The organism is Streptococcus sp. HMSC034B05 (assembly GCF_001809055.1).
GTDB lineage: Bacteria > Bacillota > Bacilli > Lactobacillales > Streptococcaceae > Streptococcus > Streptococcus constellatus.
In genome coordinates this window covers 65467-123137 of the sequence record NZ_KV795590.1, presented here as the reverse complement: position 1 = coordinate 123137, position 57671 = coordinate 65467, and the positions used below count along the sequence as shown (strand labels likewise).

Annotated in this window: 52 protein-coding genes, 1 other RNA gene and 3 pseudogenes (1 of these 56 running past the window's edge); 7 read left to right on the top strand and 49 right to left on the bottom strand. The window is 38.1% G+C overall.

Annotated features, from left to right (window positions below; translation table 11 throughout):
* The 12 genes from HMPREF2542_RS01695 to HMPREF2542_RS01640 all read right to left on the bottom strand — a co-directional run.
* Positions 1-46, bottom strand: the start of a protein-coding gene (locus HMPREF2542_RS01695; RefSeq protein ID WP_070484181.1) for a bifunctional Cof-type HAD-IIB family hydrolase/peptidylprolyl isomerase. Its footprint begins 1355 nt before the window's first position; only the first 46 of its 1401 coding nucleotides appear in the window; the start codon lies at positions 44-46; its stop codon lies off the left edge, out of view.
* 46 nt (positions 47-92) lie between these two features.
* Positions 93-725 carry a response regulator transcription factor gene (locus HMPREF2542_RS01690; RefSeq protein ID WP_070484178.1) on the bottom strand — a complete coding sequence of 211 codons (633 nt, stop codon included), beginning with the start codon at positions 723-725 and terminating at the stop codon, positions 93-95.
* 1 nt (position 726) lies between these two features.
* Positions 727-1722 carry an envelope stress sensor histidine kinase LiaS gene (locus HMPREF2542_RS01685; RefSeq protein ID WP_049476963.1) on the bottom strand — a complete coding sequence of 332 codons (996 nt, stop codon included), beginning with the start codon at positions 1720-1722 and terminating at the stop codon, positions 727-729.
* Complete coding sequence (gene liaF / locus HMPREF2542_RS01680) at positions 1719-2417, bottom strand: cell wall-active antibiotics response protein LiaF (protein ID WP_003070232.1); 699 nt, start codon at positions 2415-2417, stop codon at positions 1719-1721. The genes HMPREF2542_RS01685 and liaF overlap by 4 nt, the downstream gene beginning before the upstream one ends.
* Positions 2418-2672: 255 nt before the next feature.
* Positions 2673-4556: a Stk1 family PASTA domain-containing Ser/Thr kinase gene (gene pknB / locus HMPREF2542_RS01675; protein ID WP_049476964.1), complete on the bottom strand. Its 1884-nt coding sequence runs from the start codon at positions 4554-4556 to the stop codon at positions 2673-2675.
* Positions 4553-5293: a Stp1/IreP family PP2C-type Ser/Thr phosphatase gene (locus tag HMPREF2542_RS01670; protein ID WP_003028411.1), complete on the bottom strand. Its 741-nt coding sequence runs from the start codon at positions 5291-5293 to the stop codon at positions 4553-4555. The genes pknB and HMPREF2542_RS01670 overlap by 4 nt, the downstream gene beginning before the upstream one ends.
* An 18-nt stretch (positions 5294-5311) precedes the next feature.
* A complete protein-coding gene (rsmB, locus tag HMPREF2542_RS01665; RefSeq protein WP_049476965.1) occupies positions 5312-6625 on the bottom strand; it encodes a 16S rRNA (cytosine(967)-C(5))-methyltransferase RsmB in 1314 nt (437 codons plus the stop codon).
* Positions 6615-7550 carry a methionyl-tRNA formyltransferase gene (gene fmt / locus HMPREF2542_RS01660; protein WP_003070241.1) on the bottom strand — a complete coding sequence of 312 codons (936 nt, stop codon included), beginning with the start codon at positions 7548-7550 and terminating at the stop codon, positions 6615-6617. The genes rsmB and fmt overlap by 11 nt, the downstream gene beginning before the upstream one ends.
* 73 nt (positions 7551-7623) lie before the next feature.
* On the bottom strand, positions 7624-10005 hold the full coding sequence (locus HMPREF2542_RS01655; protein WP_070484175.1) for a primosomal protein N': 2382 nt from the start codon (positions 10003-10005) through the stop codon (positions 7624-7626).
* A gap of 58 nt (positions 10006-10063) precedes the next feature.
* The gene (gene rpoZ / locus HMPREF2542_RS01650) at positions 10064-10378 is read right to left on the bottom strand and encodes a DNA-directed RNA polymerase subunit omega (RefSeq protein ID WP_003070247.1); all 315 of its coding nucleotides are present in this window, start codon (positions 10376-10378) and stop codon (positions 10064-10066) included.
* 25 nt (positions 10379-10403) lie between these two features.
* Positions 10404-11030, bottom strand: coding sequence for a guanylate kinase (gmk, locus tag HMPREF2542_RS01645; protein WP_003070249.1), 627 nt, complete (start codon positions 11028-11030; stop codon positions 10404-10406).
* Between the two features lie 160 nt (positions 11031-11190).
* Positions 11191-12798, bottom strand: a complete 1608-nt coding sequence (locus HMPREF2542_RS01640; RefSeq protein WP_003070251.1) for a ribonuclease Y — start codon at positions 12796-12798, stop codon at positions 11191-11193.
* Between the two features lie 216 nt (positions 12799-13014).
* Here HMPREF2542_RS01640 and HMPREF2542_RS01635 point away from each other — a divergent pair, with 216 nt between their 5' ends.
* Entirely contained in the window at positions 13015-13497 is a 483-nt protein-coding gene (locus HMPREF2542_RS01635) for an S-ribosylhomocysteine lyase (RefSeq protein WP_049476966.1), read from the top strand.
* 48 nt (positions 13498-13545) lie between these two features.
* Here HMPREF2542_RS01635 and ahpF read toward each other — a convergent pair whose 3' ends face one another.
* From ahpF to HMPREF2542_RS01600, 7 genes are all read right to left on the bottom strand, one after another.
* Positions 13546-15078, bottom strand: coding sequence for an alkyl hydroperoxide reductase subunit F (ahpF, locus tag HMPREF2542_RS01630; protein WP_070484173.1), 1533 nt, complete (start codon positions 15076-15078; stop codon positions 13546-13548).
* 11 nt (positions 15079-15089) lie between these two features.
* Positions 15090-15656 carry an alkyl hydroperoxide reductase subunit C gene (gene ahpC, locus HMPREF2542_RS01625; protein ID WP_037597732.1) on the bottom strand — a complete coding sequence of 189 codons (567 nt, stop codon included), beginning with the start codon at positions 15654-15656 and terminating at the stop codon, positions 15090-15092.
* A gap of 104 nt (positions 15657-15760) precedes the next feature.
* On the bottom strand, positions 15761-17245 hold the full coding sequence (locus tag HMPREF2542_RS01620) for a cell division site-positioning protein MapZ family protein (protein ID WP_058670196.1): 1485 nt from the start codon (positions 17243-17245) through the stop codon (positions 15761-15763).
* A gap of 12 nt (positions 17246-17257) precedes the next feature.
* Positions 17258-18412 (bottom strand): THUMP domain-containing class I SAM-dependent RNA methyltransferase, encoded by a 1155-nt coding sequence (locus HMPREF2542_RS01615; protein ID WP_058670195.1) that lies wholly within the window; start codon positions 18410-18412, stop codon positions 17258-17260.
* 55 nt (positions 18413-18467) lie between these two features.
* Positions 18468-18832: RNase P RNA component class B (rnpB, locus tag HMPREF2542_RS01610), an RNA gene on the bottom strand.
* Positions 18833-18845: 13 nt separating this feature from the next.
* The gene (gene gpsB, locus HMPREF2542_RS01605) at positions 18846-19187 is read right to left on the bottom strand and encodes a cell division regulator GpsB (RefSeq protein WP_006267358.1); all 342 of its coding nucleotides are present in this window, start codon (positions 19185-19187) and stop codon (positions 18846-18848) included.
* Positions 19188-19256: 69 nt separating this feature from the next.
* Positions 19257-19784 carry an SLOG family protein gene (locus tag HMPREF2542_RS01600; protein ID WP_049482284.1) on the bottom strand — a complete coding sequence of 176 codons (528 nt, stop codon included), beginning with the start codon at positions 19782-19784 and terminating at the stop codon, positions 19257-19259.
* A 69-nt stretch (positions 19785-19853) separates the two neighbouring features.
* On the opposite strand from HMPREF2542_RS01600, the gene recU reads away from it, so the two are divergent.
* Both recU and pbp1a read left to right on the top strand, forming a co-directional pair.
* A complete protein-coding gene (recU, locus tag HMPREF2542_RS01595; protein ID WP_003070265.1) occupies positions 19854-20456 on the top strand; it encodes a Holliday junction resolvase RecU in 603 nt (200 codons plus the stop codon).
* Complete coding sequence (pbp1a, locus tag HMPREF2542_RS01590; protein ID WP_003070267.1) at positions 20449-22629, top strand: penicillin-binding protein PBP1A; 2181 nt, start codon at positions 20449-20451, stop codon at positions 22627-22629. The genes recU and pbp1a overlap by 8 nt, the downstream gene beginning before the upstream one ends.
* A gap of 189 nt (positions 22630-22818) precedes the next feature.
* On the opposite strand, the gene pepC is transcribed toward pbp1a, so the two are convergent.
* The 9 genes from pepC to HMPREF2542_RS01545 form a co-directional block, all read right to left on the bottom strand.
* Entirely contained in the window at positions 22819-24156 is a 1338-nt protein-coding gene (pepC, locus tag HMPREF2542_RS01585) for an aminopeptidase C (RefSeq protein ID WP_058670194.1), read from the bottom strand.
* 147 nt (positions 24157-24303) lie between these two features.
* Complete coding sequence (nadE, locus tag HMPREF2542_RS01580; protein WP_020997623.1) at positions 24304-25128, bottom strand: ammonia-dependent NAD(+) synthetase; 825 nt, start codon at positions 25126-25128, stop codon at positions 24304-24306.
* A complete protein-coding gene (locus HMPREF2542_RS01575; protein ID WP_049476971.1) occupies positions 25125-26585 on the bottom strand; it encodes a nicotinate phosphoribosyltransferase in 1461 nt (486 codons plus the stop codon). The genes nadE and HMPREF2542_RS01575 overlap by 4 nt, the downstream gene beginning before the upstream one ends.
* A gap of 270 nt (positions 26586-26855) precedes the next feature.
* Entirely contained in the window at positions 26856-28232 is a 1377-nt protein-coding gene (locus HMPREF2542_RS01570; protein ID WP_049476972.1) for an amino acid permease, read from the bottom strand.
* Between the two features lie 172 nt (positions 28233-28404).
* Positions 28405-29316: a thioredoxin-disulfide reductase gene (gene trxB / locus HMPREF2542_RS01565; RefSeq protein WP_049476973.1), complete on the bottom strand. Its 912-nt coding sequence runs from the start codon at positions 29314-29316 to the stop codon at positions 28405-28407.
* A gap of 62 nt (positions 29317-29378) precedes the next feature.
* Positions 29379-29603: a DUF4059 family protein gene (locus HMPREF2542_RS01560; RefSeq protein ID WP_003070280.1), complete on the bottom strand. Its 225-nt coding sequence runs from the start codon at positions 29601-29603 to the stop codon at positions 29379-29381.
* 89 nt (positions 29604-29692) lie between these two features.
* The gene (locus HMPREF2542_RS01555) at positions 29693-30436 is read right to left on the bottom strand and encodes an amino acid ABC transporter ATP-binding protein (protein ID WP_049476974.1); all 744 of its coding nucleotides are present in this window, start codon (positions 30434-30436) and stop codon (positions 29693-29695) included.
* Complete coding sequence (locus HMPREF2542_RS01550) at positions 30436-31245, bottom strand: amino acid ABC transporter permease (RefSeq protein WP_058670192.1); 810 nt, start codon at positions 31243-31245, stop codon at positions 30436-30438. The genes HMPREF2542_RS01555 and HMPREF2542_RS01550 overlap by 1 nt, the downstream gene beginning before the upstream one ends.
* Before the next feature lie 159 nt (positions 31246-31404).
* Complete coding sequence (locus tag HMPREF2542_RS01545; RefSeq protein WP_049476976.1) at positions 31405-32748, bottom strand: DEAD/DEAH box helicase; 1344 nt, start codon at positions 32746-32748, stop codon at positions 31405-31407.
* A 152-nt stretch (positions 32749-32900) separates the two neighbouring features.
* Here HMPREF2542_RS01545 and pbp3 point away from each other — a divergent pair, with 152 nt between their 5' ends.
* Positions 32901-34142 carry a D-alanyl-D-alanine carboxypeptidase PBP3 gene (gene pbp3, locus HMPREF2542_RS01540; RefSeq protein ID WP_058670191.1) on the top strand — a complete coding sequence of 414 codons (1242 nt, stop codon included), beginning with the start codon at positions 32901-32903 and terminating at the stop codon, positions 34140-34142.
* An 89-nt stretch (positions 34143-34231) separates the two neighbouring features.
* Here the strand turns inward: pbp3 and sufU are convergent, their stop codons facing one another.
* From sufU to HMPREF2542_RS01500, 8 genes are all read right to left on the bottom strand, one after another.
* Complete coding sequence (sufU, locus tag HMPREF2542_RS01535; RefSeq protein WP_049476978.1) at positions 34232-34681, bottom strand: Fe-S cluster assembly sulfur transfer protein SufU; 450 nt, start codon at positions 34679-34681, stop codon at positions 34232-34234.
* Positions 34668-35900, bottom strand: a complete 1233-nt coding sequence (locus tag HMPREF2542_RS01530; RefSeq protein ID WP_049482260.1) for a cysteine desulfurase — start codon at positions 35898-35900, stop codon at positions 34668-34670. Before HMPREF2542_RS01530 ends, sufU begins: the two co-directional genes overlap by 14 nt.
* Positions 35901-35908: 8 nt before the next feature.
* Entirely contained in the window at positions 35909-37177 is a 1269-nt protein-coding gene (sufD, locus tag HMPREF2542_RS01525; protein WP_058670190.1) for a Fe-S cluster assembly protein SufD, read from the bottom strand.
* Positions 37178-37216: 39 nt separating this feature from the next.
* The gene (sufC, locus tag HMPREF2542_RS01520; protein ID WP_003070295.1) at positions 37217-37987 is read right to left on the bottom strand and encodes a Fe-S cluster assembly ATPase SufC; all 771 of its coding nucleotides are present in this window, start codon (positions 37985-37987) and stop codon (positions 37217-37219) included.
* Between the two features lie 92 nt (positions 37988-38079).
* On the bottom strand, positions 38080-39246 hold the full coding sequence (locus tag HMPREF2542_RS01515) for a glycosyltransferase family 4 protein (protein WP_022524656.1): 1167 nt from the start codon (positions 39244-39246) through the stop codon (positions 38080-38082).
* On the bottom strand, positions 39237-39992 hold the full coding sequence (mecA, locus tag HMPREF2542_RS01510) for an adaptor protein MecA (RefSeq protein ID WP_058670189.1): 756 nt from the start codon (positions 39990-39992) through the stop codon (positions 39237-39239). Before mecA ends, HMPREF2542_RS01515 begins: the two co-directional genes overlap by 10 nt.
* 123 nt (positions 39993-40115) lie before the next feature.
* Positions 40116-40958, bottom strand: coding sequence for an undecaprenyl-diphosphate phosphatase (locus HMPREF2542_RS01505; RefSeq protein ID WP_058670188.1), 843 nt, complete (start codon positions 40956-40958; stop codon positions 40116-40118).
* A 66-nt stretch (positions 40959-41024) separates the two neighbouring features.
* Positions 41025-42914 carry a DUF2207 domain-containing protein gene (locus HMPREF2542_RS01500; protein WP_070484170.1) on the bottom strand — a complete coding sequence of 630 codons (1890 nt, stop codon included), beginning with the start codon at positions 42912-42914 and terminating at the stop codon, positions 41025-41027.
* Positions 42915-43041: 127 nt separating this feature from the next.
* Here HMPREF2542_RS01500 and HMPREF2542_RS01495 point away from each other — a divergent pair, with 127 nt between their 5' ends.
* Both HMPREF2542_RS01495 and HMPREF2542_RS01490 read left to right on the top strand, forming a co-directional pair.
* On the top strand, positions 43042-44607 hold the full coding sequence (locus tag HMPREF2542_RS01495) for an ABC transporter substrate-binding protein/permease (RefSeq protein ID WP_058670186.1): 1566 nt from the start codon (positions 43042-43044) through the stop codon (positions 44605-44607).
* Positions 44604-45344 carry an amino acid ABC transporter ATP-binding protein gene (locus HMPREF2542_RS01490; RefSeq protein ID WP_049476983.1) on the top strand — a complete coding sequence of 247 codons (741 nt, stop codon included), beginning with the start codon at positions 44604-44606 and terminating at the stop codon, positions 45342-45344. The genes HMPREF2542_RS01495 and HMPREF2542_RS01490 overlap by 4 nt, the downstream gene beginning before the upstream one ends.
* 359 nt (positions 45345-45703) lie before the next feature.
* Here the strand turns inward: HMPREF2542_RS01490 and HMPREF2542_RS01485 are convergent, their stop codons facing one another.
* The 13 genes and pseudogenes from HMPREF2542_RS01485 to HMPREF2542_RS01430 all read right to left on the bottom strand — a co-directional run.
* Positions 45704-45919, bottom strand: coding sequence for a capsule biosynthesis transcriptional regulator (locus HMPREF2542_RS01485; protein ID WP_003025899.1), 216 nt, complete (start codon positions 45917-45919; stop codon positions 45704-45706).
* Positions 45920-46027: 108 nt separating this feature from the next.
* Complete coding sequence (locus tag HMPREF2542_RS01480) at positions 46028-46915, bottom strand: SPFH domain-containing protein (protein ID WP_003036319.1); 888 nt, start codon at positions 46913-46915, stop codon at positions 46028-46030.
* Between the two features lie 158 nt (positions 46916-47073).
* Complete coding sequence (locus tag HMPREF2542_RS01475; RefSeq protein WP_058670185.1) at positions 47074-48192, bottom strand: ABC transporter permease; 1119 nt, start codon at positions 48190-48192, stop codon at positions 47074-47076.
* Positions 48189-49316, bottom strand: coding sequence for a SagG family ABC transporter permease subunit (locus tag HMPREF2542_RS01470; protein ID WP_058670184.1), 1128 nt, complete (start codon positions 49314-49316; stop codon positions 48189-48191). The genes HMPREF2542_RS01475 and HMPREF2542_RS01470 overlap by 4 nt, the downstream gene beginning before the upstream one ends.
* 8 nt (positions 49317-49324) lie before the next feature.
* Positions 49325-50248, bottom strand: a complete 924-nt coding sequence (locus tag HMPREF2542_RS01465; protein ID WP_058670183.1) for an ABC transporter ATP-binding protein — start codon at positions 50246-50248, stop codon at positions 49325-49327.
* A 20-nt stretch (positions 50249-50268) separates the two neighbouring features.
* Positions 50269-50967 carry a SagF family protein gene (locus HMPREF2542_RS01460; protein ID WP_048800827.1) on the bottom strand — a complete coding sequence of 233 codons (699 nt, stop codon included), beginning with the start codon at positions 50965-50967 and terminating at the stop codon, positions 50269-50271.
* A complete protein-coding gene (locus tag HMPREF2542_RS01455; RefSeq protein ID WP_048800828.1) occupies positions 50964-51632 on the bottom strand; it encodes a CPBP family intramembrane glutamic endopeptidase in 669 nt (222 codons plus the stop codon). The genes HMPREF2542_RS01460 and HMPREF2542_RS01455 overlap by 4 nt, the downstream gene beginning before the upstream one ends.
* Positions 51607-52965 (bottom strand): YcaO-like family protein, encoded by a 1359-nt coding sequence (locus tag HMPREF2542_RS01450; protein ID WP_048800829.1) that lies wholly within the window; start codon positions 52963-52965, stop codon positions 51607-51609. Before HMPREF2542_RS01450 ends, HMPREF2542_RS01455 begins: the two co-directional genes overlap by 26 nt.
* 4 nt (positions 52966-52969) lie before the next feature.
* Complete coding sequence (locus tag HMPREF2542_RS01445) at positions 52970-54037, bottom strand: streptolysin associated protein SagC (RefSeq protein ID WP_048800830.1); 1068 nt, start codon at positions 54035-54037, stop codon at positions 52970-52972.
* On the bottom strand, positions 54037-54984 hold the full coding sequence (locus tag HMPREF2542_RS01440; RefSeq protein WP_058670182.1) for a SagB/ThcOx family dehydrogenase: 948 nt from the start codon (positions 54982-54984) through the stop codon (positions 54037-54039). The genes HMPREF2542_RS01445 and HMPREF2542_RS01440 overlap by 1 nt, the downstream gene beginning before the upstream one ends.
* A 214-nt stretch (positions 54985-55198) precedes the next feature.
* On the bottom strand, positions 55199-55360 hold the full coding sequence (locus tag HMPREF2542_RS09440) for a streptolysin S family TOMM toxin (protein ID WP_080980148.1): 162 nt from the start codon (positions 55358-55360) through the stop codon (positions 55199-55201).
* A gap of 404 nt (positions 55361-55764) precedes the next feature.
* A pseudogene (locus HMPREF2542_RS01435) lies at positions 55765-56346 on the bottom strand (DNA-binding response regulator).
* Between the two features lie 3 nt (positions 56347-56349).
* Positions 56350-56949: pseudogene (locus HMPREF2542_RS01430) on the bottom strand (sensor histidine kinase); the annotation flags it as partial.
* Positions 56950-57042: 93 nt separating this feature from the next.
* Between HMPREF2542_RS01430 and HMPREF2542_RS10055 the strand changes: the two are divergent.
* Positions 57043-57671 (top strand): annotated as a pseudogene (locus tag HMPREF2542_RS10055) (IS3 family transposase); the annotation flags it as partial.

Genomic DNA, 57671 nt, shown 5'->3' with positions numbered 1-57671 from the left:
AGACGATTTTGATCTTCTTGGATTTGTATTTTAATTTTGCGTCCATAATCTCCCTCTAACAATAGCAATTTATTTATTTTTCTATTATACCACTAAATATCATCCTGTGGGACGAGGTGATGCTGGAAGGCATAGACAACAGCTTGTGTACGATCCCTTACTGCCAATTTGGACAAAATATTCGACACATGCGTTTTCACTGTCTTTAAAGAAATAAACAACTCATCTGCTATGCGTTGATTTTCATACCCCTTCGCCAGTAGTCCTAAAATATCGCGCTCACGCGCTGTTAGCTCTTCATGTAATTCAATATGATTTCGATGGTATTCCACTTTCTGACTGACCTCTGTTTCAATAGCAAGTTCACCCTTGGCTACCTTTCGAACTGCTCGTAAGATATCGTCAGCACTAGATGTTTTAAGCATGTATCCTTTAGCTCCTGCATCTAAAACTGGGTAAATTTTTTCATTATCCAAATAAGAAGTCAGAATGAGAATCTTAGCTTCAGGCCATTCTTTTAAAATAGCTAGAGTTGCTTCAATTCCACTCATTTCAGGCATAACAATATCCATCATAATAACATCTGGTCGTAATGCTAAAGCTTTTTCAACTCCTTCACGACCGTTTGAAGCTTCTGCCACTACATCAACATCATCTTGTACATCCAAATAACTTTTCAAGCCAAGTCGTACCATCTCATGGTCATCTACTAATAAAATCTGCATCTCAAGCTCCTTTCAATAATGGTACACGAATATCAATCGCTACTCCCTGCTTCGGAGCTGTTAAAATCTGCATCGTTCCCGCCATATCATTTACTCTTTCTTCCATATTTTTCAGACCATAACTCAACTCATCAGACGAAGTGTGCTCAAAACCAATCCCATCATCTGTCATCTTCAACTGCAATTCATTCTGAGTTTGATACAGATATACATCTAAATGATTCGCATTGGCGTGACGGAGCGTATTACTGATAATTTCCTGAGCAATTCGAAAAATATGCTCCTCAATCTGTTTCGGTAATTGTTGAACATCATGATGAAAACTCACTTCAATATCACTCTTGTCTGATAACTCCTTTAAAATAAGGTTTAACCCTTCAACCAAACTTTTCCCTTCCAACTCTGTCGGTCTCAAATGTAGAAGCAAGATACGCAAATCCCTCTGAGCAGTATTTAAAATTCCTGATACGCCCGTCAATTGTTTCGATAAGGTGTCCGTATCTAAGTTCTCCACTTGCCCTGTCACACCTGATAAAATCATATTGGCAGCAAAAAGTTCTTGACTGACCGTATCATGTAGGTCACGCGCAATTCGCTTGCGCTCTTTCTCAATAATCGTCTCTTCATTTTGTAAGGCACGGTTCTCTGACTTTTGTAGATTTTCTGTTAAATGATTTACTTTCTCTGATACCTGCCGAAAGGAAGCGTCAATTTCCGGTTGCTGTACTTCTTGTAATTTTCGACCTTCCAAAATATTTTTCAAATTCGACTGAATGGTCGACAATGTTACCGTTTGAATCACTTTGATTCCTAAAATCATCAGCATCGTTAGAGATACAGTGAGCACAATCACAAAGAAACTGAATTTTTCCAGTCGCTCTACATTACTAAAAACCAATTGCCAGTCAAAATCAAATAGAGCAAAAATATAATGAATAATAATCCCTAAAATGAGTAAGGAATAAAAACTAATCAAGAGATAGTAGACTTTTTTCATTTACGAACCACCTCAATATTCCCTACAAATGTTGATAGGATAATTTTGACACTTTTATGTGCTCGTTTAAAGTCTGGCGTCGTTAGACTGAAACTTTCATTTCGCAATTCATAGATAGGTTGGTCTAAAAACTGCAATTCACCGTATAGATTATTCACTTTCAAGCTGACTGCCACATCAACTGGCACAATAATTTTTGTATTCCCGAAAAATTTTCGCAAAACAATCACATTATCATGGTTTGTAACAATCACTTGCTCCAAATGAATCGTGTCCTTGCCCATGAGACGGAAAAGGTTGATATCGTCAAATTGACAGGTATCAGACGAAGCAAAATGATGAAGATTTCCTAACCATTGATTATTCTCTCGTTTTTGCTCCATTGCATCATCAAAGATGAGAGTTGTCGCTTCATTTTCTTTATAAATATAGGGATAAGCTACAATCATGCCATAAATGACCGCAAAGAGCAAGGCAGCAATGACATAAGGATTGAGCATAATAATGAAAAAAAGCAATATGGTAGAAGTTACTAGCAGAAAATTTCCTCTTTGTTTACCAAAATAATAATAGAGCAGCAACAAGAAAAGCACCAAAAAAAGAATAACACGTGAAAAGTGACCAGACAAAATCGTCACTAATGCAAATGTTAATAGAATAGATTCAACAAAAATGAAAAATTGGATCTTTCGCATAATCTCGATACCTTTCTGCTTCTATTGTATCAAAAACTTTTAAAAATTCCTCCGACTAAGGTATGAAAATAAAGCAATGAAATGGAACTAAATATTTTCAGGTTCTAGTATGTAGTCCTAGAAATTAACATGTTTATTTACAATATACTGGATAAACTTGATTAATCAGAAACAACGCTTATCAATGCTGTAAAACGAGCGCAAAAAAAGTGAGGGAAAATCGGTTAAAAACTACGACTTTATCCTCTCACTTGTTTAATTGCTTGCACTAGCACTTGTGTCTGGCGTTTTTGAACTTGAACCATCATTACCACTAGTTGATGAGTTACTAGACGATGGACTATTTTTTTCTGAACTACTTTCAGATTGCAAACTACTTTCAGATGTAGACGAACTTTCGGTTTTCGGCTCATATACATATAGGACAATGCGGTCGCTCTTCAAATCCAAGGACTGATTTGCTGCTGGCGTTTGTTTAATAATCGTATTTGCTTGTGTTCCCGCCGGAGCTGTTGGAACCGTTCGCTTTTCAATATTAGCACCTTGAATGCCAAGCACTTGCGTTAAATTGTTATAGGCAAATTCATAGGTTGAACCGATATAACTTGGCATGACAACACTTGAAACGGACTTGGCTACTTTCAAAGTAATACGAGCTTTTGAAGTCAAATCATATGTACTACCTGCTGCTGGCGTTTGACCAACGACTGTTCCAGCCGCATACTCACTACTTTCAACTTCTTCTGTTTTAATTAAACCTTTTGAAACCTTGTATTTTTGGACTAGATTGTTGATAGCATCCGCTCTTTTCTGACCTTTATAATCTTCCATAATAAAGGTTTTTGTACCTTTGGAAACAATCAGATCCACCGTGCTTCCGTCGCGACGCTGTGTTCCCGCTTCTGGATTGGTGCGAATAACAGAATCCTTTTTGACAGAGTCGCTATATTCATCTTTTTCCTTACCAACTTTCAAACCTGCTGTTTCAATTGCAGAACGAGCTTGTGCAACAGTTTTTCCAGTAACGTCTGGAATTTTTACATTTGACGGACTCAAATAGACTAATGCCACCAGAGCAGCAATCACTAAAACTACTGCCGACAACAGAACCTTATAACGCGTTCTTAAACGACGCTTTTTCTTTGTTTTTGGCTTGGTTGTGGGTTTAGAATTACTACTGACTGTTTCTTTTATAGGCGTAGGAGTAGTTGGTTTGCTTGCAGAAATTAAGGTATTTTGTGACACTTTAGGAAGCGTTTTGGTGTCTGCTTTGGCAGTATCATCAAAAACCAACTTTTTCTCATTTCGGCGATCTGCGGATAAGCAGCTTGATAAATCCACATACATTTCTGCAACAGATTGATAACGATCTGTTAATTTTTTAGCCGTTGCCTTGATGACTACATTTTCTAGAGGCTGTGGCACATTTGGATTTTCAGCAATCACAGAAGGAAGAGGCTTTTGGAAATGTTGCAAAGCAATTGTGACAGCACTATCCCCATCATAAGGGATATGTCCTGTCAACATTTCATAGAAAATGATCCCCATAGCGTAAATATCGCTTTGAACGGTCGCTTTTGAACCACGCGCTTGTTCTGGTGATAGATAATGCACAGATCCCAGCATTGAATTTGTTTGCGTCAGGCTCGTTTCAGCAAAAGCTACTGCAATTCCAAAGTCCGTTACTTTTGCATCGCCATCTGGAGTTAAAAGGACATTTTGTGGCTTCAAATCACGATGAACAATTCCATGCGTATGCGCCAAACGCATCGCCAAAAGAATTTGTCCCATAATCCGAACCGCTTCTTCATTAGATAAAGGAGCATGCTCTTTAATATAGCGTTTTAAGTCAAGCCCAGCCACATACTCCATCGCTAGATATTGCTGACCTTCTTCTTCTCCAATATCGGTAATCCGGACAATATGAGGATGATCCAAGTCTGCCATCGCTCGCGCCTCTCTTTGAAAGCGCGCCACAGCAATCGGATCCGTCTGGTAATTCGTTCTTAGAACTTTCACCGCGACTTCTTCCCCGTCTAAAATCAAATCTTTGGCCAAGTAAACATCTGCCATGCCACCTCGCCCAATTTGTTTGATGATTCTATATCGCCCGGCAAATATCTTGCCGACTTGAATCATTCTGCATCCTCCTTATGATAATGAATCAGGGCAACTGTAATATTGTCCAAACCACCTGCGTTATTTGCAAAACGAATCAAGGTTTCTGCTTTCTCTGAAAGAGTGATGTCGCTTGTCACAATATCATAAATTTCACTTTCTGAAATCATATTAGACAAACCATCACTATTTAAAACAATGTAATCATCGTCCTCTAGACTAATCATGCCGACATCCGGTTGCACTTCACTTCTTTGACCGATGGATTGTGTGATAATGTTTCGTTGTGGGTGACGTTCTGCCTCTTCAGGCGTAATTTGTCCTGCTTTAAGCAATTCATTTACCAAGGAATGGTCGCTCGTCAACTGTTTATAACTTTCACCACGAATTAGACCGATACGAGAATCCCCTACATGAGCATAAATGGCTTGATTGCCAATAACAGCTAACGCTTCAAGCGTCGTCCCCATTCCCTTATACTCTTCATCTTGACCAAATTGGTGAACCTTTTGATTTTCTGTTTCAAGGTACTCTGCAAACCATTCACGGACACCATTAATAGAATCAATTTGAGTGTCCACCCAAGCAGCACCAAGGTCTGTGACAGCCATCTCGCTAGCAATATTGCCTGCCCGATGTCCGCCCATGCCATCTGCCAAAAGAATCATTGTCATACCAGCACGATTAACAAATTGATTGGCATAATCTTGATTGTTTGTACGTTTCTGACCAACATCTGTTAATAATGAAATTTCCATACTGTCAGTTTCCTCCTGTTAAGATATTCGTTTAAATTGACTGATGAAAAATCCGTCATTTCCATATAATTCCGGTGTAATTAAGATACAACCGTCTTTTAGAATATCCTGTCTATTATGTTCTAGTTTTACCTGTTCAAAATTTGGATGAGCTGCCAAAAACTGCTCAACCACTTGAAAATTTTCTTGCGAAACAATCGTACAGGTACTGTAAGTTATTATACCACCTTTTCGCAAGCTTTGACAAACACTATCCAATATCTCTAGCTGAATTTTTTGCAACGAGATAAAATCTGCATTTTTTTTATTGTATTTAATATCTGGCTTCCGCCGGATCAGACCAATTCCTGAACATGGTGCATCGACTAAAATTTTATCAAAGGCATCCACTCCAAAAGTCTCAAAAACCCTTCTGGCATCCAGTTTTTTGGTAATGACCCTATCTGCTAAACCTAAACGTTGTGCATTTTCTTCTATTAAAGTCAGCTTATGATCATAGAGATCTAATGCCGTAACCTGCCCTGTCGTTAAGTAAGAAGCAATGTGCATGGTTTTGCCCCCCGGTGCACTGCATGCATCTAACACTTTCTCGTCACCTTGTAAATCAAGTGTTGGCGCAACCAATTGGCTAGACTCGTCTTGAATGGTTATTACTCCTTCTTCAAACAAGGCATGCCCTGCAAAATGACCATGATTTTTCACCAACGCACTCGGAGCTAATAGTGAATCTTCTGCCTGCAACAATTGTTTTAATTCTTCTTTGCGACTTAAGTCCGCCACTCGAACGCTAGCTTTATTCCGAAGAAATAAGCTCTCAAAAATGGCTAAAGCTCGTTTTTCACCATACTCTTCGATAATGACTTTCACTAACCAAACCGGCAGAGAATACTGAATAGAGTACCGTTTATTTTTACGCTTAATACTGGCTATATCTGCCACACCATCCCGCAATAGTCTTCGCAACACTGCATTGACGAACTTTTCGCTTCCCTTTTTTCGTGCCTTTGACAGTTCTACCGCTTCATTAACAACTGCATGCGTCGGAATTTTATCAAGATACTGTAATTGATACAAGCTCATCAACAAGAGAATATAAAGCCAAGAATCCAGCTTTTCACGGTCTTCAACAACATGAGACAAATACCATTCTAAGGTCATTTTGCGCGCAACTGTTCCGTATACAATTTCTGTTACAAGCCTTTTATCAACAGAACTTAACGACGCCTCTAGCAAGGCTTGATTCAAGGCAATATTTGAATAAGCTCCTTCTGAAAAGACCTTTTCTAAAACAGCAAAAGCTGTTTGACGCGCTGTCTTTTTCTTATCGACCAAAGAAATCACCTACCGATAATTGTCGCCCCAAACCGTTCAGAAAATCAACGACAGCCATTTTAGGCTTTCCTGCTGGCTGTACGACTTTAAGAAAGATTGCACCCTCACCAGCTGCTATAATCAATTCTTTTTTTCCAATAACAAGAATTTCTCCAGCTTGTCCTGAGCCCTCTACTGGAGTAGCTTCGTAAATTTTAAAACGTTCTCCATTTAAAAGCGTATGTGCCACTGGCCAAGGATTCATTCCTCGAATTTGGTTAAAAATTTGGTGATTTGTCTTAGTCCAGTCAATGCGCTCTTCTTCTGGTGAGATATTTGGCGAAAAAGTAACTTGATCTTTGTCTTGCGGAACTGGTTTTAAATCCCCAGCTATATAACTAGGCAAGCTCTCAAGCAGTAAATCACGCCCTACAAGTGCTAGCTTGTCAAACATCGTACCAACATTATCTGTTTCCTTGATAGGAATCGCTCGACGCGCAATCATATCACCCGCATCCATCTCTTTGACCATTTCCATGATGGTCACACCAGCTTCTTTGTCACCATTGATAATGGCGTAGTGAATGGGTGCCCCTCCACGATATTTAGGCAACAACGATGCATGCACATTGACAGCAAAACTGACCGAATCCAGTAGTCGACTCGGCAAAAATTGACCGAAAGCTGCTGTGACAATCCCGTCTGCACTAAGCGCCATTATTTTCTCCAGTTCCTCACTTCGAGACAACTTTTCTGGCTGATAAACGGCTAAATGATGATCTACAGCCACCTGCTTGACTGGTGTCATACGGATTTCTTTTTTGCGTCCTACTGCACGATCTGGCTGGGTTACAACTGCCAAAATTTCGTACTGCTTGCTTTCCAATAATCCTTTGAGCACTGTTGCAGAAAAATCCGGCGTTCCCATAAAAATAATTTTTGTCATGGTTTCCTCATATTCTTTTTACTATTATATCAGAAGAAGTCACGCTTTTCCTCAAAAAAAGCTAAAAATATCCCTACATAAAGCTTTGTGGCTCATGATCTATGCTCAAACGTAAATCTTTATTGTCCTTTTGTTGCGTCCAATCCAAAATCTGATTTAAAACATCTGGCAAATGATCTTCAAAACGGTATTTAATCATCAACTGATAATGGTAGAGATTATGCGTGCGAGCAATCGGCTTGGGAGTTGGACCTAATATCTGAACCTTATCTGACAAGCCAGAACGTAGTATATTCAGCACTTCGTACGACTTTTTAATCACCGCTTCTTCTATTTTATGAGACAAGGTAATGCCCACCGTAAAATAATAAGGTGGATAAGCCAACTGCCTTCTAACACGCATTTCATAAGCATAAAAGCCTTCATAATCCTGATTTTTCGCAAATGCAATCGCATAATGATTCGGATTGTAACTTTGAATAATCACCTGACCTGCTTTTTCAGCTCGTCCTGCACGCCCGGCAACCTGAGTCAAAAGTTGAAAAGTTCGCTCAGATGAGCGGAAATCAGGTAAATTCAGAGCCGTGTCTGCATTGAGCACTCCTACGAGAGTGACATTTGGAAAATCTAGTCCTTTTGCAATCATTTGGGTTCCCAGTAAAATATTTGCTTCTCCTCCCCCAAACTCTTTGAGAATTTGTTCGTGACTGCCCTTTTTTCGAGTAGTATCAACATCCATTCTCAAAATTCGAGCTTGCGGAAAGGCTTCTACTAATTCATCATAGGCTTTTTGGGTTCCTGTCCCATAGTAACGAATACTCCGACTGGAACAATTCGGGCAACTATGAGGAATACCTTTTGAAAATCCACAATAGTGACAATTCATACTTTTGGTATCCATGTGCAAGGTCAGTGAAATGTCACAATTTGGACAAGTGTCAACCGTCCCACATTCTCTACACATGACAAAACTAGAATAGCCTCGTCGGTTCAGCATCAAAACAACTTGCTCTTTTTTTTCTAACCGGTCTTTAATTGCTTCTAAAAGAACCGGAGTAAAATCACTAGCTTCGTTTTGCCCAATATAATCACGAAAATCCACAATTTCTACTTCAGGAATCTGAGCATGCGGATTTGCTCGCTTGGTCAGTTGCAAAAAATGATAAACACCTTTGCTAGCCCGCGCTCTGCTTTCTAAACTCGGCGTCGCCGACCCTAGTACCAGAACGGCTTGATTGTACTTTGCACGTAGCAAGGCAACATCTCGTGCATGATAGCGCGGATTAGAGTCTTGTTTGTAGCTCGCCTCATGTTCCTCATCAATGATAATAGCGCCAATGTTTTTTAATGGAGCAAAAATAGCAGAACGAGCACCAACAACAACTTGTGCTTCTCCTCGCTCAACCTTGCGCCATTCATCATATTTCTCACCATTAGAAAGTCCCGAATGAAGAATAGCAACTTTTTTACCAAACCGAGAAATAAAGCGATTAGTAACTTGCGGTGTCAAAGAGATTTCAGGAACTAACATAATAGCTGTTTTACCACGGCTGAGTGCTTCTTGAATAACCTGCAAATACACTTCCGTTTTGCCACTCCCTGTTACTCCTTCTAGTAGAAATGGCTTCCCCGTGTGCCCGATTTGCTGAGTAATAGCTTGAACAGCCACTTTTTGCTCTTCATTTAACACCAATGCAGACGTCGCTAAAACATTCTCAAAATAAGCCTTAGAACGACTCACCTCTTTTTCAACGATTTGTAAGGCTGCTTGCTCTATAAAATAATGAATAACTTCCCGTGAAAAGTTCTCTTTCAAATCTGCTAAAAGGTGTATTCCAGTCTGATCCTGTAAAACTTCCCGTAAGACTTGCTTTTTTTTCGCCCGATTGGGAATGACCAATTGACCTAAAACCTCGTGATCAACCCGATACCATTTTTCTGTTTTGATATGTTTTTGATCGGTTGCCTGATATTCCAACTGAATCGCTCCTTGCCGCGTTAAACGCATGACCTTAGCTTGCAGTTCTTTATCAAGTGATGAGAAATGCTGCTGATCTACATTACCAAAAATGAGCAGTCGATCTTCTTCATTCAAAGAGGGTTGAGCATGGAGAATTTTATCATAACTGGAGTTTAGAAACCTCGGCAACATAGCTTTTAAAATTGAAATTTTGTAAGAAAAAACAGATTTTCTCAATTCTTCTGCCAACCACAGCTGCTCCTCATTTAAAACTGGTGTAAAATCCAATACCTCTACGATTTCTTTCAATTCTGTCGTCGTTTCTTCTTCTAGCGCTACGACAATCCCTTGAATCAAGCGATTGGCTTTCCCAAAAGGCACATGCACACGCATGCCAATTTCTAGCATCGTCGAAAATTCTTTCGGTACCACATAACTATAAGGTTTATCTGTCTGCATTAGAGGAACATCCACAATGACTTTTGCAATCTGCACTTTCTCACCACCTCGCATTTCTCAGTAAAAGAAAAAATAAGATTGAGCTGACCCAACCTTAAATTTTTTCACCCTCTTCTTTTTCCTTGGCAATTTGTTCTTTAATTTTACGCTCTTCTTCTTCTTTACGAAGTCGCTCTTCTTCAAGGCGACGACGAACAGCTTCTCGCTTGCCTTCAGGATCTGGGTGAATCCCAACATTGCCAGATTCGATTTCTTCCAAAGCACGAAGTGTTGATTTGACAGACTTAAACTCTTGAGTTGGAGTAGCACCCTCTTCCAATTCATGAGCACGTTTTGCTTCAAGAATCACCAAGGAATATTTTGAAGGTACCTTATCAAGTAAGGTGTCAATTGAAGGTTTTAACATCATAATTCTTTACCTAATTTCTAAATTCTTATCTAACTGAAAGTTGTTCTGATAGCATATCTTGATAGTGACCGATAACACGCTCCACTCGAAAATGTTCAGCTTCAATCACACGTTTGACGCGCTCTGCTGCTAAGGGAACTTCATCATTGACAATCGCATAGTCATATTCGCGCATGAGAGCAATCTCTTCTCTTGCCTTAGCAATGCGTCTAGCAATTACCTCAGCACTATCTGTTCCACGCCCCACCAAACGATCTTGTAATTCTGCCAAATCAGGTGGCGTCAAAAAGATAAAAACAGCATCTGGAACTTTTTTCTTCACTTGAAGTGCCCCTTGAACTTCAATCTCAAGGAAAACATCAATTCCTTTATCTAAGGTTTCATTCACATAATTCAAAGGAGTTCCATAGTAATTACCGACATACTCTGCATATTCCAACATCTGACCTTGTCGAATCAACTCCTCAAATTCTTCTCGCGTACGGAAAAAATAATCCACCCCGTCCACTTCACCGGGACGCTGAGCACGAGTTGTCATGGATACAGAGTATCGAAACTGATTGTCCGAGCTTTCAAAAATCTCACGTCGAACCGTTCCTTTTCCCACACCTGAGGGACCAGAAAAAACGATTAACAAGCCACGATCCGCCATCATATCTCCTTCATTATCTTTCTAACTAGTGTAACAAAAAAGCAGTATTTTTTCAACTGCTTTTTCTCATAGATATGTACCTGTTTTTGAAAATCAATACAGGCACATTTGCTTACAGAGAGTTATATATCATAGATGCGCAACTCATTTTAAGCAGTGTCTATTTTGCGTAATCCACAGCGCGCAGTTCACGAATAACGGTAACTTTGATATTACCTGGATATTCCAGATTGTTTTCAATCTTTTCACGCACATCATGAGCGAGAATCGTGACCTTATCATCCTTGATTTGACCAGGATTAACCATAATTCGGATTTCACGACCTGCTTGTAAGGCAAAACTATTTTTCACGCCTTCAAAGCTATTGGCAATTTCTTCCAAATCTTGGAGACGTTTGATATAGCTTTCCAGAGATTCACTGCGTGCGCCTGGTCGAGCGGCACTGAGAGCGTCTGCTGCAGCTACGATAACAGCAATGACACTTTCTGCTTCTACATCACCATGGTGACTGGCAATCGTGTTAACCACAATTGGATGTTCCTTATACTTACGAGCCAATTCTGTTCCAATTTCCACGTGGCTACCTTCCACTTCACGGTCAATAGCTTTTCCAATGTCGTGAAGGAAACCAGCACGGCGAGCTAAGGCAGCATTTTCACCAAGTTCACTTGCAATGACACCAGATAATTTCGCGACTTCAACAGAATGGCGCAGTACATTTTGACCGTAGGATGTACGGAACTGCAAGCGTCCCATAATCTTCATTAAATCGGGATGCAAATTTGGTGCACCGATTTCATAAGCCGCTGCTTCACCATACTCACGAATCTTATGATCAATTTCCAGACGATTCTTCTCTACCAATTCTTCAATACGAGCTGGATGGATGCGACCATCTTTCAATAGTCCTTCCATTGTCATACGAGCAATCTCACGACGAATTGGATCGAATCCAGATAGGGTCACCACTTCTGGTGTATCATCAATAATGACATCAATACCCGTCAAACTTTCAAAGGTCCGAATATTCCGACCTTCCCGTCCAATAATCCGCCCCTTCATCGTATCATCTGGCAGATGAACAGTTGAATTGGTTTGCTCAGCAACGTAGTCACCTGCAATTCGTTGCATGGCTTGGACTAAAATATCCTTCGCTATTTTATCAGAACGTTCTTTGACATCTTGCTCTGCTTCACGAATCCGTGTCGCAATTTCCTTCGATAACTTATCTTCAGTCTGAGTGAGAATAATATCTCGGGCTTCTGTTTGTGAGAGTGCGGCAACACGTTCTAATTCTGCTTCTTTGTGTTGCTCCAACTCTGTCAGTTTGTTTTCACGCGCCTCAAGGTTTTTTGTTCTGTCAGAAATACTTTGTTCTTTCTGATCGAGCGTTCTTTCTTTGTTGGTCAAATTGTCATCTTTACGATCAAGACTTGTCGCACGTTCTGTCAAACGACTTTCAAGTTGCTTCAATTCTTGACGATCAGATTTAAATTCTGCCTCAACTTCTTCTCGATATTTTCTGGCTTCTTCTTTTGCCTCTAACAGTGCTTCTTTTTTAAGGGATTTACTTTCGCGCTTGACTTCTTTTAATAACAAATCCGCTTCACGCTCAGCTTGTCCACGTAAATTAGTTGCTTCTTGTTCAGCATTTAAAAGAGTAAGTTCCGCAGCTTCTTTCGCTGATTTCATGCGAGCTGAGATACTTACATACCCAATGACTAAACCAATGATGACGGCAAAAACACCTGCAAAAATCATTTCCATGTTTTTACCTCAAATTATTGATATTGAATTGTAAAATTCTTAATTATTTTATCATAAAAATCCATTTTTCACAAACTAAATTATTATCGAAAGTGAACATTTTCACATATTATTTTATTCGCCCTTCTCTCAGCCAAGGTTTCTTAAAAAAATAAATTTTTCTTTATTAAGGTAAAATATGCTATAATTTAGTAAAAGCAAAAGGAGTTCTATTTTATGGTCAAAGAAGTCATTGTTGAAAGTTTTAAGTTAGACCACACGATTGTCAAAGCCCCTTATGTACGTTTGATTGGCGAAGAAATCGGTCCAAAAGGTGACGTTATCTCGAATTTTGATATTCGTCTGGTTCAACCTAACGAGGATTCTATCCCAACCGCTGGACTACACACAATTGAGCATCTCCTAGCAAAGCTCATCCGCACTCGGATTGACGGTATGATTGACTGCTCACCTTTTGGCTGTCGTACTGGCTTTCACATGATTATGTGGGGACGACATAGTACAACCGAAATTGCCAAAGTCATAAAAGCCTCTTTAGAGGAAATTGCTGGAGAAACCACCTGGACTGATGTTCCCGGAACAAGCATTGAATCCTGTGGAAATTACAAAGACCACAGTCTCTTTTCTGCCAAAGAATGGTGCAAGTTAATTTTAGCTCAAGGGATCTCTGACGATCCTTTTGAGCGGCATCTTGTATAAAATAAAAAAACGGACAGGAAATACAAATTCTCCTGCTCGTTTTCTTTTTTATTGACGAATCAAATAATCAAATGCTCCCAAAGCTGCCGTCGCTCCTGAACCCATTGAAATAATGATTTGTTTATAAGCGCTATCTGTACAATCACCTGCTGCAAAAATTCCTGGCACATTTGTTGCACCATGTTTGTCAACAATGATTTCACCACGCTCATTTAAAGCCACTGAGCTATTCTTAAGCCAGTCTGTATTTGGCAAAAGACCGATTTGAACAAAGACACCACTGAGCTCAATTTTATGTTCTTCATTATTCGCACGATCGAGATAAGTAATAGCTTCAACTTGATCGGAACCATGAATTTCTTTTGTTGCTACATTGGTTAGAACCGTCACGTTTTCCAGTTGATGCACGCGGTCTTGCAACACTTGATCAGCTTTCAAAGTTGGTAGAAATTCTAATACATAAACATGCTCTGCCAGACCAGCTAAGTCAATTGCTGCTTCAATTCCAGAATTACCTCCACCGATAACAGCCACTTTTTTACCTGTGAAAATAGGACCGTCACAATGTGGACAATTAGTTACACCTTTGGTTCGGAATTCTTCTTCACCAGGAACGTTGACATTTCGCCAGCGAGCACCAACAGAAAGAACTGCCGTTTTCGCTTTCAGAACAGCTCCATTTTCAAGTTCCACTTCAATCAAATCCTTTTTCTCGATGTTTTTAACACGTTGGTTCTTCATGATATCAATTGGATATTTTTTTGCATGTTCTTCTACTTGCGCCATCAGCTTAGGTCCTTCTGTATAAGGAGTACCAATCATATTTTCAATACCAACGGTCTCCATCACCTGTCCACCAAAAGTTTCAACGACCATACCAGTACGAATGCCTTTACGAGCGGCATAAATCGCTGCACTGCTCCCTGCAGGTCCGCCTCCAACAACCAACACATCAAATGGTTCTTTATTGTCAAATTCCTCACTTGAAGCAGGTCCAGAAATCTTATCAAGCAGTTGCTCAATTGTCATACGACCATTCGCAAATTCTTCACCATTTAGGAAAACCGTTGGAACAGCCATGATCTTTTTATCTTCAACTTCTTGTCTAAACATGCCTCCTTCAACCATTGTGTGGCTGATATTAGGATTCAAAATAGCCATCACATTGAGAGCTTGCACAACGTCTGGACAATTATGACAGGTTAAGCTGACATAAGTTTCAAAATGAAGCGGGGAGTGGATAGCCTGAATTCGGTTTATAACAGCATCTTCTACTTTGGGTGCGCGACCAGAGACTTGTAGCAAAGCAAGCACAAAAGATGTAAATTCATGTCCCAAGGGAAGTCCTGCAAACTGCACACGCCCTGCTTGACCAACTTGTGTAACAGTAAAACTTGGTTGGCGATTAGTTTCTGTATTTTCCAGTGATAAACGTGGAGACATCGCTACGATTTCCTCTAAAAAAGCTCGTACCTGCTCAGAACGCTCATCTTGACCTAAAGAAGCCTGAAACACAACATCAGATTCTAGAAGCTCCAAATACTGCTTAAGTTGCGCTTTAATTGTTTCATCTAAAGCCATAAGAAGCCTCCTTAAATTTTACCAACTAAATCAAGACTTGGTGTAAGTGTTTCAATTCCTTCTTTCCATTTAGCTGGGCAAACTTCACCTGGATGACTCCGAACATATTGTGCAGCATGGATTTTGTCAATCAAGACAGAAGCATCACGCCCAACACCGTCTGCATTGATTTCAAGTGCTTGTACAACTCCATCTGGGTCAATGATAAAAGTACCACGTTGAGACAATCCACTTTCATCTAACACATCAAAACCAAGTGAAATGGTATGAGATGGATCGCCAATCATGATGTATTCAAGTTTTCCGATGGCATCTGAATGATCATGCCAAGCTTTGTGTGTAAAATGGGTATCTGTTGAAACAGAATATACTTCTACACCTAACTTTTTAAGAGCTGCATACTGCTCTTGCAAATCTTCCAACTCAGTCGGGCAAACAAATGAAAAATCAGCAGGATAGAAGCAAACAACGCTCCAATGACCTTTTAAATCTTCGCTAGAAACTGTGATAAACTTCCCATTTCCAGCATGATAAGCATCTGCTGTAAACTCGACAATTTCTTTACCAATAAGTGACATAAGGATTACCTCCAAAAATAGTTTAATTATAAAATAAAAACCTTATACGTTTTATTATAGCGTATAAGGTTTTTAGAGTCTAATAATTTGCTTGAAAACGTTCCCTAATAATCTAAAGCATCTGCATAACCCGCGCCATTTCCTACAAAATAGCCAGTTTTACAGTTGATACTAAAGAGATACGTGCCGTCTGTTCTAAATAGATTGTAATAACCATTTCCGTTGATAATATTCACACGTTCAAGAATATAATTATCTCCCGTGAAATAACCACGTTCCCGTGAGGTTGCTAAGATTTTCTCTAATACACCAGGATTGAAATTCCAAGAAGGATTACTAGAATCATTGATTTTTGCTTGGTCGTACGGGACTCGACTTAAATGTCGCTGTAAAGTTGGACCAGAAGCTGGTGTGGCTGGAGTAGCTGCTGGTGCCTCAGTTTTCGGCGTTTGGGTTTGTGCCGGACTTTGAGACGGTGTAGTGGCGGTCTCAGATTTAGGAGCAGAAATCGCTGATTGCTGGCTCTTTCCTAGACTGATAGCAGCTTTCAAGACTTTATCCAAATCTGTATTTCCTGTTGTGATATCTGTAAATTTAGCATCATTTTTAATCTTTGCCTTAGTATCTAAAACGCCGTCTGTGATTGCCACTGAGGTAAACTGTGCATTCACAGTTTTTACAGCTTCAACTTGTTTGAGCAAACTGTCGTATTTTCCCTTAGCAACATTGTATTCCTTTGTATTCTTTAACTTTTCTAATGCTGCTTTCAATTTATCTACATTGCCAAAACTACTATTTTTCAAAGCTAATTTATTTGCATCCGTAAAGAATGAATCATAAAGACTGTTGAAAGCCTTCAAATCCTTATTTTCAGAGCTAGCAGTAGTAGAAGATTTACTTGTTTGGCTCGTTGAATTTGTAACTGGTTTTGCTTGCTTTCTATTCAAAGACAGATAAACAGTCCCACCGATTAAAGCCAGTAAAGCTACACTTGCTGCAGAATACAGGACTTTCTTATTTTTATAAAATGGAACGTTCCCTGTTTCCATTTCTTCATCAGATACTGTAAAAGTTGAAAAACTTTCCATTGTCTCAGTTGAGCTCACAGGAATGTTATCCATTTCAGGCTGAATTGCTTCCATTACTTTCGTCTCAGCCTCTGATTCCTCCGAAATCTGTGTGCTGTTTTTTCCCAAAGTTTCTTGCGGCTCTGCTTCGCTGGCTGCAAGTGCAGCGACCGTTTCATCAAAGGCAGACTCTTCAGACGCTACATCCGCAGCTTCTAAGACTTCTTCCTCTTGAACACCCTCGTGCATCTCTCGGATAAATTCTGCCAAATCTAACTGACTCAGTTGTTCCTGTCCCTCTACTTCAGACGCTTTCTCTGCAGATTGAGCCGAAAATTTTCCAGCTTCAATTTCTTGACGGTGTTGTTTAATGTATTTATCCAGCACATTATCCTCTTCCGTCACCCCTGCTTCAAGCTCTTCGCTTTTTCGAGCAGCCTGACCAATTGTCATTTCTTTAGCTGTTTCAAAATCAAGAATTGATTCTTCTTGTTCTGACAAATATTTTTCGTCTTTACTCACGGCAAATCCTTTCTAATCTATCCGGCGCTTGACTCTCTGGCCAAAATATTGATATAAATCTACTTTTAAAGTCCCGTTATAGAGTTTACGTTTTTTATCGGCTTGACTACCAAATTTTGTTTCAAATGTTTCATCACTAGTTAAGATAAATTTGCTCCACGTCTTTAGTGGTGCAAAAGTCTGTCCCATTTCTTGATAAAGTTTGGTCACAGCATCATCATTCAATAATCGCTCTCCATAGGGTGGATTGGAAATAATGACACCATTTATCTTGTTGGTGTGCAAATCTTGCAAACGCATTTGCTTAAAAACAATCTGCTCAGAAACACCTGCTTCTTCAGCATTTCGCTTGGCAATCTCTACCATCCGCGCATCAATATCAGTTCCTAAAATATCCAACTGAATATCTTGCTTAATCTGCCCTAAAGCTCTAGCGCGAACACACCCAACCAAGTCTGAGTCAACCCAATTCCATTCTTCAAATGCAAAATGGCGATGAAGCCCCGGCGCCATATTCATGCCAATCATAGCTGCTTCAATACAAAAAGTTCCTGAACCACAAGTCGGATCAATCAGAGGTTTATCTGGATACCAATTGGATAAGAGTAAAATTGCAGCCGCCATATTTTCTTTAATGGGCGCGCCACCTTTTTCAGTCCGATAGCCACGTTTAAAAAGGCTAGAGCCTGTCGTGTCAATCAAAACAGTCGCTACATCTTTCAAGATAGAAACTTCAATTTTAAACTCAGCTCCATTTTCCGTTAGGGGGACACCCTCTGGTCGAGCATAGTGCTTTTGCAACTTTTTGACTACTGCTTTTTTAGAAATAGCTTGCACACTTGGTTCATTGTGGAGTTTTGATTTGACACATTTTGCCTTAGCAATTGGAAATTTTGCCCCAAGTGGCAGGTAGTTTTCCCAATCTAAAGCAAAAATCCCCTGAAATAATTCCTCAAAAGTCTTAGCTGGAAAGTTGCCAACAACAATTTTAATACGGTCTGCTGCACGCAACCAGAGATTGGATTCAATAATGGTCTCGACAGTTCCTTCAAATCGAACACGTCCATTTTCCACTTGACATTCTAAGCCAAGATTTCTGATTTCACGACCAACTACAGCCTCTAAACCAGCCGCAGCAGTCGCAATCAACTTAAATTTTGTTTTCATTTACCCTCTCAAAATAAAAGCTAGCATAATACGCTAGCTAAACCTATATGCAACTTTCTATAAGCCATGTTTTGTTCCAGAAATAACTAGGTATCATTTCCTTCGATAATCATCTGTCTACTGTTTCCAGTCAGAATGCTGTGTTCGTTTCCACGCATTCCGTGCCCCGACCAAAGTTTGGGTTGCTAGCTTGAGGGGTTTACCGCGTTCCACTTTTTGCGTTTCCGCAAAAACTACGTCACTGTGGCACTTTCAGGACTATTCCAGCATATCCAGAGACGTAGCTGTTTCGTCCGCCGTAACGATTTCTCGTCCCTAGGCTTATTGTTTCACCTAGCACAAACACTACGGGCATCACAGCCCGTGCTAGCATGGACTTTCCTCATGAAAAGACGACTCTTCACGCGATTATCCAAAAATTGCACATTACTTATTAAATTTCGTTATTTAAGATTTGCTTGCCAAATACTTCTTTTTCCAAACGATTTAAACGCTTTAAAATATCAAAATTTGTCAACGTAGCAGAAGCCGTCTGAGGAGTTTCCATGATAGACTGTGTTAAAGGTGAAGTTGCCGACTCAGTTGACTTTTTAGCGAGTTCAGCCTTTAAACGAGTATTTTCTTCACGCAGTTCTTTCACCAAAGCAGCATACGTTTCGTAATCTTTAATGACATCGTCTAAAAATTCATCTACTTCTACTTTACTATAACCTCGGACGCCAACTTTAAAATCTTGATCAAAAATATCTTTTGGTGTGTAAATAATACTTGCCATTTCTCTCTCCATTCTCGTTCATTACTTTAATTATATAAAAAATGAACCGCAAAAATCAAGATTAAACATCTAATTTTCGGAAAAATTTTCTGCGACTTCGTTCAAGTCATCAAATGTTAATTTTTTGATAAAATATTGTTCTTGACTTTTCATCATTTGATAAAGATATTTCAAATTCGTCTCATTTTCTTCATCGTAAAAAATATAGGCACCATCTGTATTGTTGAGTAGAAAATGGTTGTAGTCACGAAATTGACTCGGGTTTTCATAATGCGGATAAGCATATTTTACAAAGTCCACCTGTTTGAAATGGTTTAATTTTTCTTGATTGACTTCATTCCAATTTTCCCCCTGATTCTCAAAAGTGAAAATTGTTGCCATTTGAAAATCGTAGTTTTGCTGTAATTCTTTTGCAACTTCTAGTACCCAAAATTCAAAGCCTAAATTTCCAGTGAAAATCAGCCATTCCACTCCTTGTTCCAATAATCGAGTCAAATCACGTTGAATCACTTTTTTAATAATCTTGATTCGAGGATCTTTTTCATCAAAAATTCCCAGATCAAAATTTCGATAGCCTACTACTAATATACTAACCACTTAAATTATCCCTTTATTTCCTTTTTTATGTTATAATAGAGTGATGTTATTGTACCAATAAGGAGATATATGGTCAACTATCCACATAAAGTTTCCTCGCGCAACTCATTGAAATTTCCTAAAAAGAAATCAGTTGATTTTGCCAATCGAGGAATGTCTTTTGAAAAAATGATCAATGAAACAAATGATTATTATCTTAGTCATGGGTTGGCGGTCATTCACAAAAAACCGACACCTATTCAAATCGTAAAAGTGGATTATCCTAGGCGTAGTCGGGCAAAAATTGTAGAAGCCTACTTTCGACAAGCCTCTACAACAGACTATTCTGGTGTCTACCAGGGGCGTTACATAGATTTTGAAGCAAAAGAAACTCGTCAAAAGGCTTCTATGCCTATGAAAAATTTTCATGCGCATCAAATCGAACACATGGAACAAGTCGTCAAACAAGGAGGAATTTGTTTCGTTTTATTGCACTTTTCAGCCTTAAAACTGACGTATTTGCTTCCTGCTCCTTATCTGATTAACTTCTTCAAGATTGACAAAGGGACAAAATCCATGCCACTTGATTACATTCAACAACATGGATATTCTATTTCACAGAATGGACTTCCTAGCATTCCGTATCTTGAAATCATTCAACAAAACTTACTAGGTGGTAAAATAAATGAATAAGCAATCTTTACTGACAGCTGCTAAATATGCTGCTATCGGTCTCATCTCGTTATTTCTTCTAGGAGTTGTTGCTGGCGGAGGAATCTTTCTCTATCAAGTTCACAAGGCGCCCGCCTTGTCAGAAAAGAAACTAGTTGCTACAACTTCCAGTAAAATCTATGATAGTGAAAACAATCTTATTGCTGACTTAGGCTCTGAAAAAAGAGTAAACGCAGCAACAAGTAATATTCCAACTGGTTTAGTTCAGGCTATCGTTGCAATTGAAGATCACCGTTTCTTCAACCATCGTGGTGTGGATTCTGTTCGTATTTTAGGCGCTTTTTTAAATAACTTGCGCAAAGGAAATCGGCAAGGCGGCTCCACTCTGACACAACAGTTGATTAAATTGACTTATTTCTCTACCTCAACTGCCGATCAAACGCTATCACGTAAAATCCAAGAAGCCTGGTTAGCAGTCCAGCTGGAGCGCAAAGCCACTAAGCAAGAAATCATTACTTATTATGTAAACAAGGTCTATATGTCAAATGGTAACTACGGTATGCAAACAGCTGCTAAAAGTTATTACGGCAAAGATTTGAAAGATTTGAGCTTGGCTCAAACTGCTTTATTGGCAGGGATGCCTCAAGCACCAAATCAATACGATCCCTATACACAACCAGAGGCTGCTAAAAATCGTCGGAATCTTGTCTTATCAGAAATGTATAAACTCAAATACATCTCTGCTGAGCAATACGAAAAGGCAGTCAACACCCCCATTACCGATGGTCTGCAAAGCTTAAAAAATTCTGCTTCTTATCCGGCTTACATGGACAATTACTTAAAACAAGTAATTGAGCAAGTTCAGCAAGAAACTGGCTATAACTTGCTGACGACAGGAATGGAAGTCTATACTAACGTCAATAGAGCTGTTCAAGAACGCCTTTGGAACATTTATAATAGCAATGAATATGTTGCCTATCCAGATAATGAACTGCAAGTAGCTTCTACGATTATGGATGTTACAAATGGCAAGGTGATTGCTCAACTAGGAGCTCGAAATCAAACTTCAAATGTTTCTTTTGGTACCAATCAAGCCGTTGAAACCAATCGTGACTGGGGTTCAACCATGAAACCAATCACCGATTATGCTCCAGCCATTGAAAACGGAATTTACACTTCGACAGCTGCTTATATTAGCGATACCCCTTATCATTATCCTGGAACAACTACTCCGGTTTACAACTGGGATATGCGGTATTTCGGAAACATCACCATTCAGTATGCACTTCAGGAATCTCGGAACGTCCCAGCTGTCAAAACATTAGAAGCTGTTGGTCTCAGCAAATCAAAGAAATTCCTTAATGGACTTGGCATTGATTATCCAGATATGGTCTATGCAAATGCCATTTCAAGTAATACCACAAAATCAGATAAGAAATATGGTGCCAGCAGTGAAAAAATGGCTGCTGCCTATGCTGCTTTTGCAAATGGAGGAACTTATTATAAACCTCAATACGTCAGCCGTGTTGTCTTTAGTGACGGAACTTCAAAAAACTTCGCTAATCAAGGCACAACAGCAATGAAAGAAACAACTGCGTACATGATGACAAATATGCTGAAAACAGTTCTCACTTCAGGTACAGGAACCAACGCAGCTATATCAGGTGTCTACCAAGCCGGTAAGACAGGGACTTCCAATTATTCTGATGATGAATTGGCGAAACTAACAAAACCTTATGGTGGTTCAAGTGTTGTGACTCCAGATGAACTATTTGTTGGTTATACACAGAAATATTCAATGGCAGTGTGGACAGGTTACACCAATCGTCTCACTCCTGTTCTGGATGACGGTGTGAAAGTTGCAACAGATGTTTACCGTGCTATGATGTCTTACTTGTCTGAAAGTGGGACAGAAGACTGGGAGATGCCTAGCGGTCTCTATCGTAGCGGAAGTTATGTCTTTTTAGCCAATGCAACTAATAGATATCAACAAAATTATTATAATTCTACTTCAAGTTCTAGCTTAGAAGAATCGTCTACATCTTCAAATAGTCAAGAAAGCTCTACTCAAGAGTCATCAAGTAGTTCTTCATCAAGCAGTTCCTCATCAAGTACGGAACCCAGTGCTTCCACGTCTACAAATTCTCCTAATAACAGTAGAAATTCGGAAACTCCTCCTTCACGAAATCAATAACGAAGAAGTTTCTGAAAGCCAAGCAGTTTAGAAGATAACATCTTTAAATCAGAGTTTTGTAAAAATTAAAAAACACGAACAATTCAAATCCAGTTGCTTACTGGTCTTGATTGCTCGTGTTTTTCTATTTCATTCTCTTACAGAGTCTTTTAAAGCAAGCTTAAAAATTTATCCTACTTCTTTTTATTCTTATTTGCTAGCCAGAGCCCCCATTGGATCCCACGGAGCAAGCACTTTTGGCTCTGCTTCATAGGCTGCTAGTTCTTCAGTTGTTAAAAATTCTTTGCGGACAACGATTTGATAAGTGTATTCGTCCATCCAGTCATCGCTAGCAACAAAATAGCCTTTGTTCCCAACTTTATCACCCCAAGAATTTTCCACTTTCCATTTTGTCGATTTGCCATTTTCGTCCAAGTCAACACCTGTCAAGACCATAGCATGAGTCATGAGACTTTCACTATAATCCAAACGCCCTGCCTTGTCTTGTGTCAAATGAATATCCATGCTGGAAGTAAAATCATACATATCATTCACCATCACACCAGCTTTGCGATTGCTAGATTGACCCACATCAGAGCCAAACCAAACCGTTTCTCCTGCTTGCATTTGAGCAATGGCCAGTTCTTTCAAACGATTCATATCGACATTCAAATAGCGGACGTCACGTGCTCCTACGACATTTCCTAACATCTCGACAGTGTAAGATTTGCCATAAGGTTTGTCAACTGTTGGGGCATTGATGATGGATACATAGTCATCTAGCTTAATATCCACATATTTCTTGTAAAATGCTTGTGGTGTCAATCCACTTTCGCCATGGAAGTTATTGTCTTTATCACGATAAGCAAAATCAAAAGTACGAGGAGGGAGTCCAAGGGTCATTGCCAAGAAATTAAAAATTTCTTGCAAAAGTTCTTCTTTCTTTTCTTGAGCAGCTGCTGCATCAGCTCCGCTAGTAACCAAGTCACGTAAAATTTGTGCATCCTGGCGGAGTAATTTGTTGAGATATTGATTAAGCTCACGACTGTTACTTGATGAAATAGATTCTGGATAAACAGATTTTGGCACCACACCATATTTTTCAAAAAGTGCCACAACCATATCCCATTGACCACCGTCTTGTTGAGGTGTATCAAGTAAGAATTTGACCTTGCGACTGGTTAATTCTTGGTCTGCAGTTGCTAATACTTGCTCCAAGAACCAGTTCGATTTTTCATATTTATCCCAGAAGAATGTATGGGCTTGTGACAATTCAAATTCTTCTAATTGAAAGCCCGCAATCATTTTGTGGCGAAATGTATTGAGTGCTGCAAACATCCAGCAGCGACCAGAAGCTTTTTGATTGCTGACCTTATCTTTGGTCAAATCAATTGAAAATACAGGATTGTTTTCAGCAGCGCTATTGCGTTTTTCCAGTGAAGTTAATAAGCCATTGTGACTGACTGCATTTTCAATTGCAGCATATTTCACATTTGCTTCATAATTAGCATATAATTTATCTGTAAATTGTTGATCTAATGAATTCATAGATACCTCCTTCTAATTCTACACACTATTATAGCTTATTTTTAAAATTCTTCAAATAAAAAGTTAGGCGCACCTAACTTTTTCGCTCTACATCTGATTTTAATAACCTACGGATTTAAAAAACGTAAGTTAGAACAATTCTTCTGCTTATTTCCAAAAATTATCGAAGATGGTAATTGGCAAATGACGTTTGTGCTCACCTTTTTTCCACCAAGATTCAATAGTCGCCTGTGCTTCTTCTGATACAGTTTTGCCTTCCAGATAATCATCAATTTCATTGTAAGTAACACCGAGAGCAACCTCGTCTGCAATCCCTGGTTTTTCTTCTTCCAGGTCTGCTGTCGGCACTTTCTCATAGAGAATGGGGTCCGCACCCAAGGCAGCCAATAGCTGTTTCCCTTGACGTTTATTGAGACGATAAAGTGGTAGAATGTCTGCACCACCATCACCAAATTTCGTAAAGAAAGCTGTCACATTTTCTGCAGCATGATCTGTTCCAATAACTGCCCCATTATAGGAACCAGCTAAAGCATACTGCGCAATCATACGGCTCCTCGCTTTGATATTGCCTTTATTGAAGTCTGAAACCTTAGCACCAGTTGCTCCCACAGTAGCTGTCATCGCATCTGCGGATTCCTTGATATTTACTACAAGGCTGACATCTGGTTGGATAAAAGCGAGCGCTCTTTGGGCATCAGCTTCGTCAGCCTGCACTCCATATGGTAAACGCACTGCGATAAATTGATAGTTATTATCGCCAGTCTCAGCTCGCATTTCTTCTATGGCCAATTGTGCTAAACGTCCTGCCAATGTTGAATCTTGTCCACCTGAAATTCCTAACACATAGGACTTCAAAAAGGAATGTTTTTTTAGATAAGCCTTTAAAAAATCAATAGACTTACGGATTTCTTCTTGTGGATCAATGACAGGTTTCACACCTAATTGCTGGATAATCGTTTCCTGTAAGGTCATCTTGTTTCTCCCATTTGGCTTGCTTTTTTGCGCATTTGATCAATCAAATCCACCTTATCTTGCCATACATCACGTGCCAAATCCACAGGATAATCTTGTGGATTGAGAACCCGTTTGTATTCATCCCACAACTTATCAAACTCTTTGCGAGCATATGTTTGGATTTCTGTTAAGTTTGGCAATTGGTACACAAGTTGACCTTGTTTAAAAATGTCTACCAACAGAGGTACTGCATCAAAATTTGTCACAGTTTTATTAATGTAAGTGTAAGTCGGATGGAACATTTCTAATGCTGTTATCGCATTGACATCTACACCGTCATAAGTGATGTAATCTCCTTCTGATTTCCCTTTTGCACGGCTAGTAATACGCCAAACTTGCTTTTTACCTGGTGTTGATACTTTTTCCACATTATTAGAGAGCTTGATCGTATTACGCAAATTGCCATTTTCATCTTCAATAGCCACAATCTTGTAAACTGCTCCCAGCGCTGGCTGGTCGTAAGCAGTGATGAGCTTCGTTCCGACGCCCCAAACATCAATTTTGGCTTTCTGCATTTTCAAGTTGAGGATTGTATTTTCATCCAAGTCGTTTGATGCATAGATTTTCGCATTTGGGAATCCAGCTTCATCCAGCTGCTGCCGGACTTTTTTAGAAATATAAGCCAAGTCACCTGAGTCAATCCGTACACCGAGGAAATTGATTTTGTCTCCCATTTCACGTGCCACACGAATAGCTGCTGGCACCCCCAGACGAAACGTATCATAGGTATCCACTAAGAAAACACAGTCATGGTGCGTTTCAGCATATGCTTTGAAAGCTTCATAATCATTACCATAGACTTGAACGAGCGCATGAGCATGCGTTCCCAAGACTGGAATATCAAAAAGTTTTCCAGCACGCACATTACTGGTTCCATTTGCTCCACCAATAACTGCCGCACGAGTCCCCCAAATAGCTGCATCCATTTCTTGTGCTCGGCGGGTACCAAACTCCATTAAAGGCTCATCTTCAATGACTGAGCGAATCCGGGCTGCTTTTGTCGCTACCAAAGTTTGATAGTTGACAATATTTAATAACGCTGTCTCCACTAATTGGCATTGGGCAAGTGGGCCTTCTACTTGAACAATTGGCTCATTGGCAAAGACCAAGTCGCCCTCTTGTGCAGAGCGTACTGTTAATTCCAATTTTAAATTGGCTAGATAAGCTAGAAATTCTTCATCATAGCCAAGAGAACGAAGATAGGCGATATCACTTCCTGAAAATGTCAAATGATTTAAATAATGGATCATCCGTTCCAAGCCTGCAAAAACAGAATAACCACTGTGAAAAGGCTCTTTGCGGAAGTATACTTCAAAAACTGCTCGTTTATTGTGAATATTTTTTCTAAAATAAACTTGCATCATGTTGATTTGGTACAAATCTGTATGCAAAGTTAAACTATCATCTGGGTACATAATGACTCCTTGTAAGATATATTTTCATTTATTATACCACAAATAAAAAGAGCAAGCGGAAATCTTGTCAATCTTTGAATGGCAAAAACAATTATTTTTAACTTTTAGTGATTATAAGATTGCGTTTGATTATATATTAGAATGTTTATCCATTACTTTTTTCATCAGAAACTTCTCCCTGTTGACAATCTCATTACCAATATAAAAAGCTAAGAAAGTCTTGAAACAACTTGAAAACATCGTATCATTTTTCTTAGCTTTATTACATATTTATTTTGATTTAAACTTCCATTGGCTGTACATTCCAAATCCAACTATCCAGATGGCTGATCCGATAGCACCCACAACAGTTGACTTTTGTAAAAAGAGCGTGACAAATACAAAAGCAAAGAAGAGTAAGGTGAGTGGGTTGAGAAATTTGTAAGCTGGCATTAGATAACCATCTGCCATAAATTCTTTTGATTTTCTGTATTTCAAGTGAGCAATCATAGTGAGGGCATAGATAGCAATGTAAACACCTGATGAAGAGGCTGTAATCAAAACAAAGGAATCGGACACTCCCGGTAAAACCTTAATAAAAGCAGCCAATGCAATCACTACCGCTGATGTCAAAATAGCATTTTTCGGAACGTTCTGTCTGGATAATTTGCCAGCACCAATTCCATTCAGAAAGCGGTTTGGCGAGTCATGAGCAATTTGATACAAATGGCGTCCTGTCGAATACAAAGTAGAGTTCAAGGCCGAAGCGGCTGAGGTCAGTACCACAAAATTAATCAAAGCTGCCGCCCATTTAAGCCCTGCTAACTTAAATACGATAACAAAAGGAGAGTCTGTTGTTGCTAAATCTCTCCACGGGATGATCGCCATAATTGCCAAAAGTGAGCCACCATAGAACAAGACAATTCGTAAAGGAATTTCCTTTATTGCTTTAGGCAATACTTGACGAGGATTGGCTGTTTCTGAAGTCGTAATTCCAATAAATTCAATCGCCTGATAAGCAAAGAAAACCATTTGAAAGCCCATGACAAAACTCATAAAGCCATTGGGGAAAAGTTGGAAATTTTGACTGATATTACTTAAACTGGCTACACCATTTGGGGTTTTAAAGCCTGTCAACACCATAAAAATAGCTGTCACAATCAAAGCAATAATCGCTACAATCTTAACCATGGCAAACCAAAATTCAACCTCGCCAAAGACTCGTACCGCAATCAGATTGACCATGCTCAAAATAGCAAGGAAGACAATTTGAATCAACCAAGCAGGCCAAGTTGGGAACCAAAATTGGACATATTGCGCAACTGCCGTGATTTCTGCCATACCAATAAAAATGAGGGAGATCCAATACGACCAGCCAGAAAAATAACCCCAGCCATTACCAAGATATTTTGTGATGAAATTGATAAATGTATGCTGGTCTGGATCATAGTACAGCATTTCTCCAATCGCCCTCATCATCAAATACATAAAGACACCTGTCAACATATAAATGAGGATAATAGACGGTCCTGTCAGACTAATCGAACGTCCAGCTCCCAAAAAGAGACCCGTCCCAATAGTCCCAGCGATAGCTATAATTTGCACATGGCGATTTTGCAAACCACGTTCCATCTTGTTTTGATTTTTTTCAGAATGTTTATCACTCATACAAGTCTCCTTTTTACGTGAACTTTTCTATTGTACCACAATTCTGACAATTTCACTAGTCATTTATGAAGGCAGGAGAATTGAACAAGTCCAAAGAAGCACTCTTATTATCACTCCATCAGTGCATTGATGTGTTTTTGCTAATCAGAAAAGACTGGATATGAACCCAGTCTTAAAAATTCTCTGTAATATATTTATAAACTTCTTGTCCTGCGATTGCTCCGTCACCAACAGCTGTTGTTACTTGACGAAGGTTCTTTTCTCGAACATCACCAATGGCATAGATGCCAGAAATAGCCGTTTTCATATGATTGTCAGTCACAATCCAGCCAGCTTCATTGGTAATGCCCAAATCTTTGACAAACTCACTGACTGGCTCTAATCCAACATAGATGAAGACACCGCCAAATTCATGTTCAGATATTTCACCTGTTTTGACATTTTCTACTATAACGCTGCTAACACGCTTGTCTCCTTTGATTTCCTTCACAACTGAAGCCCAAATAAAGCGGATTTTTTCATTGGCAAATGCACGATCTTGAAGCACTTTTTGTGCACGGAGTTCATCGCGCCGATGAATAATCGTCACCGTTTTTGCAAAACGAGTCAAAAATACAGCTTCTTCCACTGCAGAGTCGCCTCCACCGACTACTAACAAATCTTCATCACGGAAAAAGGCACCATCACAAACTGCACAGTAGGAAACACCACGGCTGTTGAGCTCTTCTTCTCCTAATACGCCAAGATGGCGGTGGAAAGCTCCCGAAGCAATGATAACAGTCTTTGTTTCAAAAACTTCATCTTCTGTGAATACTTTTTTCACATTTCCATGATCTTCAATCTTTTTAACATAGCCAAACAAATGCTCTACTCCCAATTTTTCGAGCGGTTCAAACATTTTTTCTGCTAGTTCTGGACCACTAATATTAGCATATCCAGGATAATTTTCAATATCTGAGGTATTATTCATTTGCCCGCCTGGAATGCCTCTCTCCAAAAGAGCAACTTTGAGGTTACTTCTAGCAGCATATAAAGCTGCTGTCATTCCCGCTGGTCCTGATCCAATAATAATTGTATCGTACATATCATCACTTCCTTTATTGTAATCACTGTTATTCTAACGTTAGTAGAGCTTTTTTTCAAGAATTATGCTTTTAAGACAAGTAAAATCCCCATCATAGCAAAAGATAAAATCGGAATTGTCATCACTGCGATTAGCAACATGTCATACAGATGAGCTTGTCGATCTCTGACCGTTTTATCAACACGCCGGACAGCGCGAAGACCAATCCATAATCCTAAAAAACTCCCTACCAGTAGTGCTGTAATCAGTAAACTCTCTAAATAAAGTATAAAAACTCGAAATAACATGTCATTCTCCCCATCAAATTAACTTTTACTTAACATAAAATGCTTGAAATAAACCCAGCTAGCAAGAACTGGGCTTCTTTTTTATTATATCAAATATATGTCCGTTTGTAACTGGCAAAAAATTCTTTTGTGCGTTCTTCTTTAGGGTGGCTCATTATTTCTTCGGGAGTTCCCATTTCAATGATGTGTCCTTTATCCAAAAAGAGTACCTTGTCTGCCACTTGAGAGACAAAGGACATATCATGACTAACTAGAATCATGGTCTGACCAGCCTTGGCTGCATCTGCAATAGATTTTTCAACTTCTCCTACTAGTTCAGGATCCAGGGCAGATGTTGGCTCATCCAATAGTAACACATCTGGTTTCATCGCTAAAGCTCGTGCCAAAGCGACCCGTTGTTTTTGTCCACCTGACAGATGATGTGGATAGTGATTTTCACGATCCGACAGACTAACTTTTGCCAATTCTTCTTTGGCAAGATTCGTTGCTTCTTGGTCTGAGAATTTTTTTACAACCAACAAACCTTCTTTGACATTATCCAAAGCTGTCCGACGATTAAAAAGGTTAAACTGTTGAAATACCATCGCCAACTTTCGCCGCAAAGTTAGAATTTCTTCTTTACTAATCTTGGAAAAATCAACTGTAAAATCATCAATTGTAATCGTTCCGCTATCTGGTTGCTCTAAATAATTCAAACTGCGTAAGAAAGTAGATTTCCCTGCACCAGATGAGCCAATCAAAGCAACTACTTCACCTTTTTGAATCTCTAAGCTAAGATTGTTTAAAACTATTTGTCCAGAAAAGGATTTGCTGAGATTTGAAATACGAATCATTAACGAACATCTCCTTTCGTTCGTATTTGTGGATTGAGATTATCAGGCACTTCAATCACCATTTTCTTTTCGATAAACCGCCCAAATAGTTCAATCACAATATTCACGCCCCAATAGACAAAAGCTACCGAGATAAAGCGCTCGAAGTAGCGGTAATCTGCACCGCCCAAAATCTGCGCTTGAGCAAAAATTTCCACAACTCCAGCACTGAAAGCCAGAGAAGTACCTTTGGTCAGACCAATCAGAGAATTAATTAGTGTCGGTGTAGCAACGACTGCTGCATTTGGGATAATGATACGACGATAAACTTGCCTATTTGTCATGCCCAAACTACGAGCCGCTTCGATCTCTCCATAATCCACTGATAAAATCGCTGCTCGAATAGTTTCGCTGGCATAAGCTGCTTCATTAAAGGCAAAAGCTACAATTGCAAATAGATAAGCTGAAATAGCATTTATATTTAGACCCGTACCGAATCGCAAGTTGATTGCTTTCAGAAGCAAAGGAATCCCATAATACGTTAACATGAGCTGAACAAGCACAGGCGTCCCGCGCAGAAAGCTAACGAAAAAGGCTTGAAGAGGATACAAAATCTTCACACGATTGATTTTGACAATCGCAAAAATGAGAGCCAAAATCAAGCCAAAAAAAGCTCCTCCAAAAGTCAATAGCAAAGTTGTCGGTAATTTTTCGATAATTCTTGGCAGTCCGTCAAACACAGATCGCCAGCTAAAAAGCTGCCCGTCTGGAATTTTCTGAATCAATTCTTGATACCAATTAGACGCTAAAATCACTGTTGTAACAATCATTGTAACTTCTCTTTCTCAATAATGTCTAATTCTATCACAATTTTATAAATTCACCAATTATTTACTACGATAAAAATAGACTAGCAAGACTAGTCTATCACATTCGTTTTATAAAAAATAATTGTTTTTATTTATGAGAGTGATAAAGAAATTTTAAGACTAAAAGCTCTGACGTTTCGCTTTTCTTTCTGCACGACCGCGTGCTCGATTTTCAGCACGCCTGGTTTTTCGGCGTTTTTCATTGACAGCCCATTGAATTTTCTTTTTATAGCCCGGTTTGATTTTTTTCTTCTTCTTTTTAACCAAACCAATCATCTCTGTATCCAATTTTTCTTGGCGTTTTTCACGATTAGAACGACGATCTCGGTCATAAGTATCCTGAAACTCATCAGCTTTTATCATCTTAGGAATGAACTGAATCCCCAATTTCTCTAACTCGCGGATATCTGAATCATCACTTGGCTGATATAGGGTAATGGCAGTGCCTGGCAGCCCATTTCGTCCTGTCCGACCAACTCGGTGGATAAAGAAAGACAAATCTTGCGGAATCGCATCATTGATAACATGACTGACCCCTTCAATATCAATCCCTCTTGCTGCTAGATCGGTCGCCACAATATATTCAAATTCCAGATTTTTCACTTGATTCATAATCCGTTTGCGCTCTCGTGGAGGAACGTCTCCGTGAATTTTAGCGACCTTAAATCCTTGCGCTGTCAAATAACTGTGTAGCTCATCAGCTCGTGTTTTAGTATTAACAAAAATCATGGCTAGATAAGGCTGCAAAAGCTGAGTGATTTGGTAAATTTGCGCATTTTTATCCTGACCTTTAGTCGAAATCAGCCAGTTTTCAATCGTATCAGAGATGACTGTTTTGGTCTTGATCTGCTCTATGACAGGGTTTGATAGATATTTTTTTAAAAATGGCTGTAATTTTTGTGGAATCGTTGCTGAAAAGACTAAAAATTGCAATTCTTTTGGTAAACTGGACGCAATCTTATCCACTGTTTCTAAAAAGCCCATATCCAAGGTCATATCTGCTTCATCTACTACAAAGGTATTCGCCTTATGAATAGCCAAATCACCTGATTTCACCAAATCATAGATACGTCCCGGTGTTCCAATAACGATATGCGGCTGACTGAAAGCCAATTTCCCAATCTGACGATTTTTATCAGTCCCACCAACATAATGAGCCACTCGAATTTCCTTATCAGAGAAAGTAGCAATTTGGCGTGCAGCTTGATAAATCTGCGTGGCTAATTCACGACTGGGAGCTGTAATGACAGCCTGCACATTATCTGCATCCTCATTCATCTTTTGAAAAATCGGTAATAAAAAAGTGTGGGTTTTCCCTGAACCTGTTTTGGACTCTCCAACTAGATCTCGACCTGCAAGTACGATTGGAATCAATTTTCCCTGTACTTCTGTCGCCTCGACAAAGTTCAAATCTATTAATGCCTCTTGAATATAATCTTTAAACTTAAATTCTGTAAATTTCATGTTTTCCTCTATTCGTTACTTGTCCTACCTATTATACCAGAACTTACTTTAAAAATAAAAACGAATCATTTCTTTTGTCATTTCCCGCCCTTTTCTATGAAGCTCTCTCTTTTTATGATACAATAATGTTAAGTTCACAAAAAGGGATTACCATGAAAAAATTTATTATTACTCTTGTAACAACTCTCTTACTTATCTTAACTCCTACTGTCTGGGCCGATAATTTTGACGTAGGCGCCAAGCACGCTATTGCGGTTGATGCCACAACTGGAAAAATCTTGTATGAAAAAGATGCTGATCAGCCAGTTGAAGTTGCTTCTATTACTAAATTGCTAACAGCTTATTTGGTCTATGAAGCCATTCATCAAGGAAAGTTCACTCTACAAACCCCAGTGGATATTTCTGACTATCCTTATCAACTAACCGTTAATCCAGATGCCAGTAACGTTCCGTTGGAAGCAAGACGGTACACTATCGAAGAACTATTAGAAACTTCCTTAATAGCCAGTGCCAATAGCCCAGCGATTGCTTTGGCTGAGAAGGTCGCAGGTAGTGAGAAAAAATTTGTGGATTTGATGAAAGCTAAATTACAACAATGGGGAATCAAAAATGCCACTATTGTCAATGCTTCTGGACTTAAAAATTCTGTTTTAGGAGAAGAACATATTTATCCTGGTTCAAACAAAGATGATGAAAATAAATTGAGTGCTTATGATATTGCAATTGTTGCTCGTCGTTTAATTCTTGATTACCCAGAAGTTTTAGAAATTACCAAAAAAGCTACATCTAACTTTGCAGGTATGACGCTTACATCATCCAATCATATGCTTAAAGATATGCCGGCTTTTCGAGCTGGAGTGGATGGTCTAAAAACTGGTTCTTCTGATAAAGGAGGAACTTCCTTTGTCGGAACAATCCAGCAGAGAGGCATGCGTTTGATTACAGTCCTTCTCAATATCGATCATGCAGATAAAGATGAAAACGCCCGTTTCACAGCTACTTCTAGGTTTATGTCTTATATTTATCAGCAATTTACTGTCCAAACTCTTGTAAAAAAAGGTGAAGCCTATGATAAAAGTTCTGCTCGCATTATCAACGGTCAAAAAGATGAAGTCACTGCCGTTGCAAGTAAGAAACTCACTATTGTGCGGAGATACAATCATAAAAAACCTACTGTCCACTTTACAACCGATAAAAAAGGCTATCCTACGCCTTTAAAAAAGGGTGTCGTTATTGGAAAATTGACCTATACAGACAATGATTTGATTGGAAAAGGCTATCTTGACAAGAAACCACCGACTATTTCCATGCTTTCAGCAGAAAGAATAGAACGCCCCTTCTTCCTCAAATCTTGGTGGAATGAATTCGTCCAATATGTCAATGAAAAATTATAAAAAATCGCGATAATGTACCACACCCCAAAAGTTAGATTTTTTCTGTCTAACTTTTGGGGTGCGGTACATTTTTTATTTAACCTCAATTATTAATCTTTTTCAGACTTTCCAGCTTCTTCAATTGCCTTTTTAAGAGCATTCCAGCCTAAGGTTGAGCATTTAATACGCTGAGGAAATTTAGCAACACTAGCCAAAAAAGCTGCATCTCCCAATTCCGCTTGCTGCTTATCTTCTTTCCCTTGAACCATTTGAGAGAAAATCTCTGCCAACTTTAGTGCCTCATACTTCGTCTTCCCTAGGACTACATCAGTCATCATACTAGCTGATGCTGTAGAAATACTGCAACCAGAATTCACAAATGCAATATCCTCAATCACTCCTTGCTCATCAAACTGAACCGACAGACTGATGACATCTCCGCAGGTAGGATTATTGAGATTCACTTGCTCCACTCCATCCAAACGGCCTTGATGATGAGGGTGAGCTGAATGATCCGTCACAACTGCCTTATAAAGGCTATTTAGTTTAGAAAGTGCCATCGAAAAACTCCTTTGTTTTCTGCAAAGCTTCAACGAGCTTATCACAGTCTGCTTTGGTATTATACATATAAAAGCTAGCTCGAACAGTCGCTGCCACTCCTAGGTAACTCAGCAAGGGTTGAGCGCAGTGATGTCCGGCTCGTACAGCCACGCCTTCATAATCCAGTGCTGTTGCTACATCATGGGGGTGAAGACCAGCTAGATTAAAAGAAATAACACCTGACCGCTGAGCCAAATCCTCCGAACCATAAATGGTGAGACCCTCAACAGCTTGTAATTTGGGAAAGACATAAGCCAGTAATTCTTGCTCATATTGATGAACAGTTTCCATTCCGATCTTATCCAGATAATCAATAGCGGCAGCTAAACCAATAGCTCCAGCTATATTGGGCGTGCCTGCCTCAAACTTCCAAGGGAGCTCTTTCCATGTTGCTTTCTGCTCATAAACAAAATCAATCATTTCCCCGCCAAATTCTACCGGAGGCATTTGATTCAAGAGTTTCTCTTTTCCATAAAGCACACCGATACCCGTCGGACCTAGCATCTTGTGACCTGAAAAAGCAAAGAAATCAACATCCAAGTCTTGAACATCAATCTCCATGTGAGGTACAGATTGGGCTCCGTCCACTACCAAAAGAGCATCTGTCTGATGCACTAGCCCTGCTATTTCTTTTATAGGATTCACCACACCTAATACATTAGAAACGTGAGCCAAGGCAACAAACCGCGTCTTTTCAGTCAATTTTGACTGAAAGTCAGCAAGGTCTAACATGCCGTCTTTCAAATAAGCATAAACCAATCTGGCACCTGTTTTCTGACAGGCTTCTTGCCAAGGAATGATGTTGGAATGGTGTTCCATAACAGAAATCAGCACTTCATCTCCTGGCTGCAACACACTTTCAGCATAGTGCGCCACCCAATTGAGCCCAGTCGTCGCACCTCTCGTAAAGAGAACTTCTTTCGTTGAAGCAGCATGGATAAAAGAGCGCACTCGTTCCCGCGCAGCTTCATAAGCTGCCGTTGCCTGCTCAGCAAGCGTATGAACACCACGATGAACGTTGGCATTATCTTTTTCGTAATAATCCGTAATTGCCCCTAAAACCTGCCTTGGCTTTTGAGTCGTTGCTGCATTATCCAAATAAACCAGTGGCTCATCATTGACGATCTGATCTAAAATCGGAAAATCTTTCCAAAGGACTTCTACATCAAGTTTAGACATTTCTTTTCCTATCTTTTATTTTTAGCTAAAATTTCATCAATAGTTTCAATCATCTCAATACGGACTTCTTTGACTGGAATTTCAACGATAACAGAGCCTAAGAAACCACGCACGACTAACCGTTCTGCTGTTGCCTGATCTAGCCCTCGACTCATAAGATAGTACATATCTTCTGGATCTACCTGACCGATAGACGCCGCATGCCCTGCTGTCACATCATTTTCATCAATCAAAAGAATAGGATTAGCATCTGAACGTGCTTTGTCAGACAACATGAGCACTCGACTTTCCTGTTGCGCATCTGCTCCCTTGGCTCCCTTGATAATGTGGCCAATTCCGTTAAAAGTCAACGTTCCCTTTTCCAAAATCACTCCATGTTGGAGGATATTGCCGATCGAATTGCAGCCGTAATTGGTGACGCGACTGTCAATCCCCTGAATCTGCTTACCACGAGAGAGAGCCACCACTTTCATATCTGCATGACTTCCGCGCCCAAACAAATCACTGTCAAAATCAGCAATCACATTCCCTTCATTCATGACTCCAATCGCCCAATCAATCATAGAATCATCGTCCAACTTGCCCCGACGACTAATATAAGCGGTCACATTTTCTCCTAGTCGATCAATAGCTGAAAACTTAATCTGCGCTCCTGTTTGGGCAATGACTTCCACCGTGATATTTGCTGTCGCAGAAACACTGCTAGAACCATAAGTTTCCAACCGTTCTAAATAAGTCACTTTAGAATGTTTTCCTGCGATAATCAGAATATGCTTGTTAAATGGCACATCACTTTCACTATCTTGGTAAAAAATGCTTTCAATGGGCTGATTGATTTCAACATTATCCGGAATATATAGCACCGCTCCACTATTGAAATAAGCTGTATGGTAAGCTGCTAGCTTATCTTCGTCATATTTAACAGCAGACATAAAATGTTTCTCAATGATTTCTGGAATTTCCTCAAGAGCAGAATAAAAGTCTGTGAAGATGACACCCTGCTCCGCCAAGTCAGCCGGCAATTGCTCTAAAACAGTCTGCGTTCCGATCTGAACTAATTTCAAATGATTATCCAGTGCTGTAAAATCAGGTACATTTGCAAGAGATTCACTTTCTGAAAGCGTGCCGTCTCCCAAGTTCCAGCGGTGAAATTTCACGCGCTCAATGATTGGTAACTTCAACTCTTCTATTTTATCAAAAGCAGCTTGACGAAGATTCGCCAACCACTCAGGCTCCGCATGCATTTGTGAAAAATGTTTAATGGTTTCTTTTGTCATTTCATTCTCCTATCTTTTTCAAGCAAAAAGAAGGGGTAACTAAACTTCTTCTTGGTAATCAAAACCAAGTTCTTCAGCTAATTTGGCATAGCCTTCCTGCTCTAAACGAACAGCTAAGTCTGGGCCACCTGAGGCCACTATTCGCCCATCCATCATAACATGCACCACATCAGGCGTAATGTAATTCAACAAGCGTTGATAGTGCGTAATAATCATAGCTCCAAAATTTTCACCACGCATGGCATTGACACCCTTAGATACCACTTTCAGCGCATCAATATCTAATCCAGAGTCAATTTCATCCAGTAGCGCAAAAGTTGGCTCTAGCATCAACAATTGCAAGATTTCATTGCGTTTCTTTTCACCGCCAGAAAAGCCTTCATTCAGATAACGCTCGGCCATTTCCTCTTTCATATTCAGCAATTCCATCTTTTCGTCCAATTTCATGATAAAATCACGAACAGAGATTTTTTCGTCGTCTTCTTTACCTGCATTCATAGCTGCACGCAAAAATTCTGCATTGGTAATACCTGGAATTTCACTTGGGTACTGCATAGCAAGAAAAAGCCCCATACGAGCTCGTTCGTCCACATCCAGTTCTAAAACATTGACACCATCGAGCAGAACCTCCCCTTCGGTTACCTCGTAATTTGGATTTCCCATAATGGCGGCTGATAGAGTTGATTTACCTGTCCCATTTGGGCCCATAATGGCGGCTACTTCTCCTGTTTTAAGAGTCAGATTAACTCCTTTTAAAATTTCCTTTCCTTCGATTTCTACGTGGAGATCCTTGATTTCTAAGACAGACATGGTAAATTTTCCTTTCTTTGTAACCATAATATACCTTATAAGTATAGCAAAAAAAAGCCAAAAAGGCTTTTATTTTGTTTTAATTTAAGATTCTATTTCTTTCTTCTATTTCTGAATTTTGTACGAATTTCTTCTCGATAAGCAGAATTTCCAATGAACCGAAGAACATTAAGGAGTGGTGTCCGATTTTGACCCAAAACACCGATAAGTTCCGATAAAAGTTCCACTCCAAAGAGCAGACTAATCACTAATAGTACACCACCAATTCGACTTGAAACATTTAGCAAAAGAGAAATCATGGCAAAAATCATCGAAATGCCATAAATAACCAAGACTGTCCCACGATGAGTCAAGCCCAAAGAGAGCAGGCGATGATGAAGGTGACGCTTATCTGGCGTATAAAATTTTTGACCAGATAAAGTTCTACGCACAATCGCTAAAAATGTGTCTGTAATCGGCACACCCAGAATAATCATCGGAGTAATCACTGCGACGGCTGTCGCATTTTTCAAGCCTTGCAGTGACAAAACAGCAATCATAAAACCGATAAACAGTGCTCCCGTATCACCCAGATAAATAATAGCTGGGTGATAATTGTAAGGAAAAAATCCCGCGATAGACATGACCAGAACAAAAATAGTTAAGGTTAAAAACACATTGTGATCCGGCAAGAAAAAATAAGAAACGATCCCCATTGTTACCAGCGAAATAATCGATACACCACTCACTAATCCGTCTAACCCGTCAATCAAATTGACGGCATTGGTAATCGAAATAATCCAGATAACCGTCAAAATAAAAGATAACCAAGGGGCAAAGTGCAATAGTGGTCCGCCAAAAGGAATTTTAAAATGATTCAAACGGAAATCAGTCAATAACCAAATCAAACTGGCAGCCAACACAATTCCTGACATCTTTGCTAAAGGTTTCAACTCTTTCACATCATCAATAAGCCCCGTTAAAGCAATGATGCCGCCGCCTGAGACAACCGGCCAAATATAATCAAAATAACCCTTTCCATGAAAGGTCGCTTGCACAATCATCGGCATAAAAACAAGTGTAGCAACCGAGAAAGAAATGACAATCGCTAAACCTCCGCTGCTTGGCATTGGTTTTTTGTTGATTCTTCGAGCATTGGGATAATCAACCGCGCCTATCTTAAATGCCAATAGACGCACTAAAGGTGTGAGAATTACACCAATAAAAAAGGTTCCAAGCAACACCAAAATGAATTTTAAAGGGAAAGGAATCATGAGCATTTAACCTTTTGAAGACTAGCAACCGCCTCGTTGACAAGCAGTAAATAACCATGCTCTTGCAAAACAGCTCTTGTCACATCTGTGTCTTTTGCATGTTCACGCATAGAAGCCAAAAGCCAAGCTGGATAACGCTTAGGATGTCCTTCAATATCAACCAAGATTGTTAAATAATAGTAACCATCCATTTTGTACAACTCCGAAGTGTTAACAGCATAGTCTACTGTTTTAGAAAAGACAATCGCTTCTTTCAAGCTGGAAAATTTCAAGATATAATAGATATATTTTTGAGTAAGGTCGTCACTGTTTTCTTCTTGATCTTCTATGTCAGAAGTGCTCATATTATTTTCTGCTTCTGCCGTTTCCAAAGACCGAACAGCTTCAATATCGTCTTTGCTTTTCTCAAAAATATTTTTTTCTAATGTCTTTAAAAATTCATCTGGAGACATTTGAGACAGCTCTTCTACATCTGGTAAATCTGCCAAATCATCAAAGTTCAGATTCTTATCAATCTTAGACTTGGTGACAAAAACATCCAGTCGGTCTGGTTTAGGAGTTACACGAAAACTGAGCATACCGCTATCCAAAAAACTCTCTGGCATTTCCAACTCATCTAAAATTGCATAGAAAAACTCTTCTGTCTTTTCTTGCGGAACGAGAAAATCTGCCATCTCCATTCCACGTTCTTCTAAATCTTCTAATTTTATTGTGATCTTAATCGTTGTATCACTGATTTGCTTCATTTCCATCGCATTACCTCATACTTCTAGTCTTTTCATTATACTAAAATTTCGGGTTTTTTACAAAAAATAGACAACCTCATTTTCTTTTACCAATAAAAAACTCAACAAAAACTGTTGAGTTTTGAATACTTAAAAAATAGCTTTAAAGATTCCGTACACGATAAGCAAAACCCCGAGCCCGATACGATATTTCCCAAAGATCGTAAAGTCGTGCTTTTTCACATAATCCGTCAAGAAACGAATCACATAGAGACTGACCCCGAACGCAACGCCCATTGCTACAAGCAGCAAGAAGAATTGCCCAAATCCAAGTGTGTTTCCTTTGATAATAAATTTCAAAATCTTCCAACCACTGGCACCAAACATGACAGGAATTCCCAAAAAGAAAGTGAACTCTGTTACCACAGAACGACTGGTCCCATTCAAAAGCCCACCTACAATGGTTGCTCCTGAACGACTTGTTCCTGGGAAAAGCGACAATACTTGAAATAGCCCAATGTAAAGCGCTGTTTTATAAGGCAAGCGATCCAAATTGGTAATCGCAGGTTCCACACTTTTATTGCGTTTTTCTAACAAAATAAAGGCAACACCATAAATTATTAACATACAAGCGACAGAAATGAAGTTATAAAAATGTGCATCAAACCAATCATCCAAAGGTAAGCCAATAATGGCAGCCGGCGCAGCTGCAATCACCACTTTCGCCCATAATTGCCATGTTTTCTGCACTTCACGCGCTGTCTTTCCAGGTTTAAACGGATTTAATTTATCAAAATAAATCACGACAACCGCTAAAATCGCTCCTAATTGGATTACAACATTGAACATCTCCATAAAAGCAGCATTCTGATCTTTATATTTGAGAAATTCTTGCACTAAAATTAAGTGACCTGTACTCGAAATCGGCAACCACTCGGTAATTCCTTCTACAATCCCAAAGATAATGGACTTCAACATTTCAACGATAAACATTTTCTTCTCCTAAGATTGATTTGTTTTATTATAGCATAATTTCAAGCAAGAGAATAGGGCACTTTTTTAAAAAGCGCCTCCTCCGCCTCCTCCGCCACCACCAGAGAAGCCGCCACCGCTACTTCCACCTGATGAAACAGAGAAACTGCTAGCCGAATTAGCTGCTGCCCCATAGCCAACAAAAGCATGTGAGCTCTCATGAAAATCATACACCATATCCTGATAAACAAAAGCATTCATCGATGGATTGTCAATTGTGATTTTTCGTAGTTTCATCGTCTTGGTCACCTTATCTGCACAATTAAACATAGCAGCATAAACCAATAATCTGTTCCACAAAATCACTCCTTCCACTTCTGTATCCTTTAAATGAGCAATCTCATGCAGCATATTAGCAAAACTCTTCCAGTAATAATAGTTTTCTGTCCCTTCTTCATTTAAGACGCCATCACGCTTCACCATTTTGCATTTTCTCAAAAGGTAATACAGCATTCCGCCAGCAATGAAGAAGCTAACTACAAATTGATAAAATACGAGTCCATACTCCAAGAAAATCCAAGCTAAGATGCCAAGAGAAGCAAACACAATAAGATTCATAAGGAGCATTGAAAGATATAAACACAAGAGCTCCTTTTTAGCAACAGGGCGATAATTATTTGGTAATTGCTCACGCTCAATAATTTCATGTATATTTTCTGTAATAAGTTTTAAATAGCATTTTAATAGTTTTCTCACTCTGTTGCCTGCGCTACGAACCGCTTTCTCGCCACTATTATATATCTTATCGTCAATTTTAAAATCTGAAAACAAATTTTTTACAAGCAACTGCTTGTTGTTTCCCATAGCCATTTTTAAAAATTCTTTTTCAAAATCAGCTAAACCCTTATCTGTCAATCTTTGTAATTTTGGCTGTTTCGTATCATCTGTAAAAACAAGATTGCCTCGATCAATCAAATCTAATAAAGTAGCTTGAACAAGATTTTCAAATTTCAGAGATGTAGCTTGTCGCTCAGTCGGATCCAATTCTGTCAAATCTACTGAATAAACATTTGAAGCAATGACCATTGGTGGTAAATCTTGCGGTATTTCATACAAACGAGCATGCTTAGGAAACGTTACACGGAATTTTGTTCTAAGATGAAAAATAATGTAAAAAGCCAAACTAATTAGGCCAACCAATACCAAAGCAAGTGGTAAGTCCCAGTCTACTAATCTCTGGTATTTTTTTGTACTGGTGGCAACTTCCTTTTCAACTTGACGAAACTCTTGCAACCGATTGCGTTTTGTAACAGCTAAACTATTTTCAGGAACAGTTACTAGCGATCGATCCCAATATGCATGAAATTCTAAATTTCTATTTTTAGCAATACTAGCGACACGGATCAGATAGCTATCTCCCTCTCGTGTCACTTGAGCTGGCTTCATAAAATAACCCGTGTGAGCATACAATTCAGTCTGTTGTGAAGTAGCTGGAGGAGTAATCCGAAATTCTACATTATTTAATTTTTTATCCCAATCACTGATTGGAATCCAGTGTAATTCTACAATATCATTGTAGACAAACAACATATTCTTCAACTTCCAAGTAACCGTAATGGTTACACGGTCTCCTTTATTACCGGCATTATAAATTTTATATTTATAACCACCCGCAATGTATTCCTGAACAGCAGTAATATCCGTTTTTGGTTGTCCATTTCTTAAAGCTAGAATCGTCGGCTTTCCTTCCACATCAAAGCCCAGAGGAACTTTACCAGATGTCCCCAAAGTAATGATTTGTCCTCTGTAGCCGCTTGAGAAATGGTAATTGACTGTTTCAACAAATGTCGCTGTATTATCAGAATGAATCTGTAAATTGCCTTTATAGGATTCAATATCGTAACTCACTGCCAAAACTCGCTGGCTAATGAACAAACACGAGAAAAAAATCACTATACTCCAAAAGAACTTTTTCATCTGACAACCTCCTTTTACTGGTTAGATTTATTATACCATTTTTTCAAGTAAGGGTTTACCCAATATTGAAAAGCATTGCTTTTTTCGATATAATACAAGGAACCTATTTTAAAATTAGGAGAATAATATGAAGAAAATTTGCTTATCTCTATTTACACTTTTTCTGTTCAGTTTAGGATTTGTAAATACCGTTCATGCCGATGAATATTTACGTATCGGAATGGAGGCAGCTTACGCTCCGTTCAACTGGACGCAGGACGATGACAAAAACGGCGCAGTCAAAATCGAAGGTACCAATCAATATGCCAACGGTTATGATGTCCAAATTGCAAAACAAGTCGCAAAAGAATTAGGCAAAAAACCGTTAGTAGTCAAAACGTCTTGGAATGGTTTGATTCCTGCTTTAACATCAGGAAAATTGGACATGATTATAGCAGGTATGAGCCCAACTGCCGAGCGAAAAAAAGAAATTGCTTTTTCAAATAGCTACTATACTAGTGAGCCAGTGCTACTTGTCAAAAAAGATAGTGCCTACGCCAATGCCAAAACCTTAAATGACTTCAAAGGGGCAAAAATCACGTCCCAGCAAGGTGTCTATCTTTATAATCTAATTTCACAATTGACTGGTGCTAAGCAAGAAACTGCAATGGGAGACTTTGCTCAAATGCGCCAAGCACTTGAGTCAGGAATTATAGACGGCTACATTTCTGAGCGCCCTGAAGCCCTCACTGCAGAAGCTGCGAACTCAAAATTTAAAATGATTCAGTTCAAAAAAGGTTTTGAAGTGAATCAAGAAGACGCTACCATTGCAATTGGAATGCGCAAAAACGACAATCGTATAGAGCAAGTTAATGCTGCTATCGCTAAAATCAGTGTCAAAGACCAAACTGCTTTAATGGATAAGATGATTCGAAATCAGCCTGTTGAGACAGACTCCAGCCAAGATAAGACAAGTTTCTTTGGACAAGTAACAAAGATTCTAAAAGATAACTGGCCCCAGTTTCTGCGTGGAGCTGGTTTAACTCTTCTCATTTCCATTACTGGCACAATTGCAGGACTCATCATTGGACTCTTAATCGGTGTCTATCGCACAGCTCCTACTGCCAAAAATAAAGCTCTAGCGATGTTACAAACCTTATTCGGCTGGTTCTTAAATATCTATATTGAAATTTTCCGTGGAACGCCTATGATTGTTCAATCGATGGTTATTTACTACGGTACAGCACAAGCTTTTGGGGTTTCTATTGATCGGACAATCGCTGCTATCTTTATTGTTTCAATCAACACCGGCGCTTATATGAGTGAAATTGTCCGCGGAGGAATTTTCGCCGTTGACAAAGGACAATTTGAAGCCGCAACCGCTCTAGGAATGACACATAATCAAACCATGCGCAAAGTTGTTCTTCCACAAGTCGTACGAAATATTCTACCTGCTACAGGGAATGAATTTGTCATCAACATTAAAGATACTTCTGTACTGAATGTTATCTCCGTTGTTGAACTTTATTTCTCAGGAAATACGATTGCCACTCAAACTTACCAATATTTCCAAACTTTCACTATTATTGCTGTTATCTACTTTGTCCTAACATTTACTGTCACTCGCATTCTTCGCTATGTAGAACGCCGTTTTGACACAGACGAGTACACAACAGGCGCTAATCAAATGCAAACGAAAGGAATAAAAGCATGAGTGATATCATTTTAGAAATTAAGCATCTCAAAAAATCTTATGGCCAAAATGAAGTTTTAAAAGATATTTCTCTCACTGTCCACTCCGGCGAAGTTATCTCTATCATTGGAAGCTCTGGTAGCGGAAAATCAACTTTCTTGCGCTCTATCAATCTCCTCGAAGAACCAAGTGGCGGTGAAATCCTTTACCGTGGAGAAAATGTGCTAGAAGAAAATTATAATCTCACCCACTACCGTGAAAAATTGGGGATGGTTTTCCAAAGTTTCAATCTTTTTGAAAATCTCAATGTTCTTGAAAATACTATTGTTGGACAGACAACCGTTCTCAAGAGAGAACGCGCAGAGGCTGAAAAAATTGCCAAAGATAATCTTGAAAAAGTCGGTATGGGCGAGCTTTATTGGCAAGCAAAGCCAAAACAACTCTCTGGCGGACAAAAGCAACGTGTCGCTATTGCACGCGCCTTATCTATGAATCCAGATGCCATTTTATTTGACGAACCAACATCAGCCCTCGACCCTGAAATGGTCAGTGAAGTACTAAAAATTATGAAAGACCTTGCTCAAGAAGGTTTAACCATGATTGTCGTCACCCATGAAATGGAATTTGCGCGTGATGTTTCAAACCGTGTCATTTTCATGGACAAAGGCATCATTGCTGAGGAAGGTAAACCAGATGATATTTTCACTCATCCTAAAAAAGAACGTACGAAAGAATTCTTACAACGCTATTTACGATAAAAATAGGAAAGACGAGACTAAAACATCTAGCCTCGTCTTTTTTTCTATCCAAAATAGTTACTATCTCTTTTGAAAACTAATTTTTATTCAAACAAAACAAAACGTTTGAACATATATTTCTTAGAAAATATACTATAAAAAAGTAAATTTCTAATTTTTTGGAATATTTTTTAAAATATAATCTATCAAAGAAAGCGTTTTATGATTTTTTTGTAAAAATATTCGTTTAAAGCGTATGATATTTTTTTGAATAAATAAGTTTTTTTATATATAATTATTCATTGTTTTAATCTCAAGCCACATTATTGTACGATAGTAAATAAAAAAAGCAGGCTGGCAGCCTGCTAAAAATTCGATGATTAGTTTTCAAATTTTTCGTGATTTTTGTCGTAAAAATCAATCAATCCGAGAGCGGTTTCAAATGAAATATTCTTCACTTTAGCACGTCCTTGAGCAAGAGCAATGATAGACATTTCACGAGCGTTCGTTTCTTTACTGATGCGATAACCCGTGATTTTTTTATCACGAACCCAGCTAACAACTGATTCTACTTTTTCAAAGTTAGATTTAGCCATTTCCTTCTCCTATTTATTATTTCTAACTAAACATTTTAAATGTTTTTATTTGTTTTGTCAATGGAAAAGACAACTTATTTTGACGAATAAAATAATTCAGAATATTCTTTATTTTGCTTTAAGAGCTGATAAAATTTGCGTTCGGATACTTTCTACTCCGTCAGGATTGGCTGGTAAGAAAATTGTATTATTTCCCTTATTATCTGCAAAATTATTCAATGTATCAAGATATTGGTTGGTTAAAAGAATTGACATGATTTGTTCTTCTTTCAATTCAACATTTGCACCTTTTAACTCTTTGATAGAGTCTGCCAAGCCATCCACAATCGCTTTACGCTGTTCTGCAATCCCAACACCATGAAGACGATCTTTTTCTGCTTCTGCTTCTGCAGCAGTGACAATTTTAATTTTATCGGCTTCAGCTAATTCTTGAGCAGCGACACGTTTCCGTTGAGCAGCGTTGATTTCGTTCATTGATTGTTTAACCTCTGCATCTGGCTCAACTTTTGTAATCAAAGTTTTTACGATAATATAACCATAAGTAGACATTTCTTCTGCTACTTGCTTTTGTACTTCAAGTGCGATTTCATCTTTCTTTTCAAACAATTCGTCCAATGTCAATTTAGGAACAGATGACCGCAAGGCATCTTCAATATAAGACTTAATTTGAGCTTCTGGACGAATCAATTTATAGTAAGCATCTGTTACGTTATTTTCATTCACACGATATTGCGTTGCAACATTCATCATGACAAATACATTATCTTGGGTCTTTGTTTCAACAACAATCTCACTTTGCAACAGACGTAATTGCACACGCGCTGCGATATGATCAATGCCAAATGGCAAGCGTAAATGAATTCCGCTATTACTTAGCTTTTGATATCTTCCAAAACGTTCTATAATTGCCACAGATTGTTGACGAACAACATATAAGGAACTAAAAAGAATAACAATCAGTACGACAACAATAATTGGCAATACTAAAAATAACATGATATGAAACTCCTATCTTCTTTTTCAAGATTATAGCATACTTAAACGTGTTTATCAAACAAAAGCGATAAAAAAACTTTTATGTTTTTTAGATGATTTAAGGCAGTAGTATATAATCTATTTTCATATAATTGATATCAAAGGCCTCTCACTTTTTATCAATGATGAATTGGTTTTAACATCCAGCTAGAAAATACAATTAGCAAGGTTGCCACTGTAAACAATGCTGCCATATACGGCCAAGCAGTGACAATTGTTCCACCTGATTGAAAAATATCAATAATGGAAAGGACCCAGTTTTGCGGCAATAATTTTCCTATCGCTTGCATATAGCTAGGGGTAATTTTAAGTGGCCATAAACAGCCTGCTAACATGGATGTTGGCATAATGATGAGGTTTGCCAATTGGCTACTTTGTTGACTATTTTTAGAAACTGCACCCACGAATAGACCAAAACCAATTACTAACAAGCTAAACAATAAAAAGGTTGTTAAAAGTACCCAGATTGGAATGTAAAAGCTGATATTTACAACTTTTAACATCCCTAAAATAATAGCAATTTGAATGGCATAGACTATCAAACCAACACAAACATAACTCAACATATATTGTAGTCTTGATAATTTAGATAACGTCAATCGATTGTAAATTTGGGAAACCTTATCGGTCAAGATTCCGCTATAAATCACACTAGCGCTTCCTAACATAAGAATCAAAAGAAAACCAGTAGTAGTTGAGGAGACAGACTTACTTTGTGAACGGTCGCTTAATGTTGTTTGCTGAACTTTATAAGATACTTTGTTATTATGAGCTAAAAGATTGTTAAAAATAGTTTGGTTTCCAGCCGCAGCATCACCTATCGTATTATAATTTTCTAAAAGATAGTTAGCATTGGCTTTAAACCACTCTGTCACTTGACTACTAGATATAGCTCGCAAATTCAATGTTTGCTTTTGTCCATGAAGCACTTTGTTTCCAAAGCCTTTGTCAATCACCAAAACAGCTTCTAATGTTTTATTTTTTAAGTAGTTATCAATCTGTTTTCCATCAAATTTTGTGTAAATATTATATTTCTCATTTTGTTTAATTTGCGAAATAAATTGCCGTGAAATTTGACTGTTATCCTTATCTAAAATTCCAATCTTTGCAGCACTTTCACCCGTAAAACTCAAAGACAGTGCCAATAAGGTTGTCAAAATTGGCAATAAGATAAAGGTCACATAGCTTGATTTTTTGCGACAAATCTTCTTAAAAAGAATTTTCATAAAAGAAATCATGCTGTCACCTGCTTTCTCATCCGAACTAGAGCAAAAAGGATAAAGATAGTTCCCAAGCCCAAGTTAACCACTAATGTCGTTGGAATAGGATTCGTTTGTCCTCCAAACATAAGATAAAACAAACTATCATTAACCCACTTAATAGGTGAAATAGTTGATAATTGATTAATAAATGTACTATTAAGAGTAGACAATGGAACGTAACTACCACCCAAAAAAGCAAAGATTGGAATGATTGCATTTGAAGCTACCATTAAGAACGATTCATTCCGGATACCACTAGCTAATCCAATCCCAATCGCAATTGAAAGATATACTAATGATGCTGTTACACCCACAATCTGCCAGTGATGACTTCCCCAATTCACTTGCATAACAAAGCGGGTAAAGAAATATAAGATAGCTAGTTGAACTCCTGTGGCAAACATTCCTCCTATTAACTTTCCTAAAAGAATATGTGTATTTGAAACACCTGTCAAGTGAATGCGGCTTACAGTACCTAATTGATTATCTGAGAGAACCAAATTCATCGCTGACATAATACTGTAAAATGTAATCATCGTAAACATAGAAATGGCATAGTAGTCTGCCGAAGTCATTCCTTTACTTGTTTGAATAGAAGTTGTTTTTATATAATCAACTGTTCGTTTCTTAATATTATTTAGAGCGGTTGGATAAAGGTCGCTAATAGAATCATACGTTTTAGCACTTTCTACATAGGTATCGACCAACATTCTCACTAAATCGGCATTTTGCTGATTGATACGGTTTGTTGTCACCTTAATCGTTTTATCACTTTTTACCTCTAAAGTAGCTGTCAGAGCACCTTCACTGACTTTTTGTTTATCTGCAGAAAGATTCTTACTAACAGTTGCTTCAAGTCCCAATTCTTTATTCAATGTCTTTAGAAATTTTACGAAACTTTTTTGATAATCTGTCTCAGTTCCTTCGAGCTGATAGCTAACCTTTAACTGAGGAACGGTAGTTGTCGTATTAAAACTTGATTTGAATGCAAAACTTAAGATAACAATCATCAAAATCGGAAAAATAATCATCATCAGAATTGCCGTTCGATTTCTAAAGATTTGTAGACTTTCTTTTTTTATTAAATGAAATAGAATCATAGCAACCTCTAATCTCTTAATTTCTTACCTGTTAAGTGTAAAAAGATTTCTTCTAAATTCAAATGTGTATGCCGAATTTCACTAAAATGAATATGTGCGCGATTTAGTTTTTCGATTACCGTTTGGATACTTTCATTTTCAACTGTTATGATTGTTTCATGATCTAGCTCCGTAATTTTCCAATTTGACTCATGTACAAATTCAAAGCCTTCTCCGTCTGTTATAGTTACCATGATTTTTTGAGCAAAGTCTTTTTCATAGCGTTTTTCTAAATCACCCATGCTTCCTTCTTCGATCACTTTTCCATGATCCATGATATAAATATAATCACATAGCGCTTCTACTTCTTCCATATAATGAGTTGTATAAATAACCGTTGTACCTCGATCATTGAGAAGACGAATCGACTCAAGAATATGATTACGTGATTGTGGATCGATTCCCACTGTAGGTTCATCAAATATAATCAACTGCGGAGAATGAACCAGAGCACATGCAATGTTTAAGCGTCGCTTCATTCCACCTGAAAATTGACGTGGAAAATTTTTGGCTTGATCGGTCAAGCCCACAAATTCTAAACTTTCCAGTACCTTTTCTTTTAGTGTTGCTCCCTTTAAACCATAAAGTGAACCGAATAATTCTACATTTTCATAAGTTGTAAGATCTGGATAAATAGCAATATCTTGTGGGACATAACCAATCTTTGAACTTACTTTTTTAATAGCTTTTATTGATTGACCAAACAAACTAATCTTTCCAGATGTCGTTGGAGTTAATCCTAAAATCAAATTGATTAGACTCGATTTTCCAGCACCATTTGGCCCCAATAATCCATAAATTCCTTTTTTTTCAAGTGAAAAAGATACGTGATCAACCGCTGTTTTCCCTCCTGAATACACTTTGGTAACATCTGTTAATTCTACAAGACTCATAACTGATCCCTTTCTTCAATTTATCTATGTTGTTCTTTAAAACTAATCATCATGTAAGTTAAACCGAGAAGTAACGCACCAACTAGCCAACCATATACTATGGTAGCTACCATACACCAAATACCTATATTTAAAAAGAGTAACAATGCTGCCATTCTTTCTAAATTACCTTTAAAAGAGCAAGCTTTTACAACAGAAAAGCTAAGCACAACAATAGGTAAATTTAAGCTCATTTTTCTAAAAAAAAGATTTAGAATTCCAAAATAGAGAATAGCATCTGTCAAAGTGGTCAATAAAATCAAAGCAAAACTAAGCAACGGTTGTTGTTTGGAAAATGCTAGCCATGCCATTTTTTGAAAAATTACTCGACTGTCTACTTTAAAAACAACCTCTAATAACCCAATTAAAACAAACATTGTAACTTCTATTAAGGCTAATAAGTATAATAGTAAAAATAAGAAAAATCGCCAATTCCAATTTAGCTGTCCCAAAAACAGAGTAAAATTGATTTCACTTTTCCCTACGTTTAAAAGCAGGAAACAAGCAAGAATCAGACAGAATTGAACACCTAATAAAATGATTTCAATCATTTGATGATAAGGTAAAGAACTAGCATGGTGCAAGTGCCAACGTCTCAATAGTCTCAAATGATCTCTGTTTAGCCAAAAGGTAACACAAGCAAGAAAAATCAGAGCTACAGTTATCACAATGATTGTCATAAGACTCTCTCCTTTTTCGCTTGATAAATGCTCAGGCAGTCAATCCATAAATTACCACCAACATGCACAAGGAGAACCAACCAAATATTCCCACTCCAATAATAAATCATACCATACAGAAAACCTGTTAATAATTTTGCATACACAATCTCTTTTCCCATTAGAAGGTGATTGAAGGCATAAAAAACGGTAGTAATGATGAGCACCAAAACAAATGGTAATTTCCAATTTTGCAAGAGAATTTCAAACCATACCAAACGATAGGTTATTTCCTCAAAAAAGGCTAAAAAAAGCGTCAGTGCAACATCAATAGGATGAGAAGCCGCTCCCACAAAAGAAATTTTCAACAATAGCCACTTTTTAGCTTTTAAACAACGAAGACTATACGAGAAACTAACTTCCAAAATAAATATTCCAATCATCAAGCAAATAGCAAGAAATAGATAGGTTAAACTTACTTGCCCACGAAAGTGAATCAGTTGAGGATGCAGCAAGTTGAGGCTCAAAAATATCAATAAATAATAAATATTGACTGCTTTTAAAAATCGAGACAAATCAAATCCATAACCATTTGGATTACTTCCAAAAATCGCCTGCATAGGAATAGATGGATTTAAACTAACTAATAAAAAACATAGACTAAGGCATTGGGTGTACAAATTCATTCGTCACACCTCCAAACTGTCTCATACGCGGATGATTTGCAAATGGAAAAGCTGGAATACACATTTCAAGCAAATCTGGCATTAAGACACGTGTAACATACCATCCTTTTTCAGTCGCTTCTGGTGGAGTCATATCTAAAAAGACTGCATTGGGACTGACTTTCTTCGCATAAGCAAGTAAAATCTTTAAATCTTCTTTTTTATTCTTGCCACTATGATTCTCTAGTTCACTTAGTGTGACGTTCCCAGAAATAAGTGGTTCAAAAGCTTGCCATTTCTCCTCTAGATTCTTGGGATGTGCATAGTAGAAAACGTTACTGTCCAAATCTAGAAATTGTGGACTCTCACTTTCAATATTGACCAAAGCTGCTTGATTATAGAGTAAATTATAATAGTAACTATAACTAATAGCAGCAGCTTCCATAATTCCTCTAAGAAGTGTGTGCTTCGGATCAAGACCCGCTTGAACTCCAAACAAAAGATAAGGTGCTTCTTGATATTTATTTTTCAAAATAATACCAAAAGTATAAAGAGGATTGTCCTCACCAATTGTCATATCAATCGGAATAATCTCATAAAGGCTGTCCTTACCTAAATGCGCATCTTCTAAGATAGCTAAAATCTCTGGATCATCAATTTCAATACGGCAACAAGGTTTTTTAGTATGCCAGCTTAGCATCATTGAGTCAATTTGCAAATATTCAATAACACTGTTACACATAGCAGCTTCCAACGTTTTATGAGAAGCTGTTCCTGTTGAAAAACCTGGAATAACATACTGCTCACCTATTTCATGATTGGGTTTATAACCTACACAAAGCATTTGGACAGGAATATACATTTCTTCATCTTCAAAAAGCATGGGACATTTTACCCAGCCCAAAATATCTTTTTCTGTTACTTCCTTTTGACACATTGTCATATTCAAAGCAATATTTTGTTCAATCTGCTCTTTCGTAAAAACACGTAAATACTCTAACGGCATAACACGATTCGTTTTGCTTAATTCCTCATACGAAGCATAAACAATCTGATCTGCTAATAAATCCCCAGCAATAATTGTTGCATAACGCTCAATACTCTCGCCTACGTACTTAATTAATGCTTCTTCGTAGTGGCTCCCATATCCAATAATATGGTAACTAACTTGACTATTTTCACCAATAAATTGTTTATGATACTCTGGCATCTGCCCCGTTACACTTTTTAAATAAACATCATGAGGATGATTACAGATAGGAACTTGAGATTGATTTAAAATCCCTGTTCGATTACCACTTATCGCTTTAAATTCTGAAAAAATATGATTAAATGATGGATAAAAGTTTAACATACATCTATTCCTTGTCTTCTCTCAACAAATTTCTAACTATTTCACGTGTTGAAATTTGCTGATCCTCATATCTAAGTTTTGCTAAGGCACCTTGCGTTTGAGAATTAGCCATTTTCAAAATATCTTGCACTTGAATTTCCAAAGTAGGTAAGTAGATACTTAACAGGCGTCCCTCAAATTTTGAATTTCCCGTACGAGCTACTAAAAAAGCTTCACTAATGACTAAATTCATTAGGATATTCAATAGTGGTAAAAATGCCTGACTGACAGATTGTGTAGGTGGTAATAGTTGATTTGCAAAATGTTGATACAAAGTATGATCTTGTAAACGCGCTAAAACACGTCGTTCCAAACTATCGAAATCTGCTGTGTGTGGTGGATTCAAAGTACAAGCATGGATAAATGGACCATCCACAAACCCAACAATCAACTGCTGTTTCAAAGAAACAATGACTTCGTTTAGATGACGCATCATTGTTATGTTGAGTCGCTCTTGACATACAACAATAGCTTGATAAACTTTTAATTCTTCTATCAATATCTGCATATTTTGTCGATGAACTAAAGCATCCAGACGCGATGACACATCAGTAGTTTGAATTTTCGATTTTAGTTCATCACTTGCAACCTCAATGTTCACTCCCATCACTTTTGCTAATTCACAGGCAGAATCATTTACAAAATCAACATCGCTGATAAATAATATTGAAGCTGTATTCATTTCTTGTCCATCTTCTGCAAGAAAACGAGAGCCTCCCATTAAAATTTGCATCATATTTTCTTGAATGGCATACTTATCTTCTTGCATCAGCAAATCACTATAATACAATGCTTCAATAACCTGAGATAATTTCGCAAAATCATCTGCATCTAAACGTTCTTCAAAAGCAGTAATATCAATTGCTTGTCCTTTAAACAACGCAGAAATCATCTCGCAATAGACTGCTTTTAATACTTGAGATTCTTGACGAATGTCCAAAGTAGCTTCATTAAAGTCCCAAATTCCTTTTCTAAAACAAAATATTTCATTGAATTGAACAATTCGAACATTACTATTTAATTGATATTTCATTAAAACTCCTTATTTCCGACAACAGTCATATGTATCACATGATGATTAATTCCATCTAGACCTAACTTTTCTTCTATATATTCTTTATTGTATCCACCAATATCCAAACTGCCATATATCAACGCTGTAGAGACCAATTGAATATTTTGAGCTATTTCACCAGCTTCAATAAATGCATAAACCGTTGCTTGATTACCATATTTTCTAGTGTTTTTTAGATAATTATAGGCATACATAAAAATAAGATTGCTATCTTCTGCATTGATTGCTCCAAACTCTGCAAGAGCTCTCATATCTTCTGCTGGAGCAATGATATGGCATCTCAAAGCATGTTGATAGGGTAAATATTCATAATAACCATCTTCTAATCCTTCAACTTGTCTCGCATAAAAATAGAGAGTAATCGGATATAGTCCTCCCCCAGAGGCACAGTTTCTTAAAGCAACTTTTTTTTGAATCTCTTGCTTAACAGTTGCTTCCCCACTGACACCACAAGCATAGTAAAGTAAATTCGCTAAATCTTGTTTTGGCATTTTCATTGCTTTGAACCGGCGGTGGCTACGTCTATTCACAATACAGGTAGATAAGGAGGGAGCTAACTTTTTGGCTTGAGGCAATGCTATAACATCTTGAAAATCTTCAAAATAAGAACTATTGGTAAAATTTGTGACAGCTGAGTCTGTAAAAAATTCGGAAACACTCATTTTAAAACCCAAGTAATCATTATTAGCCTTATAATTCATTAAAAATTCTTGACTTAAATTATCGCTTTCATAAGGCATTAGATGTTGAGCAACTAATTGCTTTGATGTTTTTAAAACAGTTTGATGATGATAATCCGAGAAAGAGAAGTAATTGGTATTAAATTCAAATAATTGACGAGCTTCTTCTCCTGTAAGATGTCTTGGAACAGTCGAACGGATATTATCCTTTGAAAAAAATGACATACATACCTTTCTACTCTTACAATAATAAAGAGTAGTAATTCATTAACACATATGATACCAATGAATTACTACCAAATAGTTAAACTAGGTTATGTAAATATCTAATTGTACCTAATTTTATCAAAGCAAATATCATCCAGAAAGCTTTTATTAGGTTCTACTAATAGCTAGCAATTAGTGAATGTATCAACTCTCTGGATAATATTTGATAGCATTATTTACCTGGTGATGGTAAAGTTGTTGAACCACCAGTTGAATTTCCACCTACTGATATAGAGAAGCAGCATGTACAACTACAGCAGCAACATCCGCCAGGCGCAACTTGTGTTGTATCTGCCACACTAGTAGCTAAAACATTTGAAGAAAATTTCAACATAGATTTTACCTCCTTATAAAATGATGTGTAATATTACAAATTGTGATAGAAGTTAGGGAATCAAACATTGGCTGAGTCATGATATCAATTCTAATCTAGTAGACTTAAAACAGCCTAACCTCAGATAATAACATCGTACAAAGCAAAAGCTAGCTAATCTTTGTACTTTGTAGTAAGACAATCGTCCAATTTCTATCAAAATATATTATATAAGAAAAGCGTTTTCAAGTAAACTTTTTCAAACTACTTTTTGAGTAATTTTTTTCTTTTTTGCAGTATAAATACTTTATTTTGTATATAATTATGTGTTTTTTATTCACAATAGAAAACACATAATCCGGTGAACTTTGAGTCAGATAAATTTCTATCTTCGAACAACTCTATTTCTACAACCAGCCATTTTCTTAAGCAATCCGAACTGCTTCGACTCGATTTTCTGCTGCCAATTTTGTTAAAATACTTGACATATAATTTCGGACTGTTCCGTGTGACAAGTAAAATTTCTGAGCAATCTCTTTACTTGGAAGTCCTGCTGCTGCCGCTTTTAATACCGAAGTCTCTTGATTAGAAAAGGGATTCTTACTCGTCATCATGACTTCCATCAGCTCAGGCGAATACTCTTTTTTCCCCTCTAAGGCGGTGTGAATCGTTTTCATCAGATTTGCAATGCTGCGCTCCTTTAAAACACAAGCATCCACATCGGTTTTCACAGCCCTTTCAAAATATTTTGAACGTTTAAAAGTAGTAACGATAATCACTTTTATTTCAGAGTATTACTCTTTTAGCCACTCCAACACTTCCAAGCCTGTTTTTTTCGACATTTCTACATCTAACATAGCCACATCTACCTTTTGAAATTGTAGTAACTCTATCGATTCCTGACCATTTGCTACTTGATAGACTTCTTCCACATCTGGCTGCATGTTCAATAATTGATACAAAGCATTTCGTAACATACTTTGATCTTCTGCTACTAAAAGTTTCATCTTTTACTCCTCTATTGCTATCACCACTTGAATTTTAGTTGGCTTGCGGTGATTTAAAATCTCTACATTACCAGACAAAATCGTTAAGCGCTCACGAATAGAATGTAACTCCTTTCCTGTTATTTCCTCAAAACCTATTCTGTCATCTTCCACATCAAGAATCAAGTTCCTTGCATCTGAAATGAGATAAATTATACAATGTTTAGCTTGAGCATGCTTGATAATATTTGTTGCTAATTCTAGTAAAATCATAGTAATGCTGGATTGCATGCTAGGTGAAATACTAGCTATATTGAGCTGATTGTCCAAATGAACACGAACATCACTCATTTCCAACATGGTCTGAATCGTTATCAACTCTTCATGCAAAGTTCGACTTTTCAAATTATCAATAATTCGTCTCACATCAGCCATTGATTGCTTGCTAATGTCATGTACTTCTGCCAATTCTTTACCTGCTTGCTCATATTGACTCATCTTGAGAAGTTGTTGGACTAATTCTGTTTTCAAACTCAGCATGGCAAAGGTGTGTCCTAAACTGTCGTGCAAATCACGTCCGATTCGATTGCGCTTATTTTCTGCTAAAAAAAGATTAAGTTGAGCAGGTACTAGCTCCATAAAATGAGACACAAGAAAACCACTTCTGTTGGATATGTCAAGAAAAAGTAGACACAAAGTTAAGTGAAAACGAGGGAAATCATTATATTTGATAAAGCAGTTAAACTCTCTGCTGTCAGACTCATTACAGAGGAAGAGCAGTCTGTAAAAAGCGTTAGTTCGACTTTAGGAATTCATCCAAATAGTTTATATCGTTGGGTTCAATAATATGAAAAATATGGAGAAAGTGCATTCCCAGGTCATGGGAGCGCTCTTCATCATGCTCAATTTGAGATTAAAAAACTCGAAAAAGAAAATAAGATATTACAAGAGGAATTAGTTCTTCTAAAAAAGTTCCAGGTCTTCTTGGAGCCAAAACGAAAATAAAATTCCAATTTTTAAAGGAAAATAGTTCTAGCTTAAATATTAATCATGATTGTCAAACACTTCAAGTATCTCGTTCAGGTTTCTATACCTATCTAAAACGTAAGCCATCTTCAAGACAGATAGAGAATGAAACATTAAAGGAGATTATTAAGGCTATTTTCTATGACCATAAAGAACGCTATGGTAGTGTCCGAATCACTCAAGAACTCTATCGACAAGGGATAAAGGTCAATCGTAAACGTGTTGGTAGATTACTTCATGAACTTTGTCTCTATGCTAAAGGAAGCCGCTATAAATACAAGTACTATAACCGTCGGCGTTCCTCATTGACACGTCCAAAT

Coding starts and splice junctions, on each gene's coding strand:
- HMPREF2542_RS01690 (WP_070484178.1), bottom strand. CDS start 725: ATGCAGATTTTATTAGTAGATGACCATGAGATGGTACGACTTGGCTTG.
- HMPREF2542_RS01685 (WP_049476963.1), bottom strand. CDS start 1,722: ATGAAAAAAGTCTACTATCTCTTGATTAGTTTTTATTCCTTACTCATT.
- liaF (WP_003070232.1), bottom strand. CDS start 2,417: ATGCGAAAGATCCAATTTTTCATTTTTGTTGAATCTATTCTATTAACA.
- pknB (WP_049476964.1), bottom strand. CDS start 4,556: ATGATTCAAGTCGGCAAGATATTTGCCGGGCGATATAGAATCATCAAA.
- HMPREF2542_RS01670 (WP_003028411.1), bottom strand. CDS start 5,293: ATGGAAATTTCATTATTAACAGATGTTGGTCAGAAACGTACAAACAAT.
- fmt (WP_003070241.1), bottom strand. CDS start 7,550: ATGACAAAAATTATTTTTATGGGAACGCCGGATTTTTCTGCAACAGTG.
- rpoZ (WP_003070247.1), bottom strand. CDS start 10,378: ATGATGTTAAAACCTTCAATTGACACCTTACTTGATAAGGTACCTTCA.
- gmk (WP_003070249.1), bottom strand. CDS start 11,030: ATGGCGGATCGTGGCTTGTTAATCGTTTTTTCTGGTCCCTCAGGTGTG.
- HMPREF2542_RS01640 (WP_003070251.1), bottom strand. CDS start 12,798: ATGGAAATGATTTTTGCAGGTGTTTTTGCCGTCATCATTGGTTTAGTC.
- HMPREF2542_RS01635 (WP_049476966.1), top strand. CDS start 13,015: ATGGTCAAAGAAGTCATTGTTGAAAGTTTTAAGTTAGACCACACGATT.
- ahpF (WP_070484173.1), bottom strand. CDS start 15,078: ATGGCTTTAGATGAAACAATTAAAGCGCAACTTAAGCAGTATTTGGAG.
- ahpC (WP_037597732.1), bottom strand. CDS start 15,656: ATGTCACTTATTGGTAAAGAAATTGTCGAGTTTACAGCAGATGCTTAT.
- HMPREF2542_RS01615 (WP_058670195.1), bottom strand. CDS start 18,412: ATGAAAACAAAATTTAAGTTGATTGCGACTGCTGCGGCTGGTTTAGAG.
- gpsB (WP_006267358.1), bottom strand. CDS start 19,187: ATGGCAAGTATTATTTACACACCAAAAGATATTTTTGATCAAGATTTT.
- recU (WP_003070265.1), top strand. CDS start 19,854: ATGGTCAACTATCCACATAAAGTTTCCTCGCGCAACTCATTGAAATTT.
- pbp1a (WP_003070267.1), top strand. CDS start 20,449: ATGAATAAGCAATCTTTACTGACAGCTGCTAAATATGCTGCTATCGGT.
- pepC (WP_058670194.1), bottom strand. CDS start 24,156: ATGAATTCATTAGATCAACAATTTACAGATAAATTATATGCTAATTAT.
- nadE (WP_020997623.1), bottom strand. CDS start 25,128: ATGACCTTACAGGAAACGATTATCCAGCAATTAGGTGTGAAACCTGTC.
- HMPREF2542_RS01575 (WP_049476971.1), bottom strand. CDS start 26,585: ATGTACCCAGATGATAGTTTAACTTTGCATACAGATTTGTACCAAATC.
- HMPREF2542_RS01570 (WP_049476972.1), bottom strand. CDS start 28,232: ATGAGTGATAAACATTCTGAAAAAAATCAAAACAAGATGGAACGTGGT.
- trxB (WP_049476973.1), bottom strand. CDS start 29,316: ATGTACGATACAATTATTATTGGATCAGGACCAGCGGGAATGACAGCA.
- HMPREF2542_RS01560 (WP_003070280.1), bottom strand. CDS start 29,603: ATGTTATTTCGAGTTTTTATACTTTATTTAGAGAGTTTACTGATTACA.
- HMPREF2542_RS01555 (WP_049476974.1), bottom strand. CDS start 30,436: ATGATTCGTATTTCAAATCTCAGCAAATCCTTTTCTGGACAAATAGTT.
- HMPREF2542_RS01550 (WP_058670192.1), bottom strand. CDS start 31,245: ATGATTGTTACAACAGTGATTTTAGCGTCTAATTGGTATCAAGAATTG.
- HMPREF2542_RS01545 (WP_049476976.1), bottom strand. CDS start 32,748: ATGAAATTTACAGAATTTAAGTTTAAAGATTATATTCAAGAGGCATTA.
- pbp3 (WP_058670191.1), top strand. CDS start 32,901: ATGAAAAAATTTATTATTACTCTTGTAACAACTCTCTTACTTATCTTA.
- sufU (WP_049476978.1), bottom strand. CDS start 34,681: ATGGCACTTTCTAAACTAAATAGCCTTTATAAGGCAGTTGTGACGGAT.
- HMPREF2542_RS01530 (WP_049482260.1), bottom strand. CDS start 35,900: ATGTCTAAACTTGATGTAGAAGTCCTTTGGAAAGATTTTCCGATTTTA.
- sufD (WP_058670190.1), bottom strand. CDS start 37,177: ATGACAAAAGAAACCATTAAACATTTTTCACAAATGCATGCGGAGCCT.
- sufC (WP_003070295.1), bottom strand. CDS start 37,987: ATGTCTGTCTTAGAAATCAAGGATCTCCACGTAGAAATCGAAGGAAAG.
- HMPREF2542_RS01515 (WP_022524656.1), bottom strand. CDS start 39,246: ATGCTCATGATTCCTTTCCCTTTAAAATTCATTTTGGTGTTGCTTGGA.
- mecA (WP_058670189.1), bottom strand. CDS start 39,992: ATGGAAATGAAGCAAATCAGTGATACAACGATTAAGATCACAATAAAA.
- HMPREF2542_RS01505 (WP_058670188.1), bottom strand. CDS start 40,958: ATGTTTATCGTTGAAATGTTGAAGTCCATTATCTTTGGGATTGTAGAA.
- HMPREF2542_RS01500 (WP_070484170.1), bottom strand. CDS start 42,914: ATGAAAAAGTTCTTTTGGAGTATAGTGATTTTTTTCTCGTGTTTGTTC.
- HMPREF2542_RS01495 (WP_058670186.1), top strand. CDS start 43,042: ATGAAGAAAATTTGCTTATCTCTATTTACACTTTTTCTGTTCAGTTTA.
- HMPREF2542_RS01490 (WP_049476983.1), top strand. CDS start 44,604: ATGAGTGATATCATTTTAGAAATTAAGCATCTCAAAAAATCTTATGGC.
- HMPREF2542_RS01485 (WP_003025899.1), bottom strand. CDS start 45,919: ATGGCTAAATCTAACTTTGAAAAAGTAGAATCAGTTGTTAGCTGGGTT.
- HMPREF2542_RS01480 (WP_003036319.1), bottom strand. CDS start 46,915: ATGTTATTTTTAGTATTGCCAATTATTGTTGTCGTACTGATTGTTATT.
- HMPREF2542_RS01475 (WP_058670185.1), bottom strand. CDS start 48,192: ATGATTTCTTTTATGAAAATTCTTTTTAAGAAGATTTGTCGCAAAAAA.
- HMPREF2542_RS01470 (WP_058670184.1), bottom strand. CDS start 49,316: ATGATTCTATTTCATTTAATAAAAAAAGAAAGTCTACAAATCTTTAGA.
- HMPREF2542_RS01465 (WP_058670183.1), bottom strand. CDS start 50,248: ATGAGTCTTGTAGAATTAACAGATGTTACCAAAGTGTATTCAGGAGGG.
- HMPREF2542_RS01460 (WP_048800827.1), bottom strand. CDS start 50,967: ATGACAATCATTGTGATAACTGTAGCTCTGATTTTTCTTGCTTGTGTT.
- HMPREF2542_RS01455 (WP_048800828.1), bottom strand. CDS start 51,632: ATGAATTTGTACACCCAATGCCTTAGTCTATGTTTTTTATTAGTTAGT.
- HMPREF2542_RS01450 (WP_048800829.1), bottom strand. CDS start 52,965: ATGTTAAACTTTTATCCATCATTTAATCATATTTTTTCAGAATTTAAA.
- HMPREF2542_RS01445 (WP_048800830.1), bottom strand. CDS start 54,037: ATGAAATATCAATTAAATAGTAATGTTCGAATTGTTCAATTCAATGAA.
- HMPREF2542_RS01440 (WP_058670182.1), bottom strand. CDS start 54,984: ATGTCATTTTTTTCAAAGGATAATATCCGTTCGACTGTTCCAAGACAT.
- HMPREF2542_RS09440 (WP_080980148.1), bottom strand. CDS start 55,360: ATGTTGAAATTTTCTTCAAATGTTTTAGCTACTAGTGTGGCAGATACA.